This window comes from Streptomyces sp. NPDC096048, assembly GCF_044763415.1.
Classification (GTDB): Bacteria; Actinomycetota; Actinomycetes; order Streptomycetales; family Streptomycetaceae; genus Streptomyces.
In genome coordinates this window covers 113,384-169,405 of sequence record NZ_JBIWGG010000002.1, presented here as the reverse complement: position 1 = coordinate 169,405, position 56,022 = coordinate 113,384, and the positions used below count along the sequence as shown (strand labels likewise).

Below are 56,022 nucleotides of genomic sequence, written 5' to 3'. Positions count from 1 at the left end.
GAGGAGCTGCGGGCGCGCTACCTCGCCGAGGTGGAGGCCTACCGCTTCGCGTAGCCGCGTTCAGCTCGTCCCGGACCCCGGTGCGGCCGCCGCCTGCCGGGGTCCCGCCGCGTCGTAGGCACGCTGGACGGCGGCGGCCAGGGCGGCCGGGGTGCCACCGCGGGTGCGTTCGCGGGGTTCGAGCCTGGGGGGGGGTTCGAGCCTGGGGGGGGTTCGAGCCTGGGGGGGGTTCGAGCCTGGGGGGGGAGCGCGCGCTCGCGTCTCGCGAGGGTCTCCCCGCCCCATTGACGGCTCCCGTCCGCCTGCCTAATCTCCATCTCCATACATGGATGCCATTTACATACAGAGACGGTCCCGGATCGACCTCGTAGGAGCAGCCCTGTGACCCGCGCTCTCGCCATCGCCGACGTCCGCCTCACCCCGATCCTCGTCGCCGATCCGCCCCTGCTCAACACGCAGGGCGTCCACCAGCCGTACACCCCGCGCCTGATCGTCGAGGTGGAGACGGCCGACGGGATCACCGGCGTCGGCGAGACCTACGGCGACGCCAAGTACCTGGACCTGGCCCGCCCCCTGGCCGCGAGGCTGGTCGGCCGGCAGGTCTTTGACCTCAACGGCCTGTTCACGACCGCGGACGAGGTGGCCGTCGACGCCGCACGGGTCTCCGGACGGGTGGACGTCGGCGGGCTGCGCGGCGTCCAGACCGCCGACAAGCTGCGCCTGTCCGTCGTCTCCGGCTTCGAGGTCGCCTGCCTCGACGCCCTCGGCAAGGCGCTCGGCCTGCCGGTGCACGCGCTGCTGGGCGGCAAGGTGCGCGACGCCGTCGAGTACAGCGCGTACCTCTTCTACCGGTGGGCCGGCCATCCGGCGGGTGTGGCGTGCGAGAGGGACGACTGGGGCGCCGCCCTCGACCCGGCCGGCGTCGTCGCGCAGGCCCGCGCCTTCACCGACCGCTACGGCTTCACCTCCTTCAAGCTCAAGGGCGGTGTCTTCCCGCCCGAGGAGGAGATCGCCGCGATCAAGGCCCTCGCCGAGGCGTTTCCCGGTCACCCCCTCCGCCTGGACCCCAACGGTGCCTGGTCCGTGGAAACCTCACTGAAGGTCGCCGCGGAACTCGGCGACGTCCTGGAGTACCTGGAGGACCCCGCGCTCGGCACCCCGGCCATGGCCGAGGTCGCCGCGAAGACCGGCGTGCCGCTCGCGACCAACATGTGCGTGACGACGTTCGCCGAGATCCAGGAGGCGTTCACCGAGGGCGCCGTCCAGGTCGTGCTCTCCGACCACCACTACTGGGGCGGGCTGCGCAACACCCAGCAACTCGCCGCCGTATGCCGCACCTTCGGCGTCGGAGTCTCCATGCACTCCAACACCCACCTGGGCATCAGCCTCGCCGCCATGACCCACGTGGCGGCCACCGTCCCGAACCTCCACCACGCCTGCGACTCCCACTACCCCTGGCAGTCCGAGGACGTGCTCACCGAACGGCTCACCTTCGACGGCGGCAAGGTCACCGTCTCCGACGCGCCCGGACTCGGCGTCGAACTCGACCGCCGACGGCTGGAGTTCCTCCATCGGCGCTGGCTCGACGACGACGGCACGCTGCGCGACCGCGACGACGCGGCCGCGATGCGGGTCGCCGACCCCGAGTGGGTCACCCCGTCCGTGCCGCGTTGGTGACCGACGGCGCGCTGAGCGTACTGCCGGTGCGCGGCGGCGGACACCACGACCGCCCGCCCGACACCACCGGCGCGAACGCCACCGCGCTGTCGGTGCGGTGGTGCACACTGGCGGGGTCCGCACCATGCCAGGGAGCGCACCGTGACAGCGTCCACCGTGTCCACCGCGTCCGGCGTGCCCGCCATGCCCGTCATGCCGGCCGCCGAGAGAACACACCGCCACGCCTCGGACGAGGGATCGCACCACCGCCCCCAGGTCGATCCCCTCGCCGCCCTGCGCACACCGCAGGACCCGCCCTGGGACGTGTATCTGACCGGCACCGTCTTCCTCGACGTCGTCTTCACCGGGCTGGACTCCGCGCCGGTGCGCGGGACCGAGTCCTGGGCGCGCGGGATGGGGTCGAGCCCGGGCGGCGTGGCGAACATGGCGACCGCGCTGGCCCGCCTCGGCCTGCGCACCTCGCTGGCCGCGGCCTTCGGCGACGACCACTACGGCGACTACTGCTGGGACGCCCTCGCACAGGGCGAGGGCATCGACCTGACCCCCTCGCGCACCGTGCCCGGCTGGCACTCGCCGGTGACGGTCTCGATGGCGTACGAGGGGGAGCGCACGATGGTCTCCCACGGCCACGAGCCGCCGCCCGAGGAACCGTCCCCCGACTGCCCGCCCAGCGCACGCGCCGCCGTCGCCTCCCTCACGCCCGGCGTCCGCGCCCCCTGGATCGCCCAGGCCGCCGCGCGCGGCACCCGCGTCTTCGCCGACGTCGGCTGGGACGACACCGGCGCCTGGGACCTGGCCGGGCTGCCCGACCTCGCGCACTGCGAGGCCTTCCTGCCGAACGCGGAGGAGGCCATGCGCTACACCGGCGCCACCTGCCCGCGCGCCGCCGCGCACGCCCTGACCGAGCACGTGCCGCTCGCCGTGGTCACCCTCGGCGCGGACGGCGCGTACGCGGTGGACCGGCGTACGGGGGAGAGCGCCGAGGTTCCGGCCATCGAGGTCGAGGCCCTGGACCCGACCGGCGCCGGGGACGTCTTCGTCGCCGGATTCGTCACCGGCACCCTGGCCGGCTGGCCGCTGGCCGACCGCCTGGCCTTCGCCGGTCTGACCGCCGCCCTCTCCGTCCAGGAGTTCGGCGGCTCCCTGTCGGCGCCCGGCTGGTGCGAGATCGCCACCTGGTGGCGCGAGGTCCAGTCGGTCGAGAGCCAGGACCCGGCGGCCCTGCGCCGCTACGCGTTCCTGGCCGACCTGGTCCCGGCCGAACTGGTGGCACCGTGGCCCCTGCGCCGCGCCGTCCCGACCATCGGCTTCCGCCATCCGGCCTGACCGGCCCCGCTTCCCGGAGGCCTCAGAAACCGAGCCGCCGCAGCTGCTTCGGGTCGCGCTGCCAGTCCTTGGCGACCTTCACGTGCAGGTCCAGGAAGACCGGGGTCCCGAGCAGCGCCTCGATCTGCTTGCGGGACTTGATGCCGACGTCCTTCAGGCGCTTGCCCTTGGGGCCGATGATGATGCCCTTCTGGCTGGGGCGCTCGATGTAGACGTTGGCGTGGATGTCCAGGAGCGGCTTGTCGGCGGGGCGGTCCTCGCGCGGGAGCATCTCCTCCACGACCACCGCGATGGAGTGCGGCAGCTCGTCCCGTACGCCCTCCAGCGCGGCCTCCCGGATCAGCTCGGCGACCATGACCTGCTCGGGCTCGTCGGTCAGGTCGCCCTCGGGGTAGAGCGCGGGCCCCTCGGGAAGCAGCGGGGTCAGCAGGTCCGCGAGCAGGTCGACCTGCTGGTTCGCGGTGGCCGACACCGGGACGATCTCCGCCCAGGTGATCCCCAGCTCCTGGCCGAGCTGATCGATCGCGATCAGCTGCTCGGCCAGGGTCTTGGAGTCCACCAGGTCGGTCTTGGTGACGATCGCGACCTTCGGGGTCTTCTTGATCCCGGCGAGTTCCTTGGCGATGAAGCGGTCGCCGGGGCCCAGCTTCTCGTTGGCCGGCAGGCAGAAACCGATGACGTCCACCTCGGCCCACGTCGTGCGCACGACGTCGTTGAGCCGCTCGCCCAGCAGCGTGCGCGGCTTGTGCAGCCCCGGGGTGTCCACCAGGATCAGCTGCGCCTCCGGGCGGTGCACGATGCCCCGCACGGTGTGCCGGGTGGTCTGCGGACGGTTCGAGGTGATCGCCACCTTCTGCCCGACCAGAGCGTTCGTGAGGGTGGACTTGCCCGCGTTGGGGCGGCCCACGAAGCAGGCGAAACCGGCCCTGTGGACAGCCTCGGCCGACTCTTCGGATGACTGGGTACGAACGCTCATGGCGCCCATTGTCCCTGATCCACGGAGCACCGCCGTACCACGGTCGCCCACCGGGCCCGCGACGGTCGGGTCAGCCCGCGCGCACCGTGTCGCGCACCGTGCCGTCCGGCCCGGCGACGAGAACCGGTGTCCCGGGTCCCCCCAGGTCCCGCACCGCCGCCCGGTCCTCCTCCGACGCCGACGCCGACTCCGTCACCACGGCCGCCGCCTCCAGCGACTTCGCGCCGGACGCCACCGCCATCGCCACCGCCGTCCGCAGCGCGCTCAGCTTCAGCGAGTCCAGGCCGACGGTCCCGGCGACGTAGGTGCGGCCGGTCTCGTCGCGTACGGCCGCCCCCTCGGGCACACCGTTGCGGGCCCGCGCGGAACGGGCCAGGGTGACGATCTTGCGGTCCTCGGGGTCGAGGTCGGGGGTCTCGGTCATGAGGCGAGCATACGTAGCCGGGCCCGGCGGCGGCCGTACGGGTCGCGGCCGGGCCCCGGGCCGGGCGCTCAGGGACGGTCGAGGCGGAGCCGCTCCGCGCGCGGCAGGCCGGCGACCACCAGGTCGTACGAGTCCTCGACCAGCTCCCGGACGACACGGTCCGGGAGCCCGCCGCCGGGCCCGCCGTCCACGGTCACCGTGTTCCAGTGCCGTTTGTTCATGTGCCAGCCCGGGACGATCAGCTCCGGATGCTCGCGCCGCAGCCGGATCGCGTCGTCCGGGTCGCACTTCAGGTTGACGGTGAGGGGGCGCCCGTCCAGGAAGGACAGCGCGAACATCTTGCCCAGCACCTTGAAGACCGAGATCTCGGGGCTGAAGGGGAAGTCCTCCACCGCGGCGTCGAAGGACAGACAGAAGTCGCGCAGTTCCCCGGGGGTCATGACGACGCGGCCTCCTCGGCGCGCTTCGCGGCGCCCACCGGCTCCACCAGGACCGTCACGATCTTGTTCCGGCGGCCCGCCGCGGCCTCCGCCGTCAGCCGCAGCTCGCGGCCGTCGGGCAGCTCCACGATCGACGAGGCACCGGCGATCGGCACCCGGCCGAGCGCCTTCGCCAGCAGACCGCCCACCGTCTCCACGTCCTCGTCGTCGAACTCCTCCAGGCCGTACAGCTCGCCCAGGTCGCCGATGTCGAGGCGGGCGGTGACCCGGTAGCGGTCCTCGCCCAGCTCCTCCACGGGCGGGAGCTCCCGGTCGTACTCGTCGGTGATCTCGCCGACGATCTCCTCCAGGATGTCCTCGATGGTGACGATGCCCGCCGTGCCGCCGTACTCGTCGATGACGACGGCGACGTGGTTGCGCTCCTTCTGCATCTCGCGCAGCAGGTCACCGGCGTTCTTGGTGTCGGGCACGAAGAACGCGGGCCGCATGGCCGTGGAGACCAGGTCGCTCTCCGCGTCCCGGCTGATGTGCGTCCTGCGGACCAGGTCCTTCAGGTAGACGATGCCGACGATGTCGTCCTCGCTGTCACCGGTCACCGGTATCCGCGAGAAACCGGAGCGCAGGGCGAGGGTGAGGGCCTGGCGGATGGTCTTGTAGCGCTCGATGACGACGAGGTCGGTCCGCGGGACCATGACCTCCCGCACCAGCGTGTCGCCCAGCTCGAACACCGAGTGCACCATGCGGCGCTCCTCGGCCTCGATCAGGGACTCCTTCTCGGCGTAGTCGACCAGCGCGCGCAGCTCCGCCTCGGAGGCGAAGGGGCCGCGGCGGAAGCCCTTGCCGGGGGTGAGGGCGTTGCCGATGAGGATCAGCAGCGACGGGATCGGGCCCATGATCCGGTCCAGCGGCACCAGGACGTACGCCGCCGCGGTCGCCGTGTTCAGCGGGTGCTGGCGTCCGATGGTGCGCGGGGAGACCCCGACGGCGACGTACGAGACGAGCACCATGACCGCGATGGCGATCACCAGCGCCTCGCCGGTGCCGTCGAACTGCTTCAGACAGGCGTACGTGACCAGCGCGGCGGCGGCCATCTCGCAGGCGACGCGGACCAGCAGCGCCACGTTGAGGTAGCGCGTCGGATCGGCGGCGACCTTGGCGAGCTTCTCGGCGCCGCGCCGCCCGGACCGTACGGCCTCCTCGGCGCGGAAGCCGGAGACCCTCGCGAGCCCCGCCTCCGCGCACGCGGCGAGCCAGGCGATCACGACCAGGGCGACCGCGCCGGCGATCAGCGGAAGGCTCATGAGACGGTCGGAGCCGGGGACGGGCCGGTCAGGCCCTTCTCCGCACGCCAGCCGTCCACGATGGCGGCCTGCAGACCGAACATCTCGGCCTTCTCGTCCGGCTCCTCGTGGTCGTACCCGAGCAGGTGCAGCACCCCGTGGACGGTGAGCAACTGGAGCTCCTCGTCCATGGAGTGCCGCGTCGGCGCCTCGGTGCCCTGCTTGGCGGCGACCTCCGGGCAGAGCACGATGTCGCCGAGCAGCCCCTGCGGCGGCTCGTCCTCGTCCTTCGCCGGCGGACGCAGCTCGTCCATCGGGAAGGACATGACATCCGTCGGACCCGGCAGGTCCATCCACTGGATGTGGAGCTGCTCCATGGCGTCGGCGTCCACGACGATCACCGAGAGCTCGGAGAGCGGGTGGATGCGCATCCGCGCGAGCGCGTAGCGGGCGATGTCGAGGATCGCCTGCTCGTCGACCTCGGTTCCGGACTCGTTGTTGACGTCGATCGACATGGTCGTGCTGGTCTACTTCCCCTTGGCCTTGGCACCGTGCCTGGGTGCGCGACCGCCGTTGTGGCCGCCGTTCTCGGTGCCGTTCCTGCTGTCGTACTGCTCGTACGCGTCGACGATACGGCCCACCAGCTTGTGCCGGACGACGTCCTGGGACGACAGCCGGGAGAAGTGGACGTCCTCGACGCCCTCCAGGATGTCCTGCACCTGGCGCAGACCCGACTTCGTGCCGCCGGGCAGGTCGACCTGCGTCACGTCACCCGTGATCACGATCTTCGACTCGAAGCCGAGGCGGGTGAGGAACATCTTCATCTGCTCGGGGCTGGTGTTCTGGGCCTCGTCCAGGATGATGAAGGCGTCGTTCAGTGTCCGGCCGCGCATGTACGCCAGCGGCGCGACCTCGATCGTCCCCGCCGCCATCAGCCGCGGGATCGAGTCCGGGTCGAGCATGTCGTGCAGCGCGTCGTACAGCGGGCGCAGGTAGGGGTCGATCTTCTCGTAGAGCGTGCCCGGCAGGAAGCCGAGCCGCTCACCGGCCTCGACCGCGGGGCGGGTCAGGATGATGCGGTTGACCTGCTTGGACTGCAGGGCCTGCACCGCCTTGGCCATCGCCAGGTAGGTCTTGCCGGTGCCCGCGGGGCCGATGCCGAAGACGATGGTGTGCTTGTCGATCGCGTCGACGTACCGCTTCTGGTTCAGCGTCTTGGGGCGGATCGTGCGGCCGCGCGAGGACAGGATGTTCTGCGTGAGCACCTCGGCCGGGGTCTCCTGGCCGTCGCTCTCCCCGTTCTCGCTCGCCTTGAGCATGGCGATCGAGCGTTCCACTGCGTCCTCCGTCATCGGCTGCCCCGTGCGGAGCACCAGCATCATCTCGTCGAACACGCGCTGGATGAGGGCGACCTCACGGGTGTCGCCGACCGCGCTGATCTCGTTTCCCCGGACGTGGATGTCGGCCGCCGGGAAGGCCTTCTCGATCACGCGCAGGAGGGAGTCGCCGGATCCCAGCACGGTCACCATGGGGTGCTGGGCGGGGACGGTGAACTGTGCTCTCGCCTGCCCCTGCGCGGGGGTGTGAGCTGTGGGTGTCTGAGTCATGGGCCGGCGCTCGAGGCCTGCAAGTCCTCCTCTGCGGCGTGCGCCGCGTGACTGGCGTGTCTGATGTCTCCAGCGTACGACTCCCCACCGACAGCGCCGAGGCCTTTTATCCGACCGGTGCCCGGCGTACCGCCCGCGTTCACCCCGTACGCTTGTTCACCCTCCGTGACCGGGCGTCACCGGAGCCGGTGCCCCGGCAGTCCCCGCTGCTCCCGCAGCACGTCCCGGAACCAGCCGTACGACGCCTTGGGCGTGCGCCGCTGCGTGTCGAAGTCGACGTGCACCAGCCCGAACCGGCGCGCGTACCCCTCGGCCCACTCGAAGTTGTCCAGCAGCGACCACACGAAGTAGCCGCGCACGTCCACGCCCGCCTCCAGCGCACGGTGCAGGGCGCGGACGTGCCCGTCGAGGTAGGTGATGCGGTCCTGGTCGTCGAGCCCCTCGTAGGAGCAGCCGTTCTCCGTGATGACGACGGGCGGGAGCCGGTCGCCGTAGCGGTCGCGGAAGCCGGTGAGCAGCTCGGTCAGCCCCTCGGGGACGACGGGCCAGCCGAAGTCGGTCAGCGGCCGGCCCTCGATCGCGCGCACCGAGAAGGGCAGTTCGGCCGGGAGCGTGAGGCCCCCGAACTCGATCTCCGCACCCTGCGGGGCGCCCACCCTCGTCGGCGCGTAGTAGTTCACGCCGTACCAGTCCAGCGGCTCGGCGATGATCTTCAGATCCGTGTGCACGTCCCCCGGCATCAGCTCCCCGATGTCGTCCGGGTAGCGCCCGGTCAGGACGGGGTCGGCGAACAGCCGGTTCAGGAGGACGTCGTAGAACTCGGCCGCCTCCCGGTCGGCCGGGTCGTCCGACGCCGGCCAGGTCGGACCGTGCGAGTTGGCGATCCCGATGTCGGCGGCGCCACTCGCGCGCAAGGCCCGTACCGCCAGGCCGTGCGCGAGCAGCTGGTGGTGGGCCACCGGCAGGGCGTCGAACAGCAGCCCCCGGCCGGGGGCGTGCGCGCCGAGGGCGTGGCCCAGCAGGGTGTGCTCGGCGGGCTCGTTGAGGGTGATCCACTTGCCGACGCGGTCGCCGAGCCGGTCCGCGACCACCGACACGTACTGCGCGAAACGCGACGCCGTGTCCCGTTCCAGCCAGTCCAGGCCCACCGGCAGGTCCCAGTGGAAGAGCGTCGGCACCGGCCGGACGCCCGCCGCGCACAGCTCGTCGACCAGCCGGTCGTAGAAGTCGAGGCCGCCGGGGGAGTCCACCCGCGGCCAGGAGACCGAGAAGCGGTACGCGTCCACGCCCAGGTCCGCCAGGAGCGCCACGTCCTCGCGGTAGCGGTGGTAGTGGTCGCAGGCCACCGCCGCCGTCGAGCCGTCCTTCACCCGCCCCGGCTCGGCCGTGAAGACGTCCCACACGGACGCTCCCCGCGTCTCGGCCGCGCCCTCGATCTGGTGCGCCGAGGTCGACACGCCCCACAGGAAGCCGTCCGGGAACCGGGGTACCGGGTTCGTCGCCATGCGCGGATCATCCGCACGGCCGGTTCGGGAAGTCAACGCCCCCGCACGGCGACGGCGTTACGCACCCTCCTTCAGCACCCGCGAGATCAGCCTCCGCTGCTCGTCCGTCAGCCGGGGGTCGGCGGCGTACACCGTCTTCCCGTCCACGGTGATCTGGTAGCTGAACCCGTCCGGCACCCCGACGGGCGGCGTGCCCCGCCCGTCGGCGGCCGCCCGCTCCGCCAGGGCGTGCCACTCGTCCGCGTCGGGGCGTCCCGCGGTGTCGACCTCCGCGTGGCGTTCGATGCCCGCGAAGCCTCCTGTGCGCCTCACCTGAATCCGCATGGGTCCGTGTCTAGTACGGAACTAGAGCGTGCGCACCCCGACCTGCTCCCAGGCCTTGCGCACCGCCTCCAGCTCCTCGGCGTCGCCGTAGCGCTCCCGGGCGGCCTTCACCGTCAGGGTCGCGAAGTCCACGAACAGCGCGTCCTGCGCCAGCTCGCCGCCGGTCAGCACGTCGTACCAGAGCAGTCCCGCCCGCTCCCAGGCGTGCCCGCCGAGCGCCGTGGCGACCAGGTAGAAGGCGTGGTTGGGGATGCCGGAGTTGATGTGCACGCCGCCGTTGTCGCGGCCGGTGCGCACGAAGTCGTCCATCGTCGCGGGCTGCGGGTCCTTGCCGAGGACGTCGTCGTCGTAGGCCGTGCCCGGCGCCTTCATGGAGCGCAGCGCCACCCCGGTCACGCGCGGGGCGAGCAGCCCGGCGCCGATCAGCCAGTCGGCCTCCGCGGCGGTCTGGCCGAGCGAGTACTGCTTGATGAGGGCGCCGAAGACGTCGGAGACCGACTCGTTGAGGGCGCCCGGCTGGCCGTAGTAGGTCAGGTTGGCGGTGTGCTGGGTGACGCCGTGGGTCAGCTCGTGGCCGATCACGTCGAGCGGGATGGTGAAGTCGAGGAAGATCTCCCCGTCCCCGTCGCCGAAGACCATCTGCTCGCCGTTCCAGAAGGCGTTGTTGTACTCGCGGTCGTAGTGCACGGTCGCGTCCAGGGGCAGCCCGCCGCCGTCGATGGAGTTGCGCCCGTACACCTTGAGGAAGTGCTCGAAGGTGGCGCCGAGGGCCGCGTAGGCGCGGTTCACGGTGGCGTCCTTGCCGGGCTCCTCGCCCTCCCCGCGCACCTTCTTGCCCGGCAGGTCGGTGCCGTGCCGGGCGTCGAAGATCGTGCGCTGCGGCTTCTCGGTCCCGGCGTCGGCGCGCGGGGCGACGGTGGGGGCGCCGATCACCGTGGTCAGCTGGCGATGGGTGCGCTCGAAGGCGTCGCGCTGGAGGGTCCGGCGGGCGGGACCGGCGAGCACGGGGTCCTCGTGCTGGGCGAGCTTGTCGAGGACGTGGGGCGGCACGATGGTGCAGAAGACGGGCTCGAAGCCCCCGTATGACGTCATGTCCGGCACCTTCGCACTGCGTGATGCGGCTGTCACCACCCGCAACCATGATTGATGAAAAGCAATGCCAAGGCGGCCTCGCGGCGGGTCGTGAGTGGTATACGGCACTTTTTGTCCCGGTTCCCTCCGTGGTCCCGCATACTGATACGGACCCGCGTGACCGGCGTGACTCGGCTAAGGTGCTGGGCATCATGCGTTTCGGGCTGCTTCTCCTTAGCTGCCGCGGCGAGGGCCTGTAGAGGCCGACTCCCTCCCCGCGGAGCTTGGTGGTGCCGTCGGCCGTCCTTCCGGAACACGCGGACGTCGCGGACGTCGCGGACGTCGCGCACACCGCGGACATCACGAGGAGCCCACGCCATCATGGCCAACCGCCAGCAGCCCAGTCCCATGCCGACCGCCAAGTACCGCGGGTACGAGCAGGTCGACATCCCCGACCGCACCTGGCCGAACCGGCGCGTCACCACCGCCCCCCGCTGGCTCTCCACCGACCTGCGCGACGGCAACCAGGCGCTGATCGACCCCATGTCGCCCGCCCGCAAGCGCGCGATGTTCGACCTGCTGGTCAAGATGGGCTACAAGGAGATCGAGGTCGGCTTCCCGGCCTCCGGACAGACCGACTTCGACTTCGTACGTTCGATCATCGAGGACCCGGACGCCATCCCGGACGACGTGACGATCTCCGTACTGACCCAGGCCCGCGAGGACCTGATCGAGCGCACGGTGGAGTCCCTGAAGGGCGCCAGGCGGGCCACCGTCCACCTGTACAACGCCACCGCCCCCGTCTTCCGCCGCGTCGTCTTCCGCGGCTCCAGGGACGACATCAAGCAGATCGCGGTCGACGGCACCCGCCTGGTCATGGAGTACGCGGAGAAGCTGCTGGGTCCGGAGACGGAGTTCGGCTACCAGTACAGCCCCGAGATCTTCACCGACACCGAGCTGGACTTCGCGCTGGAGGTCTGCGAGGCGGTGATGGACACCTACCAGCCCGGCCCCGGCCGCGAGATCATCCTCAACCTGCCCGCCACCGTGGAGCGTTCCACCCCCTCCACCCACGCGGACCGCTTCGAGTGGATGGGCCGCAACCTCTCCCGTCGCGAGTACGTCTGCCTGTCCGTCCACCCGCACAACGACCGCGGCACGGCGGTGGCGGCGGCCGAGCTGGCCGTGATGGCCGGCGCCGACCGCGTCGAGGGCTGCCTGTTCGGGCAGGGCGAGCGCACCGGCAACGTCGACCTGGTCACCCTGGGCATGAACCTGTTCTCCCAGGGCGTCGACCCGCAGATCGACTTCTCCGACATCGACGAGATCCGTCGCACGTGGGAGTACTGCAACCAGATGGACGTCCACCCGCGCCACCCGTACGTGGGCGACCTGGTCTACACGTCCTTCTCCGGCTCCCACCAGGACGCCATCAAGAAGGGCTTCGACGCCATGGAGGCCGACGCGGCGGCCAAGGGCGTCACCGTCGACGACATCGAGTGGGCGGTCCCCTACCTGCCGATCGACCCCAAGGACGTCGGCCGCTCCTATGAGGCCGTCATCCGCGTCAACTCGCAGTCCGGCAAGGGCGGCATCGCCTACGTCCTGAAGAACGACCACAAGCTGGACCTGCCGCGCCGGATGCAGATCGAGTTCTCCAAGCTGATCCAGGCCAAGACGGACGCCGAGGGCGGCGAGATCACGCCGGCCGCCATCTGGGACGTCTTCCAGGACGAGTACCTGCCCAACCCGGACAACCCCTGGGGCCGCATCCAGGTCGCCAACGGGCAGAGCACGACCGACCGCGACGGCATCGACACCCTCACCGTCGACGCCACGGTCGACGGCGCGGAGACCACCCTGGTCGGCACCGGCAACGGCCCGATCTCGGCCTTCTTCCACGCGCTGCAGGGCGTCGGCATCGACGTACGGCTGCTGGACTACCAGGAGCACACGATGAGCGAGGGCGCCTCCGCGATGGCCGCCTCCTACATCGAGTGCGCCATCGGCGACAAGGTGCTGTGGGGCATCGGAATCGACGCGAACACCACGCGCGCCTCGCTGAAGGCCGTCGTCTCCGCAGTCAACCGCGCAACTCGCTGACCAGCCGAATCGGCGGTTTGAGGCCCCGCTCGCCGGAAAACGGCGGGCGGGGTCCCGTCGTATACCGGCCAACTCCGTGTGCAGGTCACGGAAAGGTCTCGTCCTGGGTGCTGACTCCACGTCGGTGATGTGGCTAACATCACGCCAGCGCGACGATGCTGTCGCGCGGTTACGGAGGTGCGACGTGCTGCCTGGACGGGGACGAAACGGCCGAGCTGCCCGGCTGCCGCGCATCCTGGGCACACGCACCGCGTGGACACCCGTCGGCGACGGCGAGTTCTTCTGCCCGGGCTGCGGAGGCGACCGCAACTACCAGCGGCTCACCGGCCGCCGCCGCTTCACCATGCTCGGCGTGCCCGTGCTGCCGCGCGGCGAGTCCGCGCCGACCGTCGAGTGCGCGGCCTGCCGCCGCCACTACGGCACCGACGTCCTCGACCACCCGACCACCACCCGCTTCTCCGCGATGCTGCGCGACGCCGTCCACACCGTCGCCCTCGCGGTCCTGACCGCCGGCGGCACCTGCTCCCGTACGTCGCTGGAGACGGCGGCCGTCGCGGTGCGCGCGGCCGGCTTCGAGGACTGCACCGAGGACCAGCTGAGCGCGCTGGTCGAAGCGCTGGAGGCGGACACCGGCCGGGTCCACGGAGAGCCCTGCGTACCCGGCCTGGCCATAGAGCTGCACGAGGCGCTGGACCCGCTGGCCCCGCACCTCGCCGCCGTCGGCCGCGAGTCGATCCTCCTCCAGGGCGCCCGCATCGCCCTGGCCGACGGCCCCTACACGCCCGCCGAACGCGACGCCCTGGCGACGATCGGCGCGGCCCTGACCATCTGCTCCGACGACGTGACCCGCCTCCTGGAATCGGCGGGCACGCCCTCCTAGCCGCCCCGGCCCCAGCCGCCTCGGCCCTAGCCGCCCTGGCCCCGGCCCCCCGGCAGGTCCAGGCGCATGATCTGGCGGTCCATCCCCGGGCCGAAGTAGTCCCGGCGCAGGCCCCCGTCGGGTTCCTCCGGGCGGAAGCCCAGGGAGCGGTAGAGCAGGATGGCGGCGAGGTTGGCGGGTTCCACGGTGAGGCGGACCACCCCGATGCCGTCCCGGCGCAGCCGGGTCAGGACCTCCGTCATCAGCTCCCGGCCCAGCCCGTGCCGGCGCCGGTCCTGGGTGACGCACAGGCCGAGTATCCAGCTGTCCCCGCCGAGCGCCCTGGTGGCGGCCAGTACGTAACCGCGCAACCGGCCCGTGCCGTCGTCGAGTACCAGGAAGTGTTCCTCGTACATGTCGAAGAGCTGGCGCAGGAGGAAGCCGGGGTAGGCGACCTCCTGGAAGACCTCCTCGTCGAGCCGCCGCAGTTCGGGCAGGTCGGACTCCCGCGCCGTCCGCAGGACCAGTGGCGGTGTCCGCGGGTACGGATCCGGCCCCGTGAGCTGTTCGTGGCGGTCCAAGGAGCGTTCCAGCGGTTCGGCGGTCATGCCACCCCCAGTCGGGACGTGCGGACGTCAACTCGACGACACCGGACCCCGCTCACGAAGGAATGAGCTCCCTTATGGCGGCCGGTGCCCCCTTCTGGCTAGAGTGAGCTTCCAACTTCCCCCGTGCAAGGGCGAGTTCGGGTGTGCGACGATGCGCCGGACGTGCGCCCGGCGGAAGAGGACTGGCGTGTTCCCGGCTGTCTCGGCATGTCGTGGTGGCTTACCGTGCACGACACTGGGGCTTGTCCGGAATCGAATGGAACGCGGCAGGGTGACTATGGACCGCAATGCCGACGCACCTTGGTCGAAGTTCGATCCAGAGGTGTACGTCGACAACAATTACCGGACGCCACTCGAAGTCGATCTGCTGATCGTCCGGTTGATGCGCGACTATTTCAGCCGCTGTTTCTCCGGAGGCGTTCCGGATTCGGTGCGGGGCGTCGACGTCGGTGCCGGTGCGAATCTCTATCCCGCGCTCTCCATGCTGCCGTGGTGCGAGAAGACGCTGCTGCTGGAATACGCCCGCCCGAACGTCGAATACCTGGAGAGGCAGGTCTCCCCGGAGGGATACGACACCGCGTGGGACGCGTTCTGGGAGGTGCTGCGCGAGTCTCCCGCCTACGCCGCCGTCGAACCGAGGAGCCGCGTCAGCGAGATCGTCCGGGTGGAGCGCGGCAACCTCTTCGACCTGGAGCACGGACACCGGCGCTGGGACATCGGGACGATGTTCTTCGTCGCCGACTCGATGTCCGAGTGCCCCGACGAGTTCCACCGCGGAGTGCGGTGCTTCATGAACGCGCTCGGTGAAGGCGCGCCGTTCGCCGCCGCGTTCATGAAGGAATCGGTCGGCTACCGCGTCGGCGAACACGACTACCCGGCCTACCGGGTGAACGAGGACCGGGCCAGGGAGAGCCTGGAACCGTTCACCAGGGAGCTGGAGATCCACGATCTGCACCACATGGTGCGGCCGGGACACGAGGGAATGATCCTCGCCCTGGGGCGGCGCAATTCGGAGGTTGCCGTCCCGTAGGAACGGGGACCATGCTGAACACAGGGCAACGAGATCTGTACGAGGGGTGCGGGGATGCAGATCAAGCCACGCCAGCACATGCTGGAGATCTGGCAGGCCATGGCCCGTCATTCGTTCGACGACGGGAAACTGCTGTGGGGCGACACCGACGGGCTGAGCAGCGTCGCGGACGCCGAACGCCTGCTGTGCCTGCTGTATCCGGCCACCGAGGTCCCCGCCTTCCGGCTCGACCAGCCGGACACCACCGAACGTGACGTCCTGCGCGCACTCGACCGGATCGGCAGCCGGCTGGAGATCCCGCCCAACCTGATCACCGCGCTGACCCAGTTCATGCGCACCCACACCGGGACGGACGACAGCCCCACCTTCTCCGGCGGCCACTACTTCCGCCCCGCCGATCCCGACGGGCAGGTCACGCACGAGCAGGGCCAGCTGGGCGTGGTCGACTCCTACTCCATGTCCGTCACGCTGTGCCTCGCCACCCTCGGCTTCCTCAAGGTCTACGAGGGCACCACCACCCGCCCCGAGGTGCGCAGGGCGATCGCCGAGCTGAGAGAGGCCACGAACGCCCGGCTGACCGCCGCCATGGTCAGCCTGCTGCGCTCCTTCACCGTCAACGTCTTCGACGCCGAGTCCGAGCAGGGCAAGCGGCTGATCCAGGTCGTCGGACAGGGCAGACAGTCCGACCGGGCCGTCCTCCAGCAGTTCTCCCGCAAGTTGCGCCCCCTGCGCGCCACCATCATCGAGAGCCTCTCCCGCGGCATCGAGGTCGACGAGGGCATCCGCGACGAGAGCCAGCTCTTCGAGTGCGGCTGGGCCTGGGGCGTCGTGCAGGACGCCCCGGAGATCACCGACCTGAGCGTCCCGGTCCCCGGCCAGCCCGCCGGCATCGCCGACCGGCTGCCCTACGTGTACTTCACCGTCGTCGCCCTCGACGGCATCCAGGACCTCTTCTCCGACCGCACCCTCACCCTCGGCCTGCTCGACGCCGACCAGCAGAAACTCGCCGAGGCACTGCGCCTGCGCTGGGAACTCAGCCAGCAGTACTGGTCCGCGATCGCCCGCTTCGGCACCGAACGCTGGCCCCTGGAGGACCTGCCCTGGCAGACCACCGGCCTGCGCCTGGAGTCCGAGTACTTCTCCCTGACCGTCGCGGCCATCGTCGTCCACGACCTGGTCCGCCGGAAGGCGACCGACGACGACCTCACCCGCACCGTCGCCGTCATGGAGCGCCTCGCCGACCGCGGCCGGGTCACCAGCCGGATGACCAGGAAGGACACCACCATCCGGCTGCACAACCCCGGCGTCACCATGCCGCTCGCCGGTTCCGAACGCTCCGGCGGTCTCCTCCTGTGGCGGATGACCGACTTCTCCGCCCAGCTCCTCAAGCGGAGCATCCAGCTCGCCGAACTCTCCCGGAACATCGGCGCCCAGGACCGGCTGCTCCGCCTCGCCGAGCAAGCCTTCGAACACCTGTGGACCCGGCGGATCGACGACGAGGACGGCGCCGGCCTCTGGGACAACGTCCGGGCCGTCTACCCCGAGGCGCACGACGTCGGACTGCGCATGTCGTGGAGCATCACCGAGCGCGTCACCGAATGCCTCGTCGCCGCCCGCAACCTGTACGAGCAGCAGCCCATCCGCAGCCCCGAACTCGCCGGGCTGGCCCGCGAACTGCTCAGCGAGGCCACCCACCTGTTCGGCAAGGAGCAGCTGGAGGCGTCCGCCGCCGCCGACGGGAGCAGAGCCCGGGCCATGCGGAGCATCGAGAGCCGCCTCGACCACGCCCGCGGCCTGGTCGACGACCGGCCCGCCACCGCCTTCGCCCTGGCCCTGCCCGTGCTCCAGGAACTCGACACCCTGGCCCAGGCCAGGGGCGCCGCCGCGCAGGAGGTGTGAGTGTGCTCGTCTTCGCCGCCTCCGACAAAGGAGGCACGGGGCGCTCGGTGACCAGCGCCAACCTGGCCTACCAGCGCGCCCTCATCGGCGACCACGTGGCGTACGTGGACTTCGACTTCGGCTCGCCCACCGCGGCCGCCGTCTTCGATGTGCCCGGCGCGATGCGCGGCACCGAGGAACGCGGCCTGCACTCCTACCTGGAGGGCGAGGTCGCCGAACCGGCCAGGATCGACGTCTGGCGGCAGACCGAGCACCCCCTGCTGCGCACCCGCCCCAACCAGTCCGGCCGCCTCGTCCTGCTCCCCGGCGACGCGGGCGGCGGCGAGTTCGCCACCGGCGAGGAGACCCTGGAGCGGTGCGTCGACCTGCTGCTGCGGCTCAACGGCGAGTTCGACGTCACCGTCGTCGACCTCAGCGCCGGCCGCAGCTACGCCGTCGACATGGTCCTCGCGGCCACCGCCCACCCACGGATGCGCCACGTCCCCTTCCGCTGGCTGGTCTTCCACCGCTGGACCCGGCAGCACGTCATCGCCGCCTCCGGGCTCGTCCACGCCGACCACGGAATCATCGGCGGCGGCGTCGAACGCGGGCACGACGAGGAGCACCTGCGGGCCGCGATCCGCTTCGTGCGGGCCGCCGTACCCGACCCCGAGTCGCCGCTGTGGTCCCAGGGCTCGCCCGCCCAGGCCGCCTGGATGCAGGCCTGCGACGAGGCGCTGCGCCGGCTCGCCGCCGAGCACCGCATCGGCGACAGCGTCGTCCTCGGCGTCGTACCGCTGGAACCCATACTCCAGTGGCGCGAGCAGCTCATCACCGAAGAGGACGTGCTCTCCACCCAGATCGCCAACAAGGAGACCCTGGAGGCGCTGGAGGAGATCGCCCGGCGCCTGACGGACGACTCGCACTGGGGGCGGCCATGACGGACGCGGTGTTCCGCGAGACCGCGGCCGAGGCACGCACCCAGTCGTTGCCCCTGGCCCACCTCTCCCTGGAACTGGGCCACCTCTACATGGAGGACTTCGAGGCCGGGCCCGAACGCCTGCGCCGGCACTTCACCGAAGTACGGCCCTGGGTGGAGGCGGCCCGCACCGCCGCCACCGCCCGGGCCGGCGGCAGACGCGCCCGGATCAGCACCTGTTTCCTCATCGACGACTACTTCACCCGCTTCTCCACCCCCGCCGAAGTCGTCCCCATGCTGCTCGCCGAGGCCGAGCGGGCCGGGCTGAGCGTCGACTACCTGGCCCGCGAGTCCGGCTGCGCCACCACCGGCAAGGTGCCCGTCGCCGAGGCGGTGGCCGGCCGCATCGTCGAGTCGCCGCCGCCCGGCAGCTACGGCCTGCGCCCGCCCGCCGCGCAGACCGGCTGGCTGGCCAACGGCGAACGCAGCCCCGCCGCCCGCGCCCCGCAGGCGATGAAGCGGGCCGCCGCCTGGCAGCCGCCCCGGGAGACCGCCGCCCGCCGCCACTCCGTCTTCCTCGACGTCGAGCTGTGGAGCGACGACGCCGACGGGCACCGCACCTGGTCCTGCCCCTTCCTCGCCGCCGTGTGGCAGCTCGCCCGCCTCGGACTCCTGCGCGACGGGGGCGAGCCCGTCCTCGTCCCCCAGCCGCACACCGCCACCGGTTTCCCCGACGACTGGGACGAACTGCCCTCCCTGCTCCGGCTCAACGCCGGCGCGGACCCCTTCTCCGCCTACCGGACCTGCTCGGTCCTGCCCACCCGTTTCCTCCCCGTCGAGCACGCCGTCCGCGTGATCCTCGACCAGATCGAGGTGGACCCCGGCGCCCTGGAGCAGGTCGCCGAACGCTCCGGACGGGAGCGCACACCCGTCCCCGACTCGGTCGCCGACCGCGTCTCCTACGTCTACTGCTCGGGGCCCTGAGATGGGGCCGCGGGAGAGCACACCGCGCGCCGTCCTCCTCTGCGGCGAGGTCCGCACCTGCCTGCTGCCCGCCAGGCAGGCCCTCGACATCCGGTCCGCCGCCCAGCTCCTCGCCCTGCGCGCCGACGAACGCGTCCTGCTCTCCGAGCGCCCGGGTCTCTACGCGCGTTCCCCCGACACCCTCACCGGCGTCGACTGCCCGCTGCCCAGCGCCAACGGCGCCCGGATCCGCGCGGTCGGCACCGTCGCCGCACACGCCGCGCTCACCGAGGGGCGCGTCCTGCAGACCTCCGCCCACTTCCGGCTCCCCGCCGCCGGCCCCGACCAGCGGCGGCCGTGGGGCGAGTACCTGGTACGTCCCGGCGTGGTCGAACCCCTCGGCAAGCTGCCCCACGAGGCGGTCGCGCGGGGCGTGCTCGGCGGCGGGCGGCACGGCGACCTCGACGTCGGGCTGATCGCCGACGGACTGCTCACCCGGCTGCTGCGCCACGCCCTGCTCGACCAGCGCCCGCCCTTCAGGTCCCGGCCCACCCGGCTGCGCTGGGTGGCCCTGCCCGCCGCCCCGGGCGACGGCCCGTCCATCGAACGGTTCACCCTCGCCGAGGACGAACTGCGCACCGTGCGCCTGCGCGTGCCCGAGGGCACCACCGGTGCCGGCCTCGCCGCACTCTGCGAGGACCTCGCCCTGCACGACTGGCTGCTCACCACCGTCGTCCGCATGCTCGACGGCATCCGCCTCGGCGGCTCGGCCGCGCAGGACGCCACCGGCGTCGTCAGGGCGCTGCGGCCGGCCGTCGACCACCTGCTGCACCTGTGGATGCCCCGGGCCAGGGTCGCCAGGGACCTGGCCCCGCTGTGGGATCCGCTGGAGGAGCGGCCCGGCTTCAGCCGGCAGTGGCAGGCCCTGGTGCAGCGCATCCGCGACCAGCTCACCCTGCACGCCGTTCCCGCGCCCCACCGGGAGGTGGAATCGGTTCCCTGACCGGGCGCCGTCGCCTCCCACGCACATCACCGCACCCCGGTCCGCCCCGATCCGACGCGTATCCCAACGGGGGGAGAAGCGAGATGAGCACGGCACAGTCACCCCAACCCGACGACACGGCCCGCACCCCGGGCCCGGCCGACCTGAGGGGGGAGTCCCCCTGGGCGCGCATGCTGCTGGTCGCCCTGGTCGTCGGCGCCCTCTTCTGGAGCGTCACCGCGTTGCTGAGCCCGGACGACGGCACGCTGCGGCAGTTCGTGGCCGCCGTGCTCTGCGCCGGTGCCGCGCTGCTGGTCCAGTACGTCCTCGGCCTGGCCCCACGCCCGGGACACATCCGTCTGGAGGAGCACACCCGCCGGGTGGAGAGCGCCCTCGCCGAGAACACCGCCGCCGTACGGGAGGGACTGAACCGGTACGACGACGAGCTGAAGACCGGCCTGACCCGGCACACCGAGGACGTGAAACAGCTGGTCGAGACCCACGTCACGCAGGTGGACCACCGGCCCGCCGAGCCCTACCCCCAGCTGGACCGCGTCCGCATCGACAGCGTGCCCGACCTGGCCAAGGGCTTCGCCGACGTACTGCTGCCGGAACCCTCGATCCTGCACACCTTCGTCCACCTGGAGATGGCACGGGTGGTCGGCCACATGGCGGACCTCACCAACCAGAGCGCCGAGTGCCCCGGCGAGAACCACGACTGGATGCTCACCCTCACCCGCGCCGCCGAGCAGTCCATCTGCGCCACCAGCACCTCCGTCGACCGGGAGTTCTGGAACAGCGAGCCCGCCGGCCGCTACCTCGACGCCCAGCAGGAGGCGATCGACGGGCAGGGCGTGTCGGTGCGCCGGCTGTTCCTGCTGGAGAGCGCCCGCGAGCTGGACGACCGGCTGCTGCGGCTGTGCGAGGAGCAGGAACTGCGGCGCATCGACGTACGCGTGGCCGTCCTGCCCGAACTGCCCCCGCACCTCCAGCGCGGCACCACCAACGACTTCATCCTCTACGACGAGGAGGTGTCGTTCGAGATCGAGCAGGACCTGCGCGACGTCAACGTCCGCACCCGGCTCACCGCGCGCCAGGACTACGTACGGGACCGGCTGAAGCGCTTCAGGGAACTCTGGGACGCGGGCATGGGCCTGCGCGAGCTGGAGGTGCGGGTCGACGCGGAGGAGGACGGCAACTGGATGGTCGACCGGGCCTGACCGCGGCCCGGGTACTCCCCGGGGAGTAAGGACAGTCCCGCGTCACCCCGGGCAGTAGCCGCCGACTCGCCCTCACGCCCGACGTGCCGGCGCCCCGCCGCCGGAAGTCTGGAGATCTGCCCAGACATCCGACCGGAGGGAGGCCCGCCAGATGGGGGCCGTAAGGACAAGTGGGGGGCGACGGCGGGCCGTGCCCTGGCCGGTGCTCGGGCTGTGGATCGCCGTACTGGCGATCGCCTCGCCGTTCGCGTCGAAACTCTCGGACGTGCAGCGCGACCGCGCCGTCGACTACCTGCCGGCGAGCGCCGACTCGACCCAGGTCGCGAAGATCCAGGACCGGCTGCCGGGCGGCGAGGCCACCGAGATGGTCGTCGTCTACCACCGCGACGCCGGACTGACCGCCGCCGACCGGGCCACCGCCGCCGACCAGATCGCCGAGATCGCGGGCGCGCACCGGCTGACCGACCGCCCGGCCGGCATCCCGTCCAAGGACGGCAGCACCCTCATGTACCCGGTCGCCAGCACCGAGCCGGGCCAGGACGAGGAGGCCCGCGACGAACTGGTCAACGCCGCCATGTCCGGCTTCCCTTCGCGCAGTTTCCGTCAGGCCTCGGTGAGCGTGGTCTCCTGGGACGCCCGCGCGGCGTCCAGCGCCTGGACGATGCGGATGAGGTCGGTGGGGGCGGCGGCGAGGCGGACCGGTTCGCCCGCGTCGTCGAGTTCGGCGACGTGCCAGCCGCGGGGAACGGCTTCTCCGTCGCCGCCGCGCAGTCGCCGTACGCCCTGGAGGGTGAGCCGCCGCACCGGGATCGGTCGCGCCGCGAACCGTCCCGGGCCGGGGTGCGGAACGACCGCCGGCGGGTTGTCGCCGAGCACGATGTGGGTGCCGAAGTGGTTCGGATTGTAGTCGGTGCTCTCCAGGAAGCGGGCGGCGAGGAACACGTCTCCGGCAGCGGGCTCTCGGGGTGCGGCCCCGGATGCGGCTTCGTGGGGTGTTCGGATCCGGGTAGCGCGCCACGCCAGGACGAACAGGCCCGACGTGGCGAGCGTCCCCGCGGCCGCCCAGACGAGGAACCCGGTGGAGGTCGGCGGCCCCAGGGGGTGGAGGTAGCAGAGCGGCAGCAGCCACAGGGCCGTGGTGCCCAGAACGCCGAGGAACGGCAGCACCGACGGCAGCACCTCGTCGTCGGCAAGCCGTCGCCCGCGCCGGTGCACCAGTAGCCGGGCGGCCGGCCAGCCGGCGGCGAGGGCGAGCGTGGCCGCGATGACGGCCACCGATCCGGCGCTGGTGAAGTGCTCGCGCCAGACGTGGTGGTTCCCCGCGACCACCCTCACCTGACCGCGCCACCAGGTGAGTCGGACGCGGTCACCGGTGCGAAATCCCTGGGCTCCCTCGCGGGAGAGCGTGATCCGGTCCAGGGGCCGGCCGTTGACGAAGTACAGCCGGCTGGGCTGCTTCGCGCCGCCCACCTCGGTCCGCGCGATCACGGCGTCCTCGGTGGTCAGGCACTCGCGACTCTCGGCGGACGGCGTCCCGGCGGCACACGGCACGGCCGACGTCCACGCCTCCTTCGTCGCCCCGGTGACGGGCACGAACCACGCAGCCAACCCGGCGCCCGCGAGGAGCAGCACGCACAGGATCAACGGCACAGCGACCCCGCGCCCGCTGGTGCGCTTGGAGATGACGGCGAGATGGTCCGACTCGGGCTCCCCGTGACGACGGTGAAGCGTTCGCAGCGCCTCGAGCGTCGCGTCGAAGTCCGGCCGGTCCTCCCGGGATACGGACAGCGGCAGGGGCAGCCGTCGGGTGCGGCCGTCGCGCCCCAGCATGCCGACGCGGAAGTACTCCTCTCCGTGCCGCCCGTACTGGATGTGGACGCGCAGATCGGCGATGTCGTGCCACGGCACGTCTCTGCGGCGGCGCAGCCGCGAGCCGGTGTGCACGCCGTAGGCGTCCGCTCTCACCTCCAGGGTGACGGCGTGGAGGAACGCGACACCCACCAGAGCGGCCAGCAGTCCGCCGCCCACCCACCAGTCCACGAACTCGCCCGAGTACACCAGGCGTCCCGCAGCCAGGACAGCCCCGGCCGCGCCCAGCCCTACGAACACCCACAAGGGCCGGGTACGCGGGGGGCGGCAGATCACTTCCTCGCCGGCAGTCATGTGTGCAGCGTGCCACCGATGCCGCCATGGACGCTTGTACGGTCCCCGGCAGTCTTCCGGTCCTTGAGGCTGCCGGGGGGCGGTCGAGGGCGTCCCGTCGGCGACGTCATGACCGGCTGCCGCCGGCGGCCAGCACCGCCGCGAGGCCCTCTCGCAGATCCTTGACGAAGTACTCGGGGACCTCCAGCGACGGGAAGTGTCCCCCGGTCTCGGGCGTCCCCCATCGGACGATGTGCCGGAACCGCTCCTGCGCCCAGGGGCGCGGGCACTTCTCGATGTCCCGGGGGTACACACTGATCGCCGACGGGACGTCGACCCGGAGTCCGGGGTCGAGCGAGTCGTGGCTTTCGTAGTAGATGCGGGCTGCCGAAGCGCCGGTCCGCGTCAGCCAGTACAGGGTGACGTCGTCGAGGACGCGGTCCATGGAGATCGTCTCGAACGGGCTGTCCTCGGTGTCCGTCCACTCGTAGAACTTGTCGAGGATCCAGGCGAGCAGCCCGACCGGTGAGTCGACGAGCGCGTAGCCGATGGTCTGCGGCCGGGTCGCCTGCTGCTTCGCGTACGCCGCGCGGTGGTCCCAGAAATCGCGGGTCTGCTCGGTCCATTCGCGCTCGGCCGCCGTCAGTCCGTCCGTCGTCAACCCGGGCGGTGCCTGCGCGGTCACGGTGTGGATGCCGAGAACCTGCTCCGGGAACCTGCCGCCGAGGATCGTGGTGATCACGCCTCCCCAGTCGCCGCCGTGGGCCACGAACCTGTCGTAGCCGAGCCTTCCCATCAGTTCCACCCAGGCGGCCGCGATCCTCCCGGTTCCCCACCCGGTGGTGGCCGGCTTGTCGCTGTAACCGAAGCCGGGCAGCGACGGGGCTACGACGTGGAACGCCGGTGCGTCCGCGTCCTCCGGATCCGCCAGTTCGTCCACTACGTGGGCGAACTCGGCAACGCTGCCCGGCCAGCCATGGGTCAGGAGCAGCGGGGTGGCGTCCGCGCGGGCGGACCGGCGGTGCAGGAAGTGGATTCCCAGACCGTCGACGGTCGTGCGGAACTGTCCGATCCGGTTGAGGCGCGCCTCGAACGACCGCCAGTCGTACCCGGTGCGCCAGTAGTCGACGACGTCCACGAGGTCGGCGAGCGGAACGCCCTGTCCCCATCGGTGCGGGCCGGGCGCGGCGCGGTGGACCGTCTCGGCCTCCGGCAGCCGTGCCGCGGCCAGTCGTGCGCGCAGGTCGGCGAGGTCGCTGTCGCTCGCGTGGGCTTCGAATGCCCGCACGTCTGCCCGCACGTCGCTGGTTCGGCGATTCATGAGACCTCCTGGCCATCGGGGAACCGGCTAAGACGGTTCTAGTGGACTCCGACGCCGACGCGCAACCGGCTAAGGTGGTTCCATGCGTGATCAGTTCCCTGAGTTCCGTCTCGGCAAGGTGCTGGCGACCAGCTTCACGGCGACCCTGACGGAGCGGCGCGGCGACGCTGTGGAACGCATTCCCACGCCGAACCGGCTCGTCGACTGGCTGGCGGTGAGCGGCCTCGCCGTGGAGTCCTGCACCACCGCACAGCTCGCACGCGCTCGGGAGCTGAGGGAAGCGATTCACGCCGCCGCGACAGCGGCCGCGCGCCGCGACCCGCTTCCTGTCTCCGCTGTCCAGGTCATCAACGACCGCAGCACGCGGAGTCGGGCCGCGGCCGTCCTGACGCCCGAGGGCGAGCGGCGGTGGCGACTTGGCCCGGCTTCCTCAGTGGAGGACGCCCTGGGGGTGATCGCCGCCGACGCGATCGGCATCATCGCAGGCGAGCGAGACGGAAAGCTGGCCTTGTGCGCCTCGCCGACCTGCCGGGCCGCCTTCTTCGACACCAGCCAGAGCCGCACCCGCAAATGGTGCGAGATGAACACGTGCGGCAACCGCCAGAAGAAGGCACGCTTCAACGCCCACAAGCTGCGTCAGTCGCGGTAGGTCAGCCGCAGTAGGTGTCCGCGGCCGGCCGCTGTCCGGTCGCCAGGAAACGGGAGACGGTGCGGTCGCCGCAGGCGTTGCCGTTGGCGAGATAGGCGTCGTGGCCGGTGGAGTCCACGGTGACCATGACCGCGCGCGGGCCGAGCGCCTCCCGCATCTCCAGAGCGCCGCTGAGCGGGGTGGCGACGTCCCGCTCGTTCTGGACGAGCAGGATGTTGGACGGCCCCCGGCCGGTGATCCGCACCGGCGCCTCACGCGGCGGGTACGGCCAGGCGGCGCACAGCATCGCGTTGCGGGGCATCCCGGCGGTCAGCGGGAACTTGGCGCGGCTCTCGGCGACGTCCTTCTGGTACACCGTGGCGGACTTCGGCCAGGCGACGTCGTTGCAGAGCGTCCCGGCGCCCACGGCGGCGACGTTCTGCAGCACGGCCTCGGGCGGCGCCTCGGGCGCGGGCGGCACGGTGCCCTTCCGCGCGGCCAGCATCAGCTTGGCGAGCGCCGGGTAGCGGCTGGGGCGGTAGAGGCCGTCCAGCATCGCCTGGCGCAGCACGTTGCCGTTCAGCTCCTCCGGGTTGGCGCCTGGCCAGGGGATCGGCTCGCGGTCGAGCCGGGCGGCGAGCCGCAGGAACATCGGCCGTACGTCGGCGGCCCCGCGCGCCACGCGGTCGGGGTTGCCGGGCTCGGAGGCCCAGGCGGCGAAGTGCGGGAAGGTGTCCTCGACACCCTGCTCGTGCCCGGCCAGCCAGGCGCGGGAGACGCGGGCGGGGTCGGGGTTGTCGACGCTGTCCAGCACGACGCGGTCGGCGCGGTGCGGGAAGAGCTGCGCGTACACCGCGCCGACGTACGTCCCGTACGACACGCCCCACGCGGAGAGCTTCCGCTCGCCGAGCGCGGCCCGGAGACGGTCGATGTCGCGGGCCTCGTTGGCGGTGCTGAGGTGCCTGATCAGCTCGCCGCCGCTGCTGGCGCAGGCGTCGGCCGTACGCCGGGCGGTGGTCATGTTCCCGTCCACCGAGCCGTCGGGGGCGGGCCAGGGACGGAGCTTGGAGGTGGCGAGGTCGCCGTACTCCAGCCCGCAGCTCACGGAGGTGGACGGGGCGAGGCCGCGCGGGGCGAACCCGATCAGGTCGTGGGAGTCCCGTACCTCCTGCGGCAGCTTCTGCCCCTTCCCCGAAGGGTCGTTCAGGCTGGAGCCGCCCGGCCCCCCGGGGATGAGCAGCAGCGCCCCGCGCCGGGCGTCCGGATTCTCGCTCGGGATGCGCGAGACGGCGATGTCGATGAGCGGGCTGTCGGGATCGGCGTAGTCCATGGGGACCTGGAGGGTGGCGCACTGCTGACGGGGGTCGGCGGCGCCGCCCTCGCAGGCGGTCCAGGTGAGTGACGTGGACGGGCCGGCGGTCGCCGATGCCGTGACCGGCGCGGTGATGCCGAGGAGGGCGGTGGACACGCCGACGAGAACGGCGTTACGGAGGATGCGCGTGGGCTGCGTCATGTGAGGAGCCTCGCGGATCTCCGGGGCCCTCCCCATCCGGGCAACTCCATGAAATCCAGGGGGGATTACCCCAGTATCGCCGGTCAGGTTCCACCCCGACCCGTCAGACGAGGAAGCTGTCGTGCGTCACCTGGAACTCCGCCGCCCGACGGTGCGAACGAACTCCGTCCAGGCGGCCGACCCGACGACGACCACCGGGCCGCCGGTCACCTTGCTGTCCCGGACGGGCACGACGCCGGGGACTCCGTCGGCGACCTCGACGCAGTTGCCGCCCTCGCCGTTGCTGTAGCTGCTCTTCGTCCAGCGGGCGTTGCTCAGGTCGTACTCGCGCATCGTCTGAAGTCCTCCGCCGCCGACTCGATCAGGGCCAGGGACGCCTCCGGCGACAGCGCGGCGACCCTGAGCAGATCGTATGCGCGCTGCGCCCGCTTCACCACGGCCGGGACGTCCACCAGCGTTCCCGAAAACGACGTCTCTGTATAGGCGACCGGGGGCGCATCCTCGAACTCCATGAGCCTCAAATCTCCGGTCATGGCCGCGTGCGCACCCGCCTCGTACGGGAGCACTGTCACCATCGCCGTGCGCTCACGCATCAGCCGTGCGATGTGATCCAGTTGTGCCGTCATGGCCTGCGAGCCGCCCATGGGGATCCGCAGCACGTTCTCGTGCAACGTCACCCAATACTCGGGCCTTGTAGCGTCGTCGAGGATCAGTGACCGTTCCAAGCGGGCGGTGACGATCTCATCGACGTAGGAGTCCGTCTTGAACGGATTGGCGGCGATCGTCACCGCGCGCGCGTACTGCCTCGTCTGGAGCAGCCCCGGCACAACCGTCGGCGCGAACTCACAGATCAGCGTGGCCAGCCGCTCCAGCTCCACCACATGGGCGAAGTAATCCGCATACCTTGGATCATCAATCAGCTTCCGGCACAGCCGCTCGAAAATACCGTCGGTTTGTAGCGCCTCGTCAATCCTCTGTGCCACATCCAGCTGAGGCTTGCGAATTGCCTGTTCGAACTGGCCGATGTAACCCCCGGACACGAATACCCGTGCCCCCAGCTCGACTTGGGTGATTCCGGCGTCCTCCCGCCGGCGTTTGAGTTCCGTGCCGAAGAACTCCCACGCCGCCTGCCGTGAACCGTTGGCCATAACCAACCCCCATGCACTGACCCGCACTTGTAGTGCGATGACTCCTGACGAGTGTAGGCACGGAGAGGCATTCTGGGGACACGAAGAGTGAAACCGTAAAGGGAAGGGGAACACGGTGGAGGCACGACACTCGGCGCTCTGCGTCGAAGAAGCGGAGGTAGCGGTGAAAGAATTGCGCGCAGCACTCGCGGAGGCAGGAATTACTCTTCCCTCCCTCGGGCTCGACCCGGTGAGTCTTGCGCGGGAGGCCCCCTGCCCACTCATCGAATTGGGGCGGTGTTCCGTCGAGACCGCGCAGCGACTCGCGGCGGCGCTGCGATGACGTACCCGCCCGTCGGTGCCTACGCCATCGACACCCGCACCGGTCGTGTCGGCCTCGTCATGGGGCACGAGGGGCCGTACGTCCAGATGCGCCCCTACGGCGGTGGCCGGGAGTGGGACGCCGAACCGGGTGACGTACGCCACGCCACCCCGTCCGAGCGGCTCAGCGCGGCGACGGCGTACACCAACGCCCGAAGTCGTGGCGAGGTGCCTTGAAGCATGCGCGAGAATGGGCGCCATGAGTCTGTTCCGCGACGACGGCATCGTGCTGCGCACCCAGAAGCTGGGTGAGGCGGACCGGATCATCACCTTGCTCACGCGCGGTCACGGACGCGTACGCGCCGTGGCGCGCGGGGTGCGGCGGACGAAGTCGAAGTTCGGGGCCAGGCTGGAGCCGTTCTCGCACGTGGACGTGCAGTTCTTCGCCAGGAACAGCGAGCTGGTCGGGCGCGGGCTGCCTCTGTGCACGCAGAGCGAGACCATCGCGCCGTACGGTGGCGGGATCGTCACCGACTACGCGCGCTACACCGCCGGGACGGCCATGCTGGAGACGGCCGAGCGGTTCACCGACCACGAGGGCGAGCCGGCGGTGCAGCAGTACCTGCTGCTGGTGGGCGCGCTGCGGACCCTCGCCCGGGGCGAGCACGCGCCGAACCTCGTGCTGGACGCGTTCCTGCTGCGCTCCCTCGCCGTGAACGGGTACGCCCCGACCTTCGGGGACTGCGCGAAGTGCGGCATGCCCGGTCCGAACCGGTTCTTCTCGGTCGGTTCGGGCGGCTCCGTCTGCGCCGACTGCCGGGTGCCCGGCAGCGTCGTACCCTCGCCGCAGGCCCTGGAGCTGCTCGGGGCGCTGCTCACGGGAGACTGGGGGACCGCGGACGCGTGCGAGCCGCGGTACGTCCGGGAGGGCAGCGGACTGGTGTCCGCCTACCTGCACTGGCACCTGGAGCGCGGCCTGCGCTCCCTGCGATACGTCGAGAAATCCTAGACAGCACAGCACAGTACGAGGAGACGAGAGACACATGGCCGTACGCGGGATCCTGGGGCGTCAGCGCCGGGACTACAGGACGCCGGAGCCGCACCCGTCCGGCGCGCGGCCCCCGAGGCTCGGCGAGCTGGTACCGGAGCATGTGGCGATCGTCATGGACGGCAACGGGCGCTGGGCCAAGGACCGCGGGCTGCCGCGCACCGAGGGGCACAAGGTCGGTGCCGAGCGGGTGCTGGACGTGCTCCAGGGCGGGATCGAGATGGGCGTCAAGAACATCTCGCTGTACGCCTTCTCCACCGAGAACTGGAAGCGGTCGCCGGACGAGGTGCGCTTCCTGATGAACTTCAACCGGGACTTCATCCGCAAGACCCGCGACCAGCTCGACGAGCTGGGGATCCGCGTGCGCTGGGTGGGGCGGATGCCGAAGCTGTGGAAGTCGGTCGCCAAGGAGCTCCAGGTCGCCCAGGAGCAGACCAAGGACAACGACCGGCTCACGCTGTACTTCTGCATGAACTACGGCGGGCGTGCCGAGATCGCCGACGCGGCGCAGGCCCTCGCCGAGGACGTGCGGGCCGGGCGGCTCGACCCGTCGAAGGTCAACGAGAAGACGCTCGCGAAGTACCTGTACTACCCGGACATGCCGGACGTGGACCTGTTCCTGCGGCCGAGCGGGGAGCAGCGGACGTCCAACTACCTGCTCTGGCAGAGCGCGTACGCCGAGATGGTCTTCCAGGACGTGCTCTGGCCCGACTTCGACCGGCGCGACCTGTGGCGCGCCTGCCTGGAGTTCGCCTCCCGCGACCGCCGCTTCGGCGGCGCGATCCCCAACGAGGAGCTCCTCGCCATGGAGGGCAGGACGGAGGATTCCAGCCCGTCCGGCGTCTGAGCACGAGGCCGTTCAGGCCGAGAAGAGGGGCCCGGGGCGCAGCCCCGGCCCCCACCGGCTCAACCGCCGGAGGCACCCGCGCAGTCCGCGCACGTGCCGAAGATCTCCACCGTGTGCGCGACGTTGACGTAGCCGTGCTCGGCGGCGATGGCCTCCGCCCACTTCTCGACCGCGGGGCCCTCGACCTCCACCGCCTTGCCGCAGGTGCGGCAGACCAGGTGGTGATGGTGGTCGTCGGTGGAGCAGCGGCGGTAGACGGACTCGCCCTCGGCGGTGCGCAGGACGTCGACCTCGCCGGCGTCGGCGAGGGACTGCAGGGTGCGGTAGACCGTGGTGAGCCCGACCGAGTCGCCCTTGTGCTTGAGCATGTCGTGGAGCTCCTGTGCGCTGCGGAACTCCTCGACCTCCTGGAGGGCTGCCGACACGGCGGCCCGCTGCCGGGTGGCGCGGCCCTTCACGGGCGGTCCAGCGGTCGTCACCGGTACTCCTCCTCACGTCTGCCGTCTGGGCTTGCCGGGCCATTGTGCCAGCCCGGCAGGCCGGCAGTCAGACGCCGACCTCGTCGGTGGTCCCCCTGGTGGCCGGAATCTTGCACTCCGCCGGATCCGCGGCGGCCCGCGCCGCGGTGACCGCCCGCGCGCGTCGCCGGGCCAGTGGCGCCGCCAGCACGGTGAGCAGGACGAACGCGCCGATGGTGAGCAGCACGATGGTCGCGCCGGGCGGCACGTCCTGGTAGTACGACGTGACCGTGCCGCCGATGGTCACGCTGACGCCGATGGCGACGGAGACCGCGAAGGTGGCGGCGAAGCTGCGGGTGAGCTGCTGGGCGGCGGCGACCGGGACCACCATCAGGGCGGACACCAGCAGCAGCCCGACGACGCGCATCGCGACGGTCACCGTCACCGCCGCCGTGACGGCCGTCAGCAGGTTCAGCGCGCGCACCGGCAGGCCGGTGACCCGGGCGAACTCCTCGTCCTGGCTGACCGCGAACAGCTGGCGGCGCAGGCCGAGGGTGACGACGACCACGAAGGCGGCCAGCAGGCAGATCGCGGTCACGTCGGACTCGGAGACCGTCGACAGCGAGCCGAAGAGGTACGAGGTGAGGTTGGCGTTGGAGCCCGTCGGCGCGAGGTTGATGAACATCACGCCGCCGGCCATGCCGCCGTAGAAGAGCATGGCGAGGGCGATGTCGCCGCGGGTCTTGCCGTACCAGCGGATCAGCTCCATGAGGACCGCGCCGAGCACGGAGACCAGGGTGGCCATCCACACCGGGGACCAGGAGAGCAGGAAGCCGAGGCCGACGCCGGTCATCGCCACGTGGCCGATGCCGTCGCCCATGAGGGCCTGGCGGCGCTGGACCAGGTAGATGCCGACGGCGGGGGCGGTGATGCCGACCAGGACGGCCGCCAGCAGCGCCCGCTGCATGAAGGCGTAGTTCAGGATTTCCATCAGCTCAGCAGTCCCGTGCGGATCGGTTCGGCGCCCGCCGGTGCGTGCGGGTGTACGTGGTCGTGGCCGGGAAGCGCGTGCTGGCCGACCGCCTCGGGCGGCGGGCCGTCGTGCGTGACGCAGCCGTCGCGGAGCACCACCGCCCGGTCGATCAACGGCTCCAGGGGGCCGAGTTCGTGCAGTACCAGCAGGACGGTGGTGCCGGCCGCGACCTGCTTCCTGAGCGTCGCGGCCAGTACCTCCTGGCTGGCCAGGTCGACGCCCGCCATCGGCTCGTCCATGATCAGCAGCTCGGGTTCGGCGGCGAGCGCGCGGGCGATCAGCACGCGCTGGTGCTGGCCGCCGGAGAGGGCGTTCACGGAGTCCTTGGCCCGGTCCGCCATGCCGACCAGGTCGAGGGCTTGGCGTACGGCCTCGCGGTCGGCCTTGCGCAGGACGCCGAAGCGGGTGCGGGAGAGGCGGCCGGAGGAGACGATCTCGGTCACCGTCGCGGGGACGCCGCCCGCGGCCGTGGTGCGCTGCGGGACGTAGCCCACGCGCGCCCAGTCGCGGAAGCGGCGCCGCGGGGTGCCGAACAGTTCGATCTCGCCGGCCGTCACCGGCACCTGGCCGATGACCGTGCGTACGGCCGTGGACTTGCCCGAGCCGTTGGCGCCGAGCAGGGCCACGACCTCGCCGCCGCGCACGGTGAGGTCGATGCCACGCAGGACGGGGCGTGAGCCGAGTTCGGCGCGGACGCCGCGCAGGGATATGACGGTCTCGTCGCTCACGAGGTCCTCCGTAACGATCTGAACGCTCACTTGGCGCCGAGGGCGGCCTCTAGCGCCTTGAGGTTGGACTCCATGACCGCGAGGTAGTCGTCGCCCTTGGACTTGTCGGTGATGCCCTCCAGGGGGTCCAGGACATCGGTCTTCAGGCCGGCGTCCTTGGCGAGGGTCTTCGCGGTCTTGTCGGACACCAGTGTCTCGTAGAAGACGGTGGTGACGCCGTCGGCCTTGGCCTCCTCCTGGAGCTCCTTGATCCGGGCGGGGCTGGGCTCGCTCTCCGGGTCGAGGCCGTTGATGGCCTCCTGGGTGAGGCCGTAGCGCTCGGCGAGGTAGCCGAAGGCGGCGTGGTTGGTGAAGAAGACCTTGGTGTCGGTGTTCTTCAGGCCCTTCTCGTACGCCGTGTTCAGGCCGGCCAGCTTCTTCGCCAGCGCCTCGGCGTTCTTCCGGTAGTCGTCGGCGTGGTCCGGGTCGGCCTTCTCGAAGGCCTTGGCGACGCCTTCGGCGATCTCGGCGTACTTGACCGGGTCCAGCCAGACGTGCGGGTCGAGGGCGTGCTCCTCCTCCTCGGAGTGCTCCTCGGAGTGCCCCTCCTCGGCGTGCTCCTCGCCTCCGTGACCGTGGTCGTGCTCGACGCTCCCGTGGTCCTCCAGCGTCGTCAGCGTGGCCGCGTCGATCTTGGTCTTCACGCCGGACTGGGCGATGGCCTCGTCCACGGCGGGCTGGAGGGACTTCAGGTGGAGCACCGCGTCCGCCTCGCCCATCTCGGCGGTCTGCTTGGCGCTCAGCTCCAGGTCGTGCGGCTCCTGGCCGGGCTCGGTGAGGGTCGTGACGTTCACGTGCTCCCCGCCGATCTGCTGCGCGAGGTACTGCATCGGGTAGAACGACGCGACGACGTCGAACTTGTCCGTGTTGCCCGCCGCCGCGCTGTCGCTGGAGCAGGCGGAGAGGGTCCCCAGGCCGAGTGCGGTGGCCGCGGTGACTGCTATGCCGGATATGTGGCGTCGTCGTACGTTCATGGCATTCATTTTCAACAAATATGGAAACCGTTGTCAACAATGCCCGGTCACGACCGGTCGCGCGGAGGGGAGCCCCCCGATTTGGTCGCGGGGCAGTGCACGCCGGTAACCTGAAGCATTCTCTGGAAGCATCTCGCTTCGTCGCCCGTCGTCGTAATGAAGAGAGCACCGTGGCCGCCGACAAGATCGACACCATCGTCAGCCTGAGCAAGCGCCGTGGCTTCGTATTCCCGTGCAGTGAGATCTACGGCGGACAGCGCGCCGCCTGGGACTACGGTCCGCTGGGTGTCGAGCTCAAGGAGAACCTCAAGCGCCAGTGGTGGCGCTACATGGTCACCTCGCGCGAGGACGTCGTCGGTCTCGACTCGTCCGTGATCCTGGCCCCCGAGGTCTGGGTGGCCTCCGGCCACGTCGCGACCTTCACGGACCCGCTGACCGAGTGCACCTCCTGCCACAAGCGGTTCCGCGCGGACCACCTGGAAGAGGCCTACGAGGAGAAGAAGGGCCGCGCCCCGGAGAACGGCCTCGCCGACCTCAACTGCCCCAACTGCGGCAACAAGGGCACCTTCACCGAGCCCAAGCAGTTCTCGGGTCTGCTCTCCACCCACCTCGGCCCGACCCAGGACAGCGGCTCCGTCGCCTACCTGCGGCCCGAGACGGCCCAGGGCATCTTCACCAACTTCGCCCAGGTGCAGACCACGTCCCGCCGCAAGCCGCCGTTCGGTATCGCCCAGATGGGCAAGTCCTTCCGCAACGAGATCACGCCCGGCAACTTCATCTTCCGCACCCGCGAGTTCGAGCAGATGGAGATGGAGTTCTTCGTCAAGCCGGGCGAGGACGAGAAGTGGCAGGAGTACTGGATGGAGCAGCGCTGGAACTGGTACACCGGCCTCGGCATGCGTGAAGAGAACATGCGCTGGTTCGAGCACCCGGCCGAGAAGCTCTCCCACTACTCCAAGCGCACCGCCGACATCGAGTACCGCTTCCAGTTCGGCGGCAGCGAGTGGGGCGAGCTGGAGGGTGTCGCCAACCGGACGGACTACGACCTCTCCTCGCACTCCAAGGCCTCCGGCCAGGACCTCGCCTACTACGACCAGGAGGCCGGCGAGCGCTGGACGCCGTACGTCATCGAGCCGGCGGCCGGTGTCGGACGGGCGATGCTCGCCTTCCTGCTCGACGCGTACGTCGAGGACGAGGCGCCGAACGCCAAGGGCAAGATGGAGAAGCGCACGGTGCTGCGCCTCGACCCGCGCCTCGCGCCGGTGAAGGTCGCGGTGCTGCCGCTGTCCCGGAACCCGGAGCTGTCGCCCAAGGCCAAGGGCCTCGCCCAGGCGCTGCGGCAGAACTGGAACATCGAGTTCGACGACGCCGGTGCGATCGGGCGTCGTTACCGGCGCCAGGACGAGATCGGTACGCCGTACTGCGTGACGGTCGACTTCGACACGCTGGACGACAACGCGGTGACGGTGCGGGAGCGGGACACGATGAAGCAGGAGCGCGTGTCGCTGGACCAGATCGAGGGGTACCTCGCTTCGAGGCTCGTCGGCTGCTGACCGTTCGTCCCGGTCGCCGTACCAGGGGGCGCCGCCCCCTGGGCACCCCGGCCTTTGCCCACCCACCGCCCGACTCGGTCGGGCGTGGGGCGGGCGCCGCGGTTCTCGATTGGCCCCCGATAGAGGATCCCGAGTGGTCCTCTGCCGGGGGCCGTCGTGTTGCCAGGGTGGTGCTCATGAGCATCGCGTTCCTGCTGACCACCCTCGTGGTCGTCGCCACCCCCGGGACCGGGGTCGTCTACACCCTTGCCGCCGCCCTGTCCCGCGGGCGCCGCGCGAGTGCCGTCGCCGCCTTCGGGTGTGCGCTCGGCATCGTGCCGCACCTGCTGGCCACCGTCACCGGCGTCGCCGCGGTGCTGCACGCCAGTGCCACCGCCTTCCAGGTCCTCAAGTACGCCGGTGTGGCCTACCTGCTGTACATGGCGTGGGCCACCCTCCGGGACAAGGAGGCGCTCACGGTGGGGGAGGAGCGGGGCGAGCCCGTTCCGGCGCGGCGGGTGATCCTGCGGGGTGTGCTGATCAACATCCTGAACCCGAAGCTGACGTTGTTCTTCTTCGCCTTCCTGCCGCAGTTCGTGGACCCGGGCCAGGCCGGCGCCCTGCCGAGCATGCTGGTGCTGGGCGGCGTGTTCATGCTGGTGAGCTTCGTCGTGTTCGCCGGGTACGGCTTCCTGGCGGCGTCCGTGCGCAGCCACGTCATCTCCCGGCCGAGGGTGATGGCGTGCCTGCGGCGGAGCTTCGCCGGGTCGTTCGTGGCGCTGGGGGCGAAGCTGGCGTTCACGGCCCGGTGAGGGGGCGTCAGCGGCCCTGGAGGGCCTTGACGTTGTCGCCGAAGGTCCAGTTCTCCGAGCCGTCCCAGTTGATCGACCAGGTCATCAGGCCCTTGAGGGCGCCGTTGTAGTGGTTCCAGGCCTGGGCGACCCGGGACGGCGCCATGTGGCCGCCGCCCGCGCCGGGCTGGGCGGGCAGGCCCGGGACCTGCTTGTCGTAGGGGACGCGGATCGTCGTGCCCTGGATGACCAGGCCCTTGTCCAGGCAGTCGGTCTGCGCGGTGAAGCCCTGGACCGTGCCCGCCTGGTAGGAGTCGCCGGAACAGCCGTACATGCTGCCGTTGTAGTACTGCATGTTCAGCCACCACAGGCGGCCGTTGTCGGCGTACTTCTTGATGATCGGCAGGTACGCGCCCCAGATCGAGCCGTAGACCACGCTCCCGCCGGTGACGTAGGCGGTCTCCGGGGCCATGGTGAGGCCGAAGTCGGACGGCATGCGGGCCAGGACGCCGTCGATGACGCGGATCAGGTTGGCCTGGGACGTGGAGAGCCGGCCGATGTCGCCGCTGCCGACCAGGCCGGTCTCTATGTCGATGTCGATGCCGTCGAAGTTGTACTTCCTGAGGATCGGCACGATCGTGTCGACGAAGCGGTCGGCCACGGCGGCCGAGCCGAGGTCGATGCCGGCCGTCGCGCCGCCGATGGAGAGCAGGAGCGTCTGCCCGGACGCCTTGGCGGCGCACATCTCCGCGGGCGTCGCCACCTTCACGTCCCGGTCCATGCCGTCCTCCCACAGGGCCGTTCCGTCGGAGCGGATGACCGGGAAGGCCGCGTTGATCACGTTGTAACCGTGGGCGGCGATGCGGGAGTCGGTGATCGGGGTCCAGCCGAAGGGCGGGTGGACGCCGTTGGCGGCGCCGTCCCAGTTCTCCCAGTAGCCCTGGAGCACCTTGCCGGTGGGCTTCGACTTCACGGCGCAGGTGTCGGCGGCCGGGGAAGCGGCGCCGGCGTGAGCGGCCGCGGGAGTGGTCGACACGGTGGCGGCCGTCAGCGGGGCGAGGACGGTGGCCGCGAGTGCGGTGGCGAGCGGGCGGAGCTTGCGGCGGATCATGCCGGGCCTCCCGGTGGGGGTCGGTGAGGTGTCGTAGGCATGACAGTCGTCTTGGTCCAGACCTTTCGTCAAGAGGTCTGGACCGGAAAGTCCCCCGGGGTGAGCGCCCGAAGTGCGGGAACCCGGAGAAATGCGGAAGGTGAGGTTCCCAGGGTTCCCACAGCTTGCACAAGCTTGCACAGGCGAGGACGAACAGTCATGGCTGAGCAGAAATCGGCGCAGACGCTCCCGAGGCCGTTGCACGCGGCCGCGTCGGCGCTGCGGAAGGTTCCGGGCGCGGAGACGGTCGGCAGGGTCGCCGAGGGCGCACTGGACAGGATCGGGGCGGTGTCGCCGCGCGGGCGGCGTGCGGTCGTGTACACGGGGGCCGGGGTGCTGGGCATCGCCGGGTTGGTGGAGTGGCCGGTGGCGGCCACCGGGGCGGCGGTGGCGTGGCTGACCCGGCCACGGCCGCAGGAGTCGCCGGAGGCGAAGGCCGCGCGGGTGCTGCGGAACGGGGCGAAGGCTTCGGGTGGCGCCGAGGACGGCGACGGCTCGGGGAAGTCCGGTGCGGCTGGGACGGGTGCGGCCGGATCGCGTGCGGCCGGATCGCGTACGGCCGGAGGTACGGCCGGCACGGGTGCGGCCGGCACGGATACGGCGAAGAAGAGCCCCGCGCGGCGGGGCACCGCCAAGAAGACCGCGACCCAGGCCGCCGGCAGGAAGAGCACGGCGGCGAAGGGCACCGCGAAGACGAGCCCCGCCAAGAAGACGGCGGCGAAGAGCACGGCGGACAAGAGCACGGCGGACAAGAGCACGGCGGACAAGAGCACGACGGCCAAGAGCCCCGCCAAGAAGACGGCGGCGAAGAGCACCGCCGCGAAGAGCACCGCCAAGAAGGCCGCCGCGAAGAGCACCGCGGCGAAGAGCAGCACCACCAAGAAGAGCGCGGCGAAGAAGAGTCCCGCCAAGAAGAGCACCGCGAAGAAGGCCACGTCCGGGCCTTCCCGCGGTACGTCCTCCCGCGGCCGGAGCAAGAAGACCGCCGCGTCCACACGAAAGGCGGGCTGAGAGACAACGATGGTCGGTGGACTTCTGACGCGTTCCCAGGGCGCCGTCACCGGGATTGTGCTGGCCGGACCCCGGCTGCTCGCGCGCGGCACCGCCCCCGCGGTGGGTGCCGCGGCCGGCGCGGTGGCGGGCACCGCACGGGCCGGTGTGCGCGGCGCCGACTTCGCGGCGCGCGCGGCACGGGTCGCCCGCGCCGCGCTGCCGGGCGGCACCCGGGACTGGCGGGCCGGATCCCGGGCGCACCTCGAACTCCGGCCGGCCGAGACGGCGAAGGTCCGCCGGGCCGGCGGCACGGAACGCGTGGCGCGGCGGGTGGCGGCGGCACTGGCCGAGCACCCGGAGGTGCTGCTCGCCTACTGGGACACCGGCCTCGCCCGGCTGGTGGTGACCGCCACCGAGGAAGCACTCGCCGACCGCGTGGTGGACCGGGCCACCGAGCTGGCCGAACAGCACGGACTGACCCGGGTGGACCAGCAGGGTCCGGGCGATCCGGTGGAGGAGCCGGCCCACCCCGGCGACCCGGCCTCGGTGCGCGTCGCGGCCACGGCCCTCGGGGCCGACGCGCTGGGCATCGCCGCCGCCGTGACCGGCGCGCGCCTGCGGCTGCCGCCCTCGCCCCGCCTGGTGACGGCCGTGGCGACGCTGCTGCGCGAGAACCCGACCTTCCGCGCCTGGCTGCGCGAACGCCTCGGCGCCCAGGCCATGGACGTGGCACTGGCCGCCGCCAACGCCGCCGTCCACGGCGCCGGCCAGAGCCCCACCTCACTCGTGCTGGACGGGGCGCTTCGCGTCTGCCAGCTCACGGAGGCGGTGACCCGGACGGCGACCTTCGAGGTCGTGCACGACCAGCTGTGCGCGCCGGGCCGGATCAGCCTGCCCGCCGACCCCGCCCTGCGCCCGCCGCTGCAGAGCACTCCGGCGCAGGACTACGCCGCCCACGCCTCGACCGGCAGTGTGGCGGGCGCGTTGGCGACCCTGCTGGTCAAGCACGACGTGGCCGAGGCCGCCGAGGCGGTACTGGCCGGATCGCCCAAGGCCGCGCGCTACGGGCCCGCCGCCTTCCACGCCGTACTGAGCGCCGCGCTGTCGCGTACCGGTGTGCTGGTGCGCGACCCCGAACGGCTGCGGCAACTGGAGATGGCGGCCACCGTCGTCCTGCATCCGAGCGCCTTGCGGGCGCCGGAGGCGGGCGCGGACCCGTGGACCGAGGACGTACTGGACGCGGCGCGGCGCGCGGGACTGCGCGTGGTGATGGTGGAGGACCCGGCGCTGGCCGACTTCACCGGCCTCGCGGACCAGGTCGTCAGCGCCGAGCGCCCGCTCAGGGAGGTCGTGGACGAACTGCGCGCCGAAGGCGGCGTGATCACGGTCGTACGGCCCCGGCCCGGCGACGACGAGACGGTGGCGGCCGGACTGCTCGGCGGCGACGTGGCCGTCGCGCTGGCCGACGCGGACGCCCCGGTGGCGTGGGGCGCGGACGTGCTCGCTCCGCAAGGGCTCGCCGACGTGTGGAGGCTGCTGCGGGCGGTGCCGGCGGCCCGCGCGATCGGGCGCCGGTCGCAGACCCTGGCCCGGTCCGGGGCCGCGCTGTCCGGGCTGCTGGTCGCGGTCGGCGAGGCGCGCGAGAAGGGCAAGAACGGTGGCAAGGGCGGCTATTCGGCGCTGCCCGGGCTGCGGCACGCGCCCGTCGACGTGAGCGCGGCGGCGGCCCTGCTGTCCGGGACGCGTGCCGCACTCGGCGTGGCGATGGCCCGCGCCCCGCACCCCCGGGCACGGGTGGCGTGGCACACGCTGGACCCCGCGGGCGTGCGGGAGCGCCTGGACCGGGAGAAGGAGCCGGAGCCGTCCTTCGCCGAGCAGCTGACGGCCAGGGCGCGCGCGGCGGCCGACCGGGCGGGCCGGGTCCGCGTTCTCGCCCCGGTGAAGTGGACGTGGCAACTGGGGCAGGCCGTGCGGGGCGAGCTGGACGATCCGCTCACCCCGGTGCTGGCGGTCGGCTCGGCGGCCGAGGCGATCCTCGGCTCCGTCATGGACGCGCTGCTCGTCGTCGGCGCGCTCGACCTGAACGCGCTGGTCGGCGGCTTCCAGCGGTTGCGGGCCGAGCGGGCGCTGTCCGGGCTGCTCGCGCAGCAGAAGCAGAAGGCGCGGGTCGCCGAGGAGGAGACGCACGACCCGTCGGTCGAGCCGATCGTCGTGGACGCCGCCAAGCTGCACCCGGGCCACATCGTGGAACTGAAGGCGGACGACGTCGTGCCCGCCGACGCCCGGCTGCTGTGGGAGGACGGCCTGGAGGTCGACGAGTCCGCGCTGACCGGTGAGTCGCTGCCGGTGGACAAGTGCGTGGACCCGGTGACCGACGCCCCCGTGGCCGAGCGGCACTGCATGGTCTTCGAGGGCACGACCGTGGTGGCCGGCCGCGCCCAGGCGGTCGTCGTGGACACGGGGGAGCACACCGAGGCCGCGCGGGCGGTCTCGCTGGCCGCCCGTACGCCCTCGGCGGCCGGAGTGCAGGCCAGGCTCCAGGAGTTGACCCGCAAGGCGCTGCCGCTGACGCTGGCGGGCGGGGCCGCGGTGACCGGCCTCTCGCTGCTGCGCGGGACGCCCATCCGGCAGGCCGTCGCCGGTGGCGTGTCGGTGGCGGTGGCCGCTGTGCCCGAGGGTTTGCCGCTGGTGGCGACGGTGGCACAGCTGGCGGCGGCCCGCCGGCTCAGCCGACGCGGCGTCCTCGTGCGCACCCCGCGCACGCTGGAGGCGCTGGGCCGCATGGACACCATCTGCTTCGACAAGACCGGCACGCTCACCGAGAACAAGCTGCGGGTGTCGCGGGTGGCGGGCGCCGACGGCACGGTCCGCAAGGCGGCCGACCCGGACGCCGCCGACGCCGTACGGGTCGCGGCGCGCGCCTGCCCCCGCCTGAACGGCGACGGTGCCCGGCCCACCCACGCCACCGACGAGGCCGTACTCGGCGCCGCGGGGCCGGACCCGGCGTGGACCCAGGAGGAGGGCCTGCCCTTCGAGACCTCGCGCGGCTACGCCGCCGCCGTCGGACGGGACGGGGACGGAGCGCCGGTGCTGGTGGTCAAGGGCGCCCCGGAGACCGTGCTGCCCGCCTGTGCCGACCTGCCGTCGCACGCCACGGAGGTCGCGCAGACGCTGGCCCGCGACGGGCTGCGCATCATCGCGGTGGCCAGCCGGCCCCTGCGCAAGGGCGAGAAGGCGGCCGACGTCCTCGAGAAGGAGCCGGAGAAGCTGGAGTTCACGGGGATGCTCGGGCTGGCCGACGTGGCGCGCGAGACGTCCCCGGCGCTGGTGCGCGGGCTGCGCGAGGCGGGCGTACGGCCCGTGGTGCTGACCGGCGACCATCCGCAGACCGCCCACGCCATCGCCGTGGACCTGGGCTGGCCCGAGGACGCGGTCGTGGTCACCGGCGACGAACTCGCCGCCGCCGACCGCACGGCGCGCTCCCGGATGCTGCGCGACGCGGACGTCGTGGCCCGGGTGGCGCCCGAGCAGAAGCTCCAGGTCGTCGAGTCCCTGCGGGACGCCGGACGGGTCGTCGGCATGGTCGGCGACGGCGCCAACGACGCCGCCGCCATCCGCGCCGCCGATATCGGCGTCGGCATCAGCGCCCGCGGCTCGGCCGCCGCGCGCAACGCCGCGGACCTGGTCGTCACCGGCGACGACCTGCTGGTCCTGGTGGAGGCGGTACGGGAGGGCCGGGCCCTGTGGCACAGCGTCGCCGACGCCATCGCCATCCTGATCGGCGGCAACGCGGGCGAGGTCGGCTTCGGCATCCTCGGCACCGTCCTCGGCGGCGCGGCGCCGCTGTCCACCCGTCAGATGCTGCTGGTCAACCTGTTCACCGACCTGTTCCCCGCGATGGCGGTGGCGGTGACGGAGACGGGGGACCCCGAGCAGGAGGACGCCGACGCGGGCGCGCCGCTCGGTACGGCGGTGCTGGGCGAGCCCTTGATCCGCCAGATCCGGCACCGGGCCATGACGACCGCGCTCGGCGCGACCGCGGCCTGGCTGTTCGGCCGCTTCACCCCGGGCACGGCGCGCCGCTCGACGACGATGGCCCTGTGCGCCGTGGTCGGCACCCAGCTCGCCCAGACCCTGGCCGACCGCCGGGGCAGCCGCCTGGTGCAGGTCACGTCCCTCGGCTCCGCGGCCGCGCTGGTCGCCCTGGTCCAGACCCCGGGCGCCAGCCAGCTCTTCGGCTGCACCCCGCTGGGCCCGGTCGCCTGGGCGGGCGTGGCGGCGGCGATCACCCTGGCGCTGGCGGGCCAGCGGGCGCTGCCGCAGGTGGAGGAGGCGGTCGTGAAGTACTGGCCGAAGGTGGCGGAGCGGTTGCCGGCGGCGGTGCGGTGACGCGGCCGGTGCGGCCCCTCGCGGCGTCGGTGCGGGGGAAAACACGGTGCGGTGGCGGTGGCGGCCGGGGCACGATGCGGGGGTTCGCCGCGGCTCACCGAAGGGCATGCCCGTGCTTTCCCTGGACCGGATCCGGACACTTCTGCGCGAACACGATGATCCGCACCACCGGGAACGCCCCAGGGACTTCGGCCCGGAGGACTCGGCGCACCGCTTCGCCCGGCTCACCGGCGCGATGCAGCAACGCTTCGGGCCGTCCTGCACGAGTGGCCTGTACCAGGACGCCGGCGTCTACGGCGTCGTCTCCGTTCCCGCGGCGGCGACCGGCCGCGGGAGGCTGTGGGTCGAGTTGAGCAACTTCGGCGGTTTCGTCTGCGCGGGAACGGGCGCCGACTGGAGCGCGGCCGGCGCGGCGGAGGGTCTGGACGTCGAGTTCGTGAGGTGGCTCGACGAGCTGTGTACGGCGGCGGGGTGCGTCTACGTCCCGCTCGATGTCCTGCTCGAACCGTACGACGGACCGACCCCGACCCTGGCGGACGAGGACAGGACCTTCGTGGAGGCACTCGCGGCGGCGGGCCACGACGTCGCGGACGACGAGGAAGAGCCGGCGCCGCCGGTCTGGGCCGACCGGTACTTCCAGTGGGTGTAGCAGGCGCTCAGGCCCCCGTCCGCGCCGCCTCCCGCGCCTCCGGTGACTCCAGGCGCTCCGCCGTCCGCTCGGCCGTGCGGTGGGCCCAGCGGCCGTTCGTGACGGCGCCGAGGAGCAGGACCGCGAGGCCGCAGGCGGCCAGGATCCACCAGCCGGGGCGGGCGGCGGAGACGAAGGCGGCGCGGTACGACGACGCGCCCACGCCCGCCGCCAGCACCGCGCCGACCACCGCCACGCCCAGGGTCTGGCCCAGCTGGCGGCTGGTGGAGGCGACGGCCGCGGCGACCCCCGCCTGGGCGCGGGGCATGCCCGAGACCGCGGTGTTGGTGATGGGCGCGTTGACGAAGCCGAAGCCGACGCCGAAGAGGACGTAGCCGATGAAGAGGGTGACGTTCGACGTCTCGGCCTCGAAGGCCGCGAACAGCACCCCGCTCACGGTCAGCGCGCCGCCCGCGATCAGCAGCGGCAGCCGTGGCCCCCGGGTGCCGACCAGCCGCCCGGACAGCGGGGCGCACAGGAAGGTCGGCACGGCCATCGGCAGCATCCACAACCCGGCGTGCAGGGCGCTCAGTCCGCGCACGTTCTGGAGGTACAGCGTGGACAGGAACAGGAAGCCGCCCAGCGCGGCGAAGGCGCTGACCGCGATCACGGTGGCTCCGCTGAACGGCGCCGAACGGAAGAAGCGCAGGTCGATGAGGGGTTCGGCGCGGCGGGGTTCGTAGCGGAGCAGGCCGAGCAGCGCGGCGAGGGCCAGGGCGGCGAACGGCAGTACCGTCGGGAGCCCGGCGTTCGGCGCCTCGATGATCGCGTACGTCAGGGAGCCGAACAGCACGATCACCATCAGCTGGCCCAGCGGGTCCGGGCGGCGGGCCTTCGGTGCCTGGGACTCGGGGACGTAGCGCAGGGTGAGGAGCAGGGCGGCGAGTCCCACCGGCAGGTTGACCCAGAAGATCGAGCGCCAGCCGACCGACTCCACCAGCAGGCCGCCCACCAGCGGGCCGGCGGCCATGGATATGCCGACGACCGCACCCCACACGCCGATCGCGCGGGCTCGCTCGCGCGGGTCGGTGAAGGTGTTGGTGATGATCGACATGGCCACCGGGTTGAGCATCGAACCGCCGACCGCCTGCATCATCCGGAACACCACCAGGGACGACAGGTCGGGCGCCAGCGAGCACAGCAGCGAGCCGAGGGTGAAGACGACCAGGCCGGTCATGAAGACCCGCTTGCGGCCGATCCGGTCGGCGGTGGAGCCGGCCAGCATCAGCAGCGCGGCCAGCACCAGCGTGTACGCGTCGATCGCCCACTGGAGGCCCGACGTGCTCGCGTCGAGATCGCGCTGCATGGCGGGCAGGGCCACGTTGAGGATGGTGTTGTCGATGCTCACGATCAGCAGGCTCATGCAGCAGATGGCGAGCACGAGCAGACGGCGGCGATGGGTGAGCTCCGGCATGACCGCTATCGTAGCTCGTTTCGATAGTGCGGTTAACTAATGACCTATACATGATCTTCGGCCCCGGGGTCCGGCGGCACTGCCCCGCGTACGTGACAATGGAGGAATGTCCACGCTCACCACGCCCGCCCCCGACACCACCACCCCGCCGTTGCGGGTCGGCCCGCACACCGTCGCGCCGCCCGTCGTCCTGGCCCCGATGGCCGGGATCACCAACGCGCCCTTCCGCACCCTGTGCAGGGAGTTCAGTGGCGGCAAGGGCCTGTTCGTGAGCGAGATGATCACGACCCGGGCGCTGGTCGAGCGCAACGAGAAGACCATGCAGCTGATCCACTTCGACGCGACCGAGACCCCGCGCTCGATCCAGCTGTACGGCGTCGACCCCGCGACCGTCGGCAAGGCCGTCCGCATGATCGCGGAGGAGGGCCTCGCCGACCACATCGACCTGAACTTCGGCTGCCCCGTGCCCAAGGTGACCCGCAAGGGCGGCGGCTCGGCGCTCCCGTACAAGCGGAACCTGCTGCGGGCCATCGTCCACGAGGCCGTGAGCGGCGCCGGTGACCTGCCCGTCACCATGAAGATGCGCAAGGGCATCGACGACGACCACCTGACCTACCTCGACGCCGGGCGGATCGCCGTGGAGGAGGGCGTGACCGCCATCGCCCTGCACGGCCGCACCACCGCCCAGCACTACGGCGGCACCGCCGACTGGGACGCCATCGCGCGCCTGAAGGAGCACGTCCCGGAGATCCCCGTGCTCGGCAACGGCGACATCTGGTCCGCCGGGGACGCGCTGCGCATGGTCCGCGAGACCGGCTGCGACGGCGTCGTGGTCGGGCGGGGCTGCCTCGGGCGGCCGTGGCTCTTCGCCGACCTGGTGGCCGCCTTCGAGGGGCGTACGGAAGACTACGTGCGGCCCACGCTGCGCGAGGTCGCCGACGTGATGGTCCGGCACGCCACCCTGCTCGGCGAGTGGATCGGTGACGAGGCGCGCGGCGTCATCGACTTCCGCAAGCACGTCGCCTGGTACCTCAAGGGCTTCGCGGTCGGCTCCGAGATGCGCAAGCGGCTCGCCGTCACCTCCTCCCTGGAGGCGCTGCGCGCCGGCCTCGACGAACTCGACCTCGACCAGCCCTGGCCCACCGGTGCCGACGGCCCCCGCGGCCGCACGTCCGGCAACAACCGGGTGGTCCTGCCGGACGGCTGGCTCAAGGACCCGTACGACTGCGCGGGCGTCGGCGACGAGGCGGAGCTGGACACCTCCGGCGGCTGATCAGCCCTCGGTGGGGTGCGGGACGGAGCCGTAGGCCGTCAGGAAGCGGTCGCGGAAGGAGTCCATCTTCCACACCGGGGCGTCCTGGGCGGGCTTGAGCCCCTCCGTCCAGTTCCAGTCGGCGATCGCGTCGAGCACCTCCGGGTCCTTGGCGACGATGGAGACGGGGACGTCCCGGCTCGCCTTGTCGCCGCTGACGCGGGTGATCGGCTGGTGGTCGCCGAGGAAGACGAGGACGGTGTCGTCGGTGCCGTAGCGCTCCAGCCACTGGGTGAGGCTGGTGACCGAGTACTCGACCGACCTGCCGTACGCCTCCTTGGACCGTGCGGAGTCGGCGATGACGTCCGCCGCCTCCTCGCCGGACTCCTCGATGCCGTCGAAGACCGAGCCGTCGCCGATCTCGTCCCAGCCGACCAGCTCCGGCAGCGGCGCCCAGGGCTGGTGGCTGGAGGTCAGGATGATCTCCGCCATCAGCGGCCGGTCGCGCTCCCTGCCGTGCTCCAGGCGCTGGAAGGCCTCCAGCGCGTACTGGTCCGGCATGGTGGACCAGCTGAACTTCGGCCCCTCGTAGCCGACGTCGAACGCGTCGTAGACCTTGTCGAGGCCGTACCACTCCGCCTCCGGCCAGGCCTTCTGCACACCCGGCATGACGCCGACCGTGTCCCAGTCGCCGGTCTTCCGGAACGCCTTGGTGAGGGTGAGGCGGTCGCCCGCGGTGACGGTGCGGTAGCGCTGCTGGTTGTCGACCCACAGACCTGACATGAAGGTGGAGTGGCCCAGCCAGCTGCTGCCCCCGTACGTGGCCGACGTCAGCCAGCCGCTCCGCGCCCGGTAGCCCGCCGCGGCCAGCGCCTTCGTGCTCGTGTCGAGGGTCCGGCCGACACCCGGTGCCATGACCGGGTCCTCGATGGCACTGCGGCCGTAGCTCTCGATGAACGTGAAGATCACGTCCTTGCCGCGCAGGTCCGGCACCAGTCGCGCGCCGGGGGTGGCGCCGAAGCGGTCGGCCTTCGCCTCCTTCGCGAAGGCCGCCTCGTCCCGCAGCGTGTCCGCCACCCGGTGCGCCTGCGCCTCCAGCGCGCCGGTGGCGCTCCTGGTGGCGACCGGCACGCCGAAGGTCTGCACGCCCAGCGCCACGCACGTCATCCACACGGTGGCCGCCAGCAGCGCGCCCCGGGCCGCCCGCTCCCGGTGCGCCGCGAGCAGCTCGCCGAGCCGGACCGCCGCCAGCGCCATGAGCACCAGCAGGAGCAGCACCCCCACTACCGCGCCCACCGCGGCCCAGGCCGCCGCCGCCCCGCCCATCGAGTCCGCCACGTAGGACCGGGCGTCGTCGAGCAGGCCCCAGTCCAGGACGACGTTGAAGCCCCGCCCGAGGTACTCGGTGAAGCCGATGTCGAGCAGGTTCAGCACGGTCAGCGCACCGAGGCCGACGCCGAACAGCGCCGCCAGCACCAGGCGCGGCACACGCGGCAGGCAGAGCAGCAGCACCGCCCCGATGACCGCCTCCGCCGGAATCCGGGCGAACCGGTTCGGCTCCAGGGCGACGAGGGTGTTCGGCAGCAGCAGCGCCCCGAGCACGAGAACGGCGGCGAGGGCGGTCGTGGTCCGGCGGACGGCGAGGGCGGCGCGCGGGTACCGGGCGCGCCAGGCGCGCCAGTGGGCCAGGCGGGCCTTGAGGGACGGGAGCGCGGCGGGGCCGGGTGTGTCGGGGGCGTCGGCGCTCTGCGGCGGCCGGCGGAAAGGCGTGATGACAGGCACCCGAAGGTCCTTCCGTACGTGACCCGGTGGACGGCGGGCCCGGCGAGGGGGCCGGACCCGCCGCCCTGTCGTACGTCCGCCGCGAGCGGTGTGTTCACCCCGGGCGCGAACACGTCCGCATGGTGAAATCCGACGGCGTGTGGCAGCGTGATTCTCGCCACCTCTGATAGGAGTAGCGCTCAGATGAGCAGATCTTGAGCGATTCCACTTCTCCAAAGTGTGGCACTGAGTGCCATGGCTTGATCGTTCATCGATCGAACTCAAACGTAGCGAATGGCGCTCAGAAGAGCGCTCGGTCGTGCTTGCAGGGTTTCATTCGTTCAAGAGGTGAAAACACAGATCGCCGGTCGCTTGCCAAGCCTTGACTTTCGATCCGCTGGCGGACGAGTGGTTACAGGCGCATGACGCGCAAGTGGACGTACCCAGGTGCCTTTGATCTGGGTACATTCCTCGCCGTCAGGGCAGCCACCGCGTCCTCGAGGAGTCGAGACCCGTGTCGGAAAACAAAGATCTCCAGGTAACGAACGCAACGAAGTTCGTTTACGACTTCACCGAGGGCAACAAGGACCTCAAGGACCTCCTCGGCGGCAAGGGCGCCAACCTCGCCGAGATGACCAACCTGGGTCTCCCGGTCCCTCCCGGCTTCACCATCACCACCGAGGCCTGCAAGACCTACCTCGACAGCGGCGAGGAGCCCGCGGCACTGCGCGACGAGGTGAGCGCGCACCTCGACGCCCTCGAAGCGAAGATGGGCAAGAAGCTCGGCCAGCCCGACAACCCCCTCCTCGTGTCGGTCCGCTCCGGAGCCAAGTTCTCCATGCCCGGCATGATGGACACGGTCCTCAACATCGGCCTCTCCGACAAGTCGGTGCAAGGCCTGGCCAAGCAGGCCGGCGACGACCGCTTCGCCTGGGACTCCTACCGGCGCCTGATCCAGATGTTCGGCAAGACCGTCCTCGGCGTCGACGGCGACCTCTTCGAGGAGGCGCTGGAGGCGGCGAAGGCGGCCAAGAAGGTCACGGTCGACACCGAGCTGGAGGCGGCCGACCTCAAGAAGCTGGTCACCAAGTTCAAGAAGATCGTCAAGACCGAGGCCGGCCGGGACTTCCCGCAGGACCCGCGCGAGCAGATGGACCTCGCCATCAAGGCCGTCTTCGACTCCTGGAACGGCGAGCGCGCCAAGCTCTACCGCCGCCAGGAGCGCATCCCGCACGACCTCGGCACCGCCGTCAACGTCTGCTCCATGGTCTTCGGCAACCTGGGCCCCGACTCCGGCACCGGCGTCGCCTTCACCCGCGACCCCGCCTCGGGACACCAAGGCGTCTACGGCGACTACCTGCAGAACGCCCAGGGCGAGGACGTCGTCGCGGGCATCCGCAACACCGTCGCCCTGGCGGAGCTGGAGCAGATCGACAAGAAGTCGTACGACCAGCTGATGCAGATCATGGAGACGCTGGAGAACCACTACCTGGACCTCTGCGACATCGAGTTCACCATCGAGCGCGGCCAGCTGTGGATGCTCCAGACCCGCGTCGGCAAGCGCACGGCGGGCGCGGCCTTCCGCATCGCCACCCAGCTCGTCGACCAGGGCCTGATCGACGAGGCCGAGGCGCTCCAGCGCGTCAACGGCGCCCAGCTGGCCCAGCTGATGTTCCCGCGCTTCGACGACGACGCGAAGGTCGAGAAGGTCGGCCGGGGCATCGCGGCCTCACCGGGCGCGGCGGTCGGCAAGGCGGTCTTCGACTCGTACACCGCCGTCAAATGGTCCCGCTCGGGCGAGAAGGTCATCCTGGTGCGCCGGGAGACCAACCCCGACGACCTGGACGGCATGATCGCCGCCGAGGGCATCCTGACCTCGCGCGGCGGCAAGACCTCCCACGCGGCCGTCGTCGCGCGCGGCATGGGCAAGACCTGTGTCTGCGGCGCGGAGGAGCTGGAGGTCGACACCAAGCGCCGCCGGATGACGGTGCCCGGCGGGCACGTCGTCGAGGAGGGCGACGTCATCTCCATCGACGGCTCCAGCGGCAAGGTGTACCTGGGTGAGGTCCCGGTCGTGCCGTCGCCGGTCGTCGAGTACTTCGAGGGCCGCATGCACGCGGGCGCCGAGGACGCCGACGAGCTGGTCGAGGCCGTGCACCGCATCATGGCCTTCGCCGACCGCAAGCGCCGGCTGCGGGTGCGCGCCAACGCCGACAACGCCGAGGACGCGCTGCGCGCCCGCCGGTTCGGCGCCCAGGGCATCGGACTGTGCCGCACCGAGCACATGTTCCTCGGCGACCGGCGCGAGCTGGTGGAGCGGCTGATCCTGGCCGACACCGAGGCCGAGCGCGAGGAGTCGCTGAAGGCGCTGCTGCCGCTCCAGAAGCAGGACTTCGTCCAGCTCTTCGAGTCGATGGACGGCCTCCCCGTCACCGTCCGCCTCCTCGACCCGCCGCTGCACGAGTTCCTGCCGGACATCACCGAGCTGTCGGTGCGCGTCGCGCTCGCCGAGTCCCGCCAGGAGCCGCACGAGAACGAGCTGCGCCTGCTCCAGGCCGTGCACCGCCTGCACGAGCAGAACCCGATGCTGGGCCTGCGCGGCGTCCGCCTCGGCCTGGTCATCCCCGGCCTGTTCACCATGCAGGTGCGGGCCATCGCCGAGGCCGCGGCCGAGCGCAAGGCGGCCAAGGGGGACCCGCGCGCCGAGATCATGATCCCGCTGGTCGGCACCGTCCAGGAGCTGGAGATCGTCCGCGACGAGGCCGACCAGGTCATCGCCGAGGTCGAGGCGGCCACGGGCGCCAAGCTCAAGCTGTCCATCGGCACGATGATCGAGCTGCCGCGTGCCGCGCTGACCGCCGGTCAGATCGCCGAGGCCGCGGAGTTCTTCTCCTTCGGCACCAACGACCTGACGCAGACCGTGTGGGGCTTCAGCCGCGACGACGTCGAGGCCAGCTTCTTCACGGCCTACCTGGAGAAGGGCATCTTCGGCGTCTCCCCGTTCGAGACGATCGACAAGGACGGCGTCGGGTCCCTGGTCGCCGCCGCCGCGAAGGCCGGCCGCGCCACCCGCCCCGACCTGAAGCTCGGCGTCTGCGGCGAGCACGGGGGCGACCCGGAGTCCGTCCACTTCTTCCACGAGGTCGGCCTGGACTACGTCTCCTGCTCCCCGTTCCGGATCCCGGTGGCCCGCCTGGAGGCCGGGCGCGCGGCGTCGCAGTCGAAGGGCAGCGACCACCGGTAAGCCCCTGAGAGGGGTCCGAGACCCCGGAGCCGCCGTCTGTCACCCGACCACCCTCACCGATCGGCGGCGGCTCCGGTCCACGGGAAAGGGCGGCACCCTGTGCGGGGGTGCCGCCCTTCGCGCTTGCCATCGCGCCTGCCTTCGTGCCGTGCCTTTGTGACGTGTTCGATGGTGTGAATTCCTGTGTGGTGAGCAGCAGGAAGCTGTCAGTGAAGTTTGAGAGCCCTGGCAGCGGACAGCGGCCCACACCGGAACGGTGGTTGGATGACCTCGACGGATCACAGGGAGACCGCCGGAACGACCGCCCCGCGCGGCGGCGAGCAGGTATCCGGAGTGCCGAGCCCCCGGACCGCCGCCGAGGCGAAGGTGCCCGAGGCCGGGCCCCCCGTCCGCAGGGACCGGCTCGCGGCGCTCGACGGACTGCGGTTCCTGGCGGCCCTGGCCGTGGTCTTCTTCCACTTCGTCGGCCAGGTGCCCTCCACGATGCGGACCATCTGGGGCCGCCCCGTCGGGGACGTCTTCCCCGAGGCCCACGGCTACTTCGCCTACGGCCGGCTCGGCGTCGAACTGTTCTTCCTGATCAGCGGGTTCGTCATCTGCATGAGCGCGTGGGGGCGCACCCCGCGCGACTTCTTCATCTCCCGCGTCACCCGGCTGTACCCGATGTACTGGGCGGCGATCGCGATCACGGCGTGCGTGGTCTACTTCGCCGACAACCCGTTCGGGCACCCGCATCCGCGTGTGCTGTTCGCCAACCTCACGATGCTGCAGACCCCGCTCGGCGTGGAGCACCTCGACTCCGTCTACTGGACGCTCTGGCCCGAGCTGTGCTTCTACCTCACCTTCGCGGTCGTGGTGTGGAAGGGCCTGACCTACCAGCGCGTGGTGATCTACTGCGGACTGTGGACGGTCGCCGCGGTGCTGGCCCCCAGTGCCGACATCCCGCTGCTGACGCTGCTGGTCAACCCGCCGTCAGCGCCGTACTTCATCGCGGGCACGGCCTTCTACCTCATGTACCGCTACCGGCCGACGCCGCTGCTCTGGGGCATCGTCGCCATGTCGTGGCTGGTGGCGCTGCACTACCTGCTGACGCCCGACGGGGGCCGTCTCAACTGGGACTCCTGGGCGCCGGGGCGCGCCTGGCTGGTCCTGGTGATCACGGTCTTCTTCCTGCTGATCGCCGCGGTCGCCCTCGGCTGGACCAGCCGGATCCGCTGGCGCGGGCTGACCGTCGCGGGCACGCTGACCTTCCCGCTGTACCTGCTGCACGACGCCATCGGCGTGAACCTCCTGCACCGCTTCGGCGACCGCGCCAACCCCTGGGCCGTGGTCGGGATCACCGTCGCCGCCCTGATCGCGCTGTCGTACGTCGTGCAGCGGTTCGTCGAGCGCCCCGTGGCGCGGGCCATGCGGCGCCGGCTGAGCAGCGCCGCGTTCAGTCTGAAGCCGCCGGCGCCCCGCCGTTGAGCGGACGGGGCGTAGGCGGCCGTAGGCGGCGTCAGCCGGCGCCGTTGCTCCGGCGCCGGCGCGTGGCCAGCAGCAGCCCGCCGCCGGCGAGCACGACGGCCGCGCCGCCCGCCGCGAGGTACGGCGTGGTGTCGTCGCCGCCGGTCTCCGCCAGGTCGGTGCCCTGCTGCCCGGCGGCCTCCTCGCCCCCGGCGTCGCCGTTCCCCGCGTTCTCGTCCTTCCCGGAGTCCCCGGAACCGGCCCCGTCGTCGGTGTCCTTGTCGTCGGCGGGCACGAAGTCGGCGGGCGGCCGGTCGCAGCCGACGCCGTCCTTGTCGCGGTCCAGGTGCTCGCCGTAGTGCTCGTCACCCTTCTGGATGTTGGAGTACCCGGCGTCGTACGCCTCGGTGCAGTTCTCGAAGGGGTGGTTGCCTTCGTGTGCCTGGGCGGCGGTCGGCAGGGCGGCGAGGGCCAGCGCGGCGACGGCCACGGCGACGGGCTTGCGGAGCAGCTTCATCGAGAGTCCCGGGAATGGTGTGGATGGGTGGATATGAGGTGACGAACGTATTGAGGTGCAGTAGATGTGGTGGCGATATGAACGACTCGTGATGTGAACGTGACGTGACCGGACGGTAGCTCTCCGCTCCGGGCCGCCGGGCGCGTACGGTGAGTCTGGTCCGACCAGGGAAGGAGCCGTGGATGACCGGCTGGACCGTGGGCGACATGCCCGGCCTGGACGGGCGCGTCGCCGTCGTCACCGGCGCCAACAGCGGCCTCGGCTACGTGGTGGCCCGGGAACTGGCGCGCAAGGGGGCGAGCGTGGTGCTCGCCTGCCGCAGCGAGGCGCGGGGGAGCGAGGCCGTCCGGCGCCTCGTCGGCGAGGTGCCGGACGCCGCCGTGGAACTGGCGCGGCTGGACCTCGGGGACCTGGCCTCCGTCCGGGAGTTCGCGTACGGGCTGCCGTACGACCGGGTCGATCTCCTCGTCAACAACGCCGGGGTGATGGCGCTGCCCTACGGGACGACGACGGACGGCTTCGAGACCCAGTTCGGCGTCAACCACCTGGGTCACTTCGCCCTCACCGGGCTGCTGCTGCCCACCCTGCTCGCCACGCCGGGCGCCCGGATCGTGACCGTCTCCAGCTTCCTGCACGCGCTGGCCAACATCGATCCGCGCGATCTCAACAACGTACGGCGGTACGGGCGCTGGACCGCCTACGCCCGTTCCAAGTCCGCCAATCTGCTCTTCACGCACGAACTGGCGCGGCGGCTCGCGGCACGGGGCGGTGCCTCGGACGTGCGTGCGCTCGCCGCCCATCCGGGATACGCGGAGACCGACCTGCCCACCGCCGGCCCCCGTGCCGAGGGGCGGCGGCTCGCCGAGCGGTTGATGGTGCTCGCCGGCCGGGTCGTCGCCCAGCCCGCCGAGGCGGGCGCGCTGCCCGTCCTGTACGCGGCGACCGCGCCCGGCGTCCCCTCCGACTCCTTCACCGGCCCGTCCTTCGCGATGTGGCGCGGGGCGCCCGCACCGTCCTGGCGGGCGCCCTGGACCACCGACGACGCGATGGGGGAGCGGCTGTGGGCCGCCTCCGAGCGGCTCACGGGCATCACCTACGAGGCGCTGGGGGCCTGAGCGCGCACCCGGCCGCCGCGACGGCGGCCGGGCCGCGCGGCTGGCTACGCCCGGAACGGCCCGCGCACCTCGTACGTGATCCCGCCGGAGGAGCTTCCGCTCGTCCCCCGCTGGCTGGAGAAGTACAGCCGCGTGCCGTCGGGCGAGAACGCCGGGCCCGTGATCTCCGAGCCGGACTGGCCGTCGATGCGCAGGAAGGGGGCGATCACGTCGCCCGGCGTGATCACGCAGATCTCCATGTTGCCGCCGTCCTCCGCCACGAACAGGTCGCCGGAGGAGCTGCCGGTGACGTTGTCCACGCCCTTCAGCGGGGCCGTGCCGGACGTCACCAGCGAGTCGTCGTAGGCCAGTTCGATGGTCTGCGCGGCCGCGTTGTACTGCCAGACGCGGTTGTCGCCCTTGGTCGTGAACCAGCAGGTGCCGTCCGCGTAGTAGCAGCCCTCGCCGCCGTTGAAGCGCTTGGCACCGGAGACCTGGCTCCGGGTGGCCGTGGCGCCGGACGGGTCGGGGACCCTCGCCCAGGTCACCGGGCCGCTGGTGGCCGACCCGGCGACCAGCACCTCCAGCGTGCCGGACGACAGGTCGCCCCAGGTCGTCGGGCGGAACCGGTAGAAGCAGCCGTCGCTCACGTCCTCCGTCAGGTACACGACCCGGCGGTCCGGGTCGGCCGCCGCCGCCTCGTGCTTGAAGCGGCCCATGGCGTCCCGCCGCACCGCGGCCTTCACGCCCCACGGGTCGGTCTCGTAGACGTAGCCGCGGTCCACCTCCTCGCAGGAGAGCCAGGTGTTCCACGGGGTCCTGCCGCCCGCGCAGTTCTGCCGGGTGCCGGACAGCACGCGGTACGCCGAGGTGACCGCCCCGCTGGAGGAGAACCGCACCGCGCTCGCGCCGCCGGAGGGGTTGATCTCCGAGTTGGAGACGTAGATCCAGCCGGTGCCGTCCGCGTAACAGGCGCCGCCGTCCGGCGCGTTGTGCCAGGTGTACGAGGTGCCCGCCACCTTCTGCCCGGAACGGGCGATCACCCTGCTGGTGAAGCCGCCGGGCAGCCTGATGCCGTTGGCGTCGGGCCCGCCGAGCGCCCCGTACGGGCCGCTGCCGGGCTGGGCGGGCGCGGCGTACGCGGCACCGCGCCACAGGGTTCCGCCGAGGACGGCCGAGCCGCCGACGATGGCCGTGCGCAGGAGGGTACGACGTTCCACTGCTGCCTCCGGGGGTCATGACCGGCCCCGCCGCCGGACGGCGGCGGGAGCGTGCGGCTTCGGACCCTAGGGCAGCTCGGTTGACAGTCCATGGACAATTCGTGACGGCTGGGCGGCGCGTCCCCTCAGCGGTCCACCGCCACCGCCGTGAACGTCGTCTCGGGCGTCTGCGGACTGGTGAAGCGCGCGTTGACCAGGTAGAGGCGGTCGCCGAAACGGGCGGCGGTGGCCGGGACGTCGAAGCGGGGGTCGGTGATCGTGCGGCGCAGGGTCGCCCGGCCCGCCCTCGCGTCCAGGTCCCACACGCTGACCAGGTTGAGCCGGTTCTGCACGACGTACAGCGTGCGGCCGACGCGGACCAGGCCGTCGCCGTTGACGACGTCGTCCGCGCCGACCAGGGGGATCCGGGTGGCGCGGCCGGTCCGGAGGCTGACGCGGTACAGCGCGCCCGCCGCCGTCCTGACGACGATCAGTCCGCGCCCGTCGGGGGTGGAGACGACGCCGTTGGCGTTGATGACGTCCGGCGTCTGCTCCCAGTCGCCGGTCAGCGGGAGGGCGCGCACGCCGCCGCGCCGGCCGCGCGGGACGCCGTACAGGACGGGACCGTACGAATCGGTGAACCAGGCGCGGTCGCCGAGCAGGACCACGTCGTTGACGAAGTGGCCGGTCGCCCCGGTGAGCCGGTGGGTGCGCAGCAGGTCGCCGGTGCGCGAGTCGATGATCCGCGCGGTGCCGGCGCCGCCCCCGGCGACGTACAGCAGGCCGTCGTGGTCCAGCTTCAGGCCGATGGCGGCGAGGCCCGTGGCACCCTCGTGGACGACGCGGCCCTCGCCGGTGCGCAGGTCGGTGCGGTAGACGGCGCCGTCGGCGCGCGAACCCATGTAGGCGTAGGGCCCGCGCCCGATGGTGATGCCCTCGGGCAGCCAGCCGTCGGGCAGCGGGAACTCCGTCGGCCACCTCGCCTCGCGGGCGGCGGCCTGGGCGGGGGCGGTACCGGCGGCCGCCGTCAGCGCGGCGACGGCGGCCCCGCCGAGCACCGCGCGCCGGGACGGCGGGGAAGGGTGGCTCCGAGTCATGGTGCGGTCCTCCGTGGGAGAAGGGTGTGGGACTCGATGAAACCCCGACGACCGGGCCGAGTTCGAGGCGTCGGCCGGGTTCGG

The 56,022-nt window shown here is 71.8% G+C and carries 50 protein-coding genes and 1 pseudogene (1 of these 51 running past the window's edge); 26 read left to right on the top strand and 25 right to left on the bottom strand.

The genetic code is table 11. The annotated features are described in order from the left end of the window. The 3 genes from ACIQ6R_RS05290 to ACIQ6R_RS05280 all read left to right on the top strand — a co-directional run. A protein-coding gene (locus ACIQ6R_RS05290; RefSeq protein ID WP_404218856.1) for an adenosine deaminase crosses the window boundary here: on the top strand, positions 1-54 show its 3' end. 939 nt of this gene lie to the left of the window's left edge; the window shows 54 of its 993 coding nt (coding positions 940-993); its start codon lies off the left edge, out of view; its stop codon occupies positions 52-54. A 327-nt stretch (positions 55-381) separates the two neighbouring features. Then, complete coding sequence (locus ACIQ6R_RS05285; protein ID WP_404218854.1) at positions 382-1,677, top strand: glucarate dehydratase family protein; 1,296 nt, start codon at positions 382-384, stop codon at positions 1,675-1,677. A gap of 192 nt (positions 1,678-1,869) precedes the next feature. Continuing rightward, the gene (locus tag ACIQ6R_RS05280) at positions 1,870-3,003 is read left to right on the top strand and encodes a carbohydrate kinase family protein (protein WP_404219606.1); all 1,134 of its coding nucleotides are present in this window, start codon (positions 1,870-1,872) and stop codon (positions 3,001-3,003) included. 22 nt (positions 3,004-3,025) lie between these two features. Here the strand turns inward: ACIQ6R_RS05280 and era are convergent, their stop codons facing one another. The 9 genes from era to ACIQ6R_RS05235 form a co-directional block, all read right to left on the bottom strand. Beyond that, positions 3,026-3,979: a GTPase Era gene (gene era, locus ACIQ6R_RS05275; RefSeq protein WP_404218852.1), complete on the bottom strand. Its 954-nt coding sequence runs from the start codon at positions 3,977-3,979 to the stop codon at positions 3,026-3,028. 70 nt (positions 3,980-4,049) lie between these two features. Further along, positions 4,050-4,403 carry a cytidine deaminase gene (locus tag ACIQ6R_RS05270; RefSeq protein WP_404177829.1) on the bottom strand — a complete coding sequence of 118 codons (354 nt, stop codon included), beginning with the start codon at positions 4,401-4,403 and terminating at the stop codon, positions 4,050-4,052. A gap of 68 nt (positions 4,404-4,471) precedes the next feature. After that, positions 4,472-4,843, bottom strand: a complete 372-nt coding sequence (locus ACIQ6R_RS05265; RefSeq protein WP_404218850.1) for an MmcQ/YjbR family DNA-binding protein — start codon at positions 4,841-4,843, stop codon at positions 4,472-4,474. After that, entirely contained in the window at positions 4,840-6,144 is a 1,305-nt protein-coding gene (locus ACIQ6R_RS05260; protein WP_404177834.1) for a hemolysin family protein, read from the bottom strand. Before ACIQ6R_RS05260 ends, ACIQ6R_RS05265 begins: the two co-directional genes overlap by 4 nt. Then, entirely contained in the window at positions 6,141-6,638 is a 498-nt protein-coding gene (gene ybeY, locus ACIQ6R_RS05255) for an rRNA maturation RNase YbeY (RefSeq protein ID WP_404177837.1), read from the bottom strand. The genes ACIQ6R_RS05260 and ybeY overlap by 4 nt, the downstream gene beginning before the upstream one ends. Before the next feature lie 12 nt (positions 6,639-6,650). Further along, on the bottom strand, positions 6,651-7,730 hold the full coding sequence (locus tag ACIQ6R_RS05250) for a PhoH family protein (RefSeq protein WP_404218848.1): 1,080 nt from the start codon (positions 7,728-7,730) through the stop codon (positions 6,651-6,653). A gap of 176 nt (positions 7,731-7,906) precedes the next feature. Beyond that, positions 7,907-9,235: a GH1 family beta-glucosidase gene (locus ACIQ6R_RS05245; RefSeq protein WP_404218846.1), complete on the bottom strand. Its 1,329-nt coding sequence runs from the start codon at positions 9,233-9,235 to the stop codon at positions 7,907-7,909. Between the two features lie 57 nt (positions 9,236-9,292). Continuing rightward, entirely contained in the window at positions 9,293-9,559 is a 267-nt protein-coding gene (locus ACIQ6R_RS05240; RefSeq protein WP_404177846.1) for a protealysin inhibitor emfourin, read from the bottom strand. 21 nt (positions 9,560-9,580) lie between these two features. After that, the gene (locus ACIQ6R_RS05235; RefSeq protein WP_404218844.1) at positions 9,581-10,651 is read right to left on the bottom strand and encodes a M4 family metallopeptidase; all 1,071 of its coding nucleotides are present in this window, start codon (positions 10,649-10,651) and stop codon (positions 9,581-9,583) included. Between the two features lie 360 nt (positions 10,652-11,011). Between ACIQ6R_RS05235 and leuA the strand changes: the two genes are divergently transcribed. Together leuA and ACIQ6R_RS05225 are read left to right on the top strand one after the other, a co-directional pair. Beyond that, the gene (gene leuA, locus ACIQ6R_RS05230) at positions 11,012-12,733 is read left to right on the top strand and encodes a 2-isopropylmalate synthase (RefSeq protein WP_404177852.1); all 1,722 of its coding nucleotides are present in this window, start codon (positions 11,012-11,014) and stop codon (positions 12,731-12,733) included. 184 nt (positions 12,734-12,917) lie between these two features. Further along, positions 12,918-13,613 carry a TerB family tellurite resistance protein gene (locus tag ACIQ6R_RS05225; RefSeq protein WP_404218842.1) on the top strand — a complete coding sequence of 232 codons (696 nt, stop codon included), beginning with the start codon at positions 12,918-12,920 and terminating at the stop codon, positions 13,611-13,613. Positions 13,614-13,639: 26 nt separating this feature from the next. On the opposite strand, the gene ACIQ6R_RS05220 is transcribed toward ACIQ6R_RS05225, so the two are convergent. Continuing rightward, entirely contained in the window at positions 13,640-14,200 is a 561-nt protein-coding gene (locus ACIQ6R_RS05220; RefSeq protein ID WP_404218840.1) for a GNAT family N-acetyltransferase, read from the bottom strand. A 256-nt stretch (positions 14,201-14,456) separates the two neighbouring features. Here ACIQ6R_RS05220 and ACIQ6R_RS05215 point away from each other — a divergent pair, with 256 nt between their 5' ends. From ACIQ6R_RS05215 to ACIQ6R_RS05185, 7 genes and pseudogenes are all read left to right on the top strand, one after another. Next, complete coding sequence (locus tag ACIQ6R_RS05215) at positions 14,457-15,230, top strand: SCO2525 family SAM-dependent methyltransferase (RefSeq protein ID WP_404218838.1); 774 nt, start codon at positions 14,457-14,459, stop codon at positions 15,228-15,230. A 54-nt stretch (positions 15,231-15,284) separates the two neighbouring features. Beyond that, a complete protein-coding gene (locus ACIQ6R_RS05210; RefSeq protein WP_404218835.1) occupies positions 15,285-17,129 on the top strand; it encodes an SCO2524 family protein in 1,845 nt (614 codons plus the stop codon). A 2-nt stretch (positions 17,130-17,131) separates the two neighbouring features. Further along, positions 17,132-18,049: an SCO2523 family variant P-loop protein gene (locus tag ACIQ6R_RS05205; protein ID WP_404178018.1), complete on the top strand. Its 918-nt coding sequence runs from the start codon at positions 17,132-17,134 to the stop codon at positions 18,047-18,049. Then, positions 18,046-19,011 carry an SCO2522 family protein gene (locus ACIQ6R_RS05200; RefSeq protein ID WP_404218832.1) on the top strand — a complete coding sequence of 322 codons (966 nt, stop codon included), beginning with the start codon at positions 18,046-18,048 and terminating at the stop codon, positions 19,009-19,011. The genes ACIQ6R_RS05205 and ACIQ6R_RS05200 overlap by 4 nt, the downstream gene beginning before the upstream one ends. A gap of 1 nt (position 19,012) precedes the next feature. Beyond that, positions 19,013-19,993, top strand: a complete 981-nt coding sequence (locus ACIQ6R_RS05195) for an SCO2521 family protein (RefSeq protein WP_404218829.1) — start codon at positions 19,013-19,015, stop codon at positions 19,991-19,993. An 83-nt stretch (positions 19,994-20,076) separates the two neighbouring features. Then, positions 20,077-21,192 (top strand): hypothetical protein, encoded by a 1,116-nt coding sequence (locus tag ACIQ6R_RS05190; protein ID WP_404218827.1) that lies wholly within the window; start codon positions 20,077-20,079, stop codon positions 21,190-21,192. 151 nt (positions 21,193-21,343) lie between these two features. Further along, a pseudogene (locus ACIQ6R_RS05185) lies at positions 21,344-21,760 on the top strand (MMPL family transporter); the annotation flags it as partial. A 35-nt stretch (positions 21,761-21,795) separates the two neighbouring features. Here the strand turns inward: ACIQ6R_RS05185 and ACIQ6R_RS05180 are convergent. Next, positions 21,796-23,355 (bottom strand): PH domain-containing protein, encoded by a 1,560-nt coding sequence (locus ACIQ6R_RS05180; protein ID WP_404218825.1) that lies wholly within the window; start codon positions 23,353-23,355, stop codon positions 21,796-21,798. Between the two features lie 106 nt (positions 23,356-23,461). Further along, on the bottom strand, positions 23,462-24,655 hold the full coding sequence (locus ACIQ6R_RS05175; RefSeq protein WP_404218823.1) for an epoxide hydrolase: 1,194 nt from the start codon (positions 24,653-24,655) through the stop codon (positions 23,462-23,464). Between the two features lie 82 nt (positions 24,656-24,737). Here ACIQ6R_RS05175 and ACIQ6R_RS05170 point away from each other — a divergent pair, with 82 nt between their 5' ends. Continuing rightward, a complete protein-coding gene (locus tag ACIQ6R_RS05170) occupies positions 24,738-25,304 on the top strand; it encodes a CGNR zinc finger domain-containing protein (RefSeq protein WP_404218821.1) in 567 nt (188 codons plus the stop codon). A gap of 1 nt (position 25,305) precedes the next feature. Here ACIQ6R_RS05170 and ACIQ6R_RS05165 read toward each other — a convergent pair whose 3' ends face one another. The 3 genes from ACIQ6R_RS05165 to ACIQ6R_RS05155 form a co-directional block, all read right to left on the bottom strand. Next, entirely contained in the window at positions 25,306-26,796 is a 1,491-nt protein-coding gene (locus ACIQ6R_RS05165; protein WP_404218820.1) for an alpha/beta hydrolase, read from the bottom strand. Positions 26,797-26,922: 126 nt separating this feature from the next. After that, positions 26,923-27,129, bottom strand: a complete 207-nt coding sequence (locus ACIQ6R_RS05160) for a DUF397 domain-containing protein (RefSeq protein WP_404218819.1) — start codon at positions 27,127-27,129, stop codon at positions 26,923-26,925. Beyond that, positions 27,111-27,944, bottom strand: coding sequence for a helix-turn-helix domain-containing protein (locus ACIQ6R_RS05155; RefSeq protein WP_404218817.1), 834 nt, complete (start codon positions 27,942-27,944; stop codon positions 27,111-27,113). Before ACIQ6R_RS05155 ends, ACIQ6R_RS05160 begins: the two co-directional genes overlap by 19 nt. Before the next feature lie 115 nt (positions 27,945-28,059). On the opposite strand from ACIQ6R_RS05155, the gene ACIQ6R_RS05150 reads away from it, so the two are divergent. The 4 genes from ACIQ6R_RS05150 to ACIQ6R_RS05135 are packed head-to-tail and all read left to right on the top strand — an operon-like array spanning position 28,060 to position 30,139. After that, positions 28,060-28,266 (top strand): hypothetical protein, encoded by a 207-nt coding sequence (locus ACIQ6R_RS05150; RefSeq protein WP_307852187.1) that lies wholly within the window; start codon positions 28,060-28,062, stop codon positions 28,264-28,266. Next, positions 28,263-28,481 carry a hypothetical protein gene (locus tag ACIQ6R_RS05145; RefSeq protein ID WP_404177892.1) on the top strand — a complete coding sequence of 73 codons (219 nt, stop codon included), beginning with the start codon at positions 28,263-28,265 and terminating at the stop codon, positions 28,479-28,481. The genes ACIQ6R_RS05150 and ACIQ6R_RS05145 overlap by 4 nt, the downstream gene beginning before the upstream one ends. 22 nt (positions 28,482-28,503) lie before the next feature. Next, on the top strand, positions 28,504-29,253 hold the full coding sequence (gene recO, locus ACIQ6R_RS05140; protein ID WP_375913217.1) for a DNA repair protein RecO: 750 nt from the start codon (positions 28,504-28,506) through the stop codon (positions 29,251-29,253). 34 nt (positions 29,254-29,287) lie between these two features. Further along, positions 29,288-30,139, top strand: coding sequence for an isoprenyl transferase (locus ACIQ6R_RS05135; RefSeq protein ID WP_404177895.1), 852 nt, complete (start codon positions 29,288-29,290; stop codon positions 30,137-30,139). Between the two features lie 59 nt (positions 30,140-30,198). Here ACIQ6R_RS05135 and ACIQ6R_RS05130 read toward each other — a convergent pair whose 3' ends face one another. The 4 genes from ACIQ6R_RS05130 to ACIQ6R_RS05115 all read right to left on the bottom strand — a co-directional run bounded on the left by ACIQ6R_RS05130 (position 30,199) and on the right by ACIQ6R_RS05115 (position 33,371). Further along, a complete protein-coding gene (locus ACIQ6R_RS05130) occupies positions 30,199-30,618 on the bottom strand; it encodes a Fur family transcriptional regulator (RefSeq protein ID WP_375913223.1) in 420 nt (139 codons plus the stop codon). 67 nt (positions 30,619-30,685) lie between these two features. Further along, entirely contained in the window at positions 30,686-31,588 is a 903-nt protein-coding gene (locus ACIQ6R_RS05125; RefSeq protein WP_404177899.1) for a metal ABC transporter permease, read from the bottom strand. Next, positions 31,588-32,358, bottom strand: coding sequence for a metal ABC transporter ATP-binding protein (locus ACIQ6R_RS05120; protein WP_404218815.1), 771 nt, complete (start codon positions 32,356-32,358; stop codon positions 31,588-31,590). The genes ACIQ6R_RS05125 and ACIQ6R_RS05120 overlap by 1 nt, the downstream gene beginning before the upstream one ends. 26 nt (positions 32,359-32,384) lie before the next feature. Beyond that, positions 32,385-33,371 carry a zinc ABC transporter substrate-binding protein gene (locus ACIQ6R_RS05115; protein ID WP_404218813.1) on the bottom strand — a complete coding sequence of 329 codons (987 nt, stop codon included), beginning with the start codon at positions 33,369-33,371 and terminating at the stop codon, positions 32,385-32,387. Positions 33,372-33,541: 170 nt separating this feature from the next. Here ACIQ6R_RS05115 and ACIQ6R_RS05110 point away from each other — a divergent pair, with 170 nt between their 5' ends. Next, entirely contained in the window at positions 33,542-34,924 is a 1,383-nt protein-coding gene (locus ACIQ6R_RS05110) for a glycine--tRNA ligase (RefSeq protein WP_404218811.1), read from the top strand. Between the two features lie 176 nt (positions 34,925-35,100). Further along, positions 35,101-35,715 carry a LysE family translocator gene (locus tag ACIQ6R_RS05105; protein ID WP_404218809.1) on the top strand — a complete coding sequence of 205 codons (615 nt, stop codon included), beginning with the start codon at positions 35,101-35,103 and terminating at the stop codon, positions 35,713-35,715. Positions 35,716-35,722: 7 nt separating this feature from the next. On the opposite strand, the gene ACIQ6R_RS05100 is transcribed toward ACIQ6R_RS05105, so the two are convergent. After that, positions 35,723-36,805 carry a chitinase gene (locus ACIQ6R_RS05100; RefSeq protein WP_404218807.1) on the bottom strand — a complete coding sequence of 361 codons (1,083 nt, stop codon included), beginning with the start codon at positions 36,803-36,805 and terminating at the stop codon, positions 35,723-35,725. Positions 36,806-37,003: 198 nt separating this feature from the next. On the opposite strand from ACIQ6R_RS05100, the gene ACIQ6R_RS05095 reads away from it, so the two are divergent. From ACIQ6R_RS05095 to ACIQ6R_RS05085, 3 genes are all read left to right on the top strand, one after another. Next, positions 37,004-37,855, top strand: a complete 852-nt coding sequence (locus ACIQ6R_RS05095; protein WP_404218805.1) for a hypothetical protein — start codon at positions 37,004-37,006, stop codon at positions 37,853-37,855. A 9-nt stretch (positions 37,856-37,864) separates the two neighbouring features. Then, the gene (locus tag ACIQ6R_RS05090) at positions 37,865-42,226 is read left to right on the top strand and encodes an HAD-IC family P-type ATPase (protein WP_404218803.1); all 4,362 of its coding nucleotides are present in this window, start codon (positions 37,865-37,867) and stop codon (positions 42,224-42,226) included. A gap of 106 nt (positions 42,227-42,332) precedes the next feature. Continuing rightward, entirely contained in the window at positions 42,333-42,875 is a 543-nt protein-coding gene (locus tag ACIQ6R_RS05085; RefSeq protein ID WP_404218801.1) for a hypothetical protein, read from the top strand. 7 nt (positions 42,876-42,882) lie between these two features. Here the strand turns inward: ACIQ6R_RS05085 and ACIQ6R_RS05080 are convergent, their stop codons facing one another. After that, the gene (locus tag ACIQ6R_RS05080) at positions 42,883-44,328 is read right to left on the bottom strand and encodes an MFS transporter (protein WP_404218799.1); all 1,446 of its coding nucleotides are present in this window, start codon (positions 44,326-44,328) and stop codon (positions 42,883-42,885) included. Between the two features lie 106 nt (positions 44,329-44,434). Here ACIQ6R_RS05080 and dusB point away from each other — a divergent pair, with 106 nt between their 5' ends. After that, complete coding sequence (dusB, locus tag ACIQ6R_RS05075; RefSeq protein ID WP_404218797.1) at positions 44,435-45,601, top strand: tRNA dihydrouridine synthase DusB; 1,167 nt, start codon at positions 44,435-44,437, stop codon at positions 45,599-45,601. Here the strand turns inward: dusB and ACIQ6R_RS05070 are convergent, their stop codons facing one another. Further along, a complete protein-coding gene (locus ACIQ6R_RS05070) occupies positions 45,602-47,362 on the bottom strand; it encodes a CDP-alcohol phosphatidyltransferase (protein WP_404218795.1) in 1,761 nt (586 codons plus the stop codon). Between the two features lie 493 nt (positions 47,363-47,855). Between ACIQ6R_RS05070 and ppdK the strand changes: the two genes are divergently transcribed. Both ppdK and ACIQ6R_RS05060 read left to right on the top strand, forming a co-directional pair. Next, positions 47,856-50,585: a pyruvate, phosphate dikinase gene (gene ppdK / locus ACIQ6R_RS05065; protein ID WP_404218793.1), complete on the top strand. Its 2,730-nt coding sequence runs from the start codon at positions 47,856-47,858 to the stop codon at positions 50,583-50,585. Between the two features lie 264 nt (positions 50,586-50,849). Beyond that, a complete protein-coding gene (locus ACIQ6R_RS05060) occupies positions 50,850-52,052 on the top strand; it encodes an acyltransferase family protein (RefSeq protein ID WP_404218791.1) in 1,203 nt (400 codons plus the stop codon). Between the two features lie 31 nt (positions 52,053-52,083). On the opposite strand, the gene ACIQ6R_RS05055 is transcribed toward ACIQ6R_RS05060, so the two are convergent. Further along, complete coding sequence (locus ACIQ6R_RS05055) at positions 52,084-52,548, bottom strand: excalibur calcium-binding domain-containing protein (protein WP_404177940.1); 465 nt, start codon at positions 52,546-52,548, stop codon at positions 52,084-52,086. A 182-nt stretch (positions 52,549-52,730) separates the two neighbouring features. On the opposite strand from ACIQ6R_RS05055, the gene ACIQ6R_RS05050 reads away from it, so the two are divergent. Continuing rightward, positions 52,731-53,663 carry an oxidoreductase gene (locus tag ACIQ6R_RS05050; RefSeq protein WP_404218789.1) on the top strand — a complete coding sequence of 311 codons (933 nt, stop codon included), beginning with the start codon at positions 52,731-52,733 and terminating at the stop codon, positions 53,661-53,663. Between the two features lie 44 nt (positions 53,664-53,707). Here ACIQ6R_RS05050 and ACIQ6R_RS05045 read toward each other — a convergent pair whose 3' ends face one another. Next, the gene (locus tag ACIQ6R_RS05045; RefSeq protein ID WP_404177946.1) at positions 53,708-54,862 is read right to left on the bottom strand and encodes an alkaline phosphatase PhoX; all 1,155 of its coding nucleotides are present in this window, start codon (positions 54,860-54,862) and stop codon (positions 53,708-53,710) included. 125 nt (positions 54,863-54,987) lie between these two features. After that, positions 54,988-55,938, bottom strand: a complete 951-nt coding sequence (locus tag ACIQ6R_RS05040) for an SMP-30/gluconolactonase/LRE family protein (RefSeq protein ID WP_404218787.1) — start codon at positions 55,936-55,938, stop codon at positions 54,988-54,990. Between the last annotated feature and the right edge of the window lie 84 nt (positions 55,939-56,022).

Bases quoted from the DNA above. Each gene is read 5' to 3' on its own strand.
- ACIQ6R_RS05215 (WP_404218838.1), top strand. From the start codon at position 14,457: ATGGAACGCGGCAGGGTGACTATGGACCGCAATGCCGACGCACCTTGG.
- ACIQ6R_RS05245 (WP_404218846.1), bottom strand. From the start codon at position 9,235: ATGGCGACGAACCCGGTACCCCGGTTCCCGGACGGCTTCCTGTGGGGC.
- ACIQ6R_RS05165 (WP_404218820.1), bottom strand. From the start codon at position 26,796: ATGACGCAGCCCACGCGCATCCTCCGTAACGCCGTTCTCGTCGGCGTG.
- ACIQ6R_RS05250 (WP_404218848.1), bottom strand. From the start codon at position 7,730: ATGACTCAGACACCCACAGCTCACACCCCCGCGCAGGGGCAGGCGAGA.
- ACIQ6R_RS05155 (WP_404218817.1), bottom strand. From the start codon at position 27,944: ATGGCCAACGGTTCACGGCAGGCGGCGTGGGAGTTCTTCGGCACGGAA.
- ACIQ6R_RS05175 (WP_404218823.1), bottom strand. From the start codon at position 24,655: ATGAATCGCCGAACCAGCGACGTGCGGGCAGACGTGCGGGCATTCGAA.
- ACIQ6R_RS05125 (WP_404177899.1), bottom strand. From the start codon at position 31,588: ATGGAAATCCTGAACTACGCCTTCATGCAGCGGGCGCTGCTGGCGGCC.
- ACIQ6R_RS05240 (WP_404177846.1), bottom strand. From the start codon at position 9,559: ATGCGGATTCAGGTGAGGCGCACAGGAGGCTTCGCGGGCATCGAACGC.
- ACIQ6R_RS05195 (WP_404218829.1), top strand. From the start codon at position 19,013: ATGGGGCCGCGGGAGAGCACACCGCGCGCCGTCCTCCTCTGCGGCGAG.
- ACIQ6R_RS05200 (WP_404218832.1), top strand. From the start codon at position 18,046: ATGACGGACGCGGTGTTCCGCGAGACCGCGGCCGAGGCACGCACCCAG.
- ACIQ6R_RS05090 (WP_404218803.1), top strand. From the start codon at position 37,865: ATGGTCGGTGGACTTCTGACGCGTTCCCAGGGCGCCGTCACCGGGATT.
- ACIQ6R_RS05270 (WP_404177829.1), bottom strand. From the start codon at position 4,403: ATGACCGAGACCCCCGACCTCGACCCCGAGGACCGCAAGATCGTCACC.
- recO (WP_375913217.1), top strand. From the start codon at position 28,504: ATGAGTCTGTTCCGCGACGACGGCATCGTGCTGCGCACCCAGAAGCTG.
- ACIQ6R_RS05160 (WP_404218819.1), bottom strand. From the start codon at position 27,129: ATGCGCGAGTACGACCTGAGCAACGCCCGCTGGACGAAGAGCAGCTAC.
- ACIQ6R_RS05085 (WP_404218801.1), top strand. From the start codon at position 42,333: ATGCCCGTGCTTTCCCTGGACCGGATCCGGACACTTCTGCGCGAACAC.
- ACIQ6R_RS05170 (WP_404218821.1), top strand. From the start codon at position 24,738: ATGCGTGATCAGTTCCCTGAGTTCCGTCTCGGCAAGGTGCTGGCGACC.
- ACIQ6R_RS05115 (WP_404218813.1), bottom strand. From the start codon at position 33,371: ATGAACGTACGACGACGCCACATATCCGGCATAGCAGTCACCGCGGCC.
- ACIQ6R_RS05100 (WP_404218807.1), bottom strand. From the start codon at position 36,805: ATGATCCGCCGCAAGCTCCGCCCGCTCGCCACCGCACTCGCGGCCACC.
- ACIQ6R_RS05095 (WP_404218805.1), top strand. From the start codon at position 37,004: ATGGCTGAGCAGAAATCGGCGCAGACGCTCCCGAGGCCGTTGCACGCG.
- ACIQ6R_RS05060 (WP_404218791.1), top strand. From the start codon at position 50,850: ATGACCTCGACGGATCACAGGGAGACCGCCGGAACGACCGCCCCGCGC.
- ACIQ6R_RS05105 (WP_404218809.1), top strand. From the start codon at position 35,101: ATGAGCATCGCGTTCCTGCTGACCACCCTCGTGGTCGTCGCCACCCCC.
- ACIQ6R_RS05080 (WP_404218799.1), bottom strand. From the start codon at position 44,328: ATGCCGGAGCTCACCCATCGCCGCCGTCTGCTCGTGCTCGCCATCTGC.
- ACIQ6R_RS05040 (WP_404218787.1), bottom strand. From the start codon at position 55,938: ATGACTCGGAGCCACCCTTCCCCGCCGTCCCGGCGCGCGGTGCTCGGC.
- ACIQ6R_RS05235 (WP_404218844.1), bottom strand. From the start codon at position 10,651: ATGACGTCATACGGGGGCTTCGAGCCCGTCTTCTGCACCATCGTGCCG.
- leuA (WP_404177852.1), top strand. From the start codon at position 11,012: ATGGCCAACCGCCAGCAGCCCAGTCCCATGCCGACCGCCAAGTACCGC.
- ACIQ6R_RS05210 (WP_404218835.1), top strand. From the start codon at position 15,285: ATGCAGATCAAGCCACGCCAGCACATGCTGGAGATCTGGCAGGCCATG.
- ACIQ6R_RS05055 (WP_404177940.1), bottom strand. From the start codon at position 52,548: ATGAAGCTGCTCCGCAAGCCCGTCGCCGTGGCCGTCGCCGCGCTGGCC.
- ybeY (WP_404177837.1), bottom strand. From the start codon at position 6,638: ATGTCGATCGACGTCAACAACGAGTCCGGAACCGAGGTCGACGAGCAG.
- ACIQ6R_RS05135 (WP_404177895.1), top strand. From the start codon at position 29,288: ATGGCCGTACGCGGGATCCTGGGGCGTCAGCGCCGGGACTACAGGACG.
- ACIQ6R_RS05280 (WP_404219606.1), top strand. From the start codon at position 1,870: ATGCCGGCCGCCGAGAGAACACACCGCCACGCCTCGGACGAGGGATCG.
- ACIQ6R_RS05260 (WP_404177834.1), bottom strand. From the start codon at position 6,144: ATGAGCCTTCCGCTGATCGCCGGCGCGGTCGCCCTGGTCGTGATCGCC.
- ACIQ6R_RS05145 (WP_404177892.1), top strand. From the start codon at position 28,263: ATGACGTACCCGCCCGTCGGTGCCTACGCCATCGACACCCGCACCGGT.
- ACIQ6R_RS05050 (WP_404218789.1), top strand. From the start codon at position 52,731: ATGACCGGCTGGACCGTGGGCGACATGCCCGGCCTGGACGGGCGCGTC.
- ACIQ6R_RS05180 (WP_404218825.1), bottom strand. From the start codon at position 23,355: ATGACTGCCGGCGAGGAAGTGATCTGCCGCCCCCCGCGTACCCGGCCC.
- dusB (WP_404218797.1), top strand. From the start codon at position 44,435: ATGTCCACGCTCACCACGCCCGCCCCCGACACCACCACCCCGCCGTTG.
- era (WP_404218852.1), bottom strand. From the start codon at position 3,979: ATGAGCGTTCGTACCCAGTCATCCGAAGAGTCGGCCGAGGCTGTCCAC.
- ACIQ6R_RS05220 (WP_404218840.1), bottom strand. From the start codon at position 14,200: ATGACCGCCGAACCGCTGGAACGCTCCTTGGACCGCCACGAACAGCTC.
- ACIQ6R_RS05265 (WP_404218850.1), bottom strand. From the start codon at position 4,843: ATGACCCCCGGGGAACTGCGCGACTTCTGTCTGTCCTTCGACGCCGCG.
- ACIQ6R_RS05190 (WP_404218827.1), top strand. From the start codon at position 20,077: ATGAGCACGGCACAGTCACCCCAACCCGACGACACGGCCCGCACCCCG.